The sequence below is a fragment of the Terrabacter sp. Root85 genome (genome assembly GCF_001429185.1).
Classification (GTDB): domain Bacteria; phylum Actinomycetota; class Actinomycetes; order Actinomycetales; family Dermatophilaceae; genus Terrabacter.
In genome coordinates, this window is the sequence record NZ_LMIW01000001.1 from 739,172 (window position 1) to 796,261 (window position 57,090).

50 protein-coding genes (2 of these 50 only partly in view) are annotated in these 57,090 nt (G+C 72.2%); 23 read left to right on the forward strand and 27 right to left on the reverse strand.

Translation table 11 applies throughout. The annotated features are described in order from the left end of the window. The 5 genes from ASE25_RS03525 to ASE25_RS03545 all read right to left on the reverse strand — a co-directional run. Positions 1–217 carry the 5' portion of a hypothetical protein gene (locus ASE25_RS03525; RefSeq protein WP_056772324.1) on the reverse strand. The gene continues 77 nt to the left of window position 1, outside the view, so 217 of the gene's 294 nt are visible here — the first part of the coding sequence; the start codon lies at positions 215–217; its stop codon lies beyond the left edge, outside the window. Positions 218–306: 89 nt separating this feature from the next. Beyond that, positions 307–930 (reverse strand): FMN-binding negative transcriptional regulator, encoded by a 624-nt coding sequence (locus ASE25_RS03530; RefSeq protein ID WP_056772326.1) that lies wholly within the window; start codon positions 928–930, stop codon positions 307–309. An 86-nt stretch (positions 931–1,016) separates the two neighbouring features. Continuing rightward, on the reverse strand, positions 1,017–1,289 hold the full coding sequence (locus ASE25_RS03535; protein WP_056772329.1) for a hypothetical protein: 273 nt from the start codon (positions 1,287–1,289) through the stop codon (positions 1,017–1,019). After that, positions 1,286–2,155, reverse strand: coding sequence for a DUF4097 family beta strand repeat-containing protein (locus tag ASE25_RS03540; RefSeq protein ID WP_056822761.1), 870 nt, complete (start codon positions 2,153–2,155; stop codon positions 1,286–1,288). Before ASE25_RS03540 ends, ASE25_RS03535 begins: the two co-directional genes overlap by 4 nt. A gap of 80 nt (positions 2,156–2,235) precedes the next feature. Continuing rightward, positions 2,236–2,796 (reverse strand): toxin-antitoxin system HicB family antitoxin, encoded by a 561-nt coding sequence (locus tag ASE25_RS03545; RefSeq protein WP_056772334.1) that lies wholly within the window; start codon positions 2,794–2,796, stop codon positions 2,236–2,238. Between the two features lie 106 nt (positions 2,797–2,902). Between ASE25_RS03545 and ASE25_RS03550 the strand changes: the two genes are divergently transcribed. Beyond that, complete coding sequence (locus tag ASE25_RS03550) at positions 2,903–4,219, forward strand: MBL fold metallo-hydrolase (protein WP_056822763.1); 1,317 nt, start codon at positions 2,903–2,905, stop codon at positions 4,217–4,219. A gap of 103 nt (positions 4,220–4,322) precedes the next feature. Further along, complete coding sequence (locus tag ASE25_RS03555; protein ID WP_235508522.1) at positions 4,323–5,420, forward strand: MBL fold metallo-hydrolase; 1,098 nt, start codon at positions 4,323–4,325, stop codon at positions 5,418–5,420. Between the two features lie 27 nt (positions 5,421–5,447). Here the strand turns inward: ASE25_RS03555 and ASE25_RS03560 are convergent, their stop codons facing one another. The 4 genes from ASE25_RS03560 to ASE25_RS03575 all read right to left on the reverse strand — a co-directional run bounded on the left by ASE25_RS03560 (position 5,448) and on the right by ASE25_RS03575 (position 10,718). Continuing rightward, positions 5,448–5,942 carry a GtrA family protein gene (locus ASE25_RS03560; protein WP_157623303.1) on the reverse strand — a complete coding sequence of 165 codons (495 nt, stop codon included), beginning with the start codon at positions 5,940–5,942 and terminating at the stop codon, positions 5,448–5,450. Between the two features lie 32 nt (positions 5,943–5,974). Next, positions 5,975–8,053: a glycosyltransferase family 39 protein gene (locus ASE25_RS03565; protein WP_056822771.1), complete on the reverse strand. Its 2,079-nt coding sequence runs from the start codon at positions 8,051–8,053 to the stop codon at positions 5,975–5,977. 189 nt (positions 8,054–8,242) lie between these two features. Next, complete coding sequence (locus tag ASE25_RS03570) at positions 8,243–10,003, reverse strand: cell wall metabolism sensor histidine kinase WalK (protein WP_056822775.1); 1,761 nt, start codon at positions 10,001–10,003, stop codon at positions 8,243–8,245. Then, positions 9,981–10,718, reverse strand: a complete 738-nt coding sequence (locus tag ASE25_RS03575) for a response regulator transcription factor (RefSeq protein WP_020142123.1) — start codon at positions 10,716–10,718, stop codon at positions 9,981–9,983. Before ASE25_RS03575 ends, ASE25_RS03570 begins: the two co-directional genes overlap by 23 nt. Positions 10,719–10,858: 140 nt before the next feature. Between ASE25_RS03575 and ASE25_RS03580 the strand changes: the two genes are divergently transcribed. Beyond that, a complete protein-coding gene (locus tag ASE25_RS03580) occupies positions 10,859–11,626 on the forward strand; it encodes a hypothetical protein (protein WP_056822778.1) in 768 nt (255 codons plus the stop codon). Here ASE25_RS03580 and ASE25_RS03585 read toward each other — a convergent pair whose 3' ends face one another. Beyond that, on the reverse strand, positions 11,627–14,821 hold the full coding sequence (locus ASE25_RS03585; protein WP_056822781.1) for a response regulator: 3,195 nt from the start codon (positions 14,819–14,821) through the stop codon (positions 11,627–11,629). 162 nt (positions 14,822–14,983) lie between these two features. Between ASE25_RS03585 and ASE25_RS03590 the strand changes: the two genes are divergently transcribed. The 3 genes from ASE25_RS03590 (at position 14,984) to ASE25_RS03600 (ending at position 19,341) form a co-directional block, all read left to right on the forward strand. Beyond that, on the forward strand, positions 14,984–15,733 hold the full coding sequence (locus tag ASE25_RS03590) for a VIT family protein (protein ID WP_056822784.1): 750 nt from the start codon (positions 14,984–14,986) through the stop codon (positions 15,731–15,733). A gap of 244 nt (positions 15,734–15,977) precedes the next feature. After that, positions 15,978–18,164, forward strand: a complete 2,187-nt coding sequence (locus ASE25_RS03595) for a DEAD/DEAH box helicase (protein ID WP_056822787.1) — start codon at positions 15,978–15,980, stop codon at positions 18,162–18,164. 136 nt (positions 18,165–18,300) lie between these two features. Then, positions 18,301–19,341, forward strand: a complete 1,041-nt coding sequence (locus ASE25_RS03600; protein WP_056823838.1) for a zinc-dependent alcohol dehydrogenase family protein — start codon at positions 18,301–18,303, stop codon at positions 19,339–19,341. Positions 19,342–19,354: 13 nt separating this feature from the next. On the opposite strand, the gene ASE25_RS03605 is transcribed toward ASE25_RS03600, so the two are convergent. Then, entirely contained in the window at positions 19,355–19,855 is a 501-nt protein-coding gene (locus tag ASE25_RS03605; RefSeq protein WP_200958954.1) for a GNAT family N-acetyltransferase, read from the reverse strand. A gap of 10 nt (positions 19,856–19,865) precedes the next feature. Continuing rightward, positions 19,866–21,908: an NAD(+) synthase gene (locus tag ASE25_RS03610; protein ID WP_056822790.1), complete on the reverse strand. Its 2,043-nt coding sequence runs from the start codon at positions 21,906–21,908 to the stop codon at positions 19,866–19,868. 137 nt (positions 21,909–22,045) lie between these two features. On the opposite strand from ASE25_RS03610, the gene ASE25_RS03615 reads away from it, so the two are divergent. The 3 genes from ASE25_RS03615 to ASE25_RS03625 all read left to right on the forward strand — a co-directional run bounded on the left by ASE25_RS03615 (position 22,046) and on the right by ASE25_RS03625 (position 24,742). Continuing rightward, complete coding sequence (locus ASE25_RS03615; RefSeq protein ID WP_056772360.1) at positions 22,046–22,474, forward strand: pyridoxamine 5'-phosphate oxidase family protein; 429 nt, start codon at positions 22,046–22,048, stop codon at positions 22,472–22,474. Positions 22,475–22,536: 62 nt separating this feature from the next. After that, on the forward strand, positions 22,537–23,253 hold the full coding sequence (locus tag ASE25_RS03620; protein ID WP_056822794.1) for a hypothetical protein: 717 nt from the start codon (positions 22,537–22,539) through the stop codon (positions 23,251–23,253). Between the two features lie 64 nt (positions 23,254–23,317). Next, on the forward strand, positions 23,318–24,742 hold the full coding sequence (locus tag ASE25_RS03625) for a PepSY domain-containing protein (RefSeq protein ID WP_056822798.1): 1,425 nt from the start codon (positions 23,318–23,320) through the stop codon (positions 24,740–24,742). A gap of 120 nt (positions 24,743–24,862) precedes the next feature. Here the strand turns inward: ASE25_RS03625 and ASE25_RS03630 are convergent, their stop codons facing one another. Further along, positions 24,863–26,056: a glycine C-acetyltransferase gene (locus tag ASE25_RS03630; protein ID WP_056772366.1), complete on the reverse strand. Its 1,194-nt coding sequence runs from the start codon at positions 26,054–26,056 to the stop codon at positions 24,863–24,865. A gap of 143 nt (positions 26,057–26,199) precedes the next feature. Here ASE25_RS03630 and ASE25_RS03635 point away from each other — a divergent pair, with 143 nt between their 5' ends. The 4 genes from ASE25_RS03635 (at position 26,200) to ASE25_RS03650 (ending at position 31,059) form a co-directional block, all read left to right on the forward strand. Next, positions 26,200–26,691 carry a pyridoxamine 5'-phosphate oxidase family protein gene (locus ASE25_RS03635; RefSeq protein WP_056772368.1) on the forward strand — a complete coding sequence of 164 codons (492 nt, stop codon included), beginning with the start codon at positions 26,200–26,202 and terminating at the stop codon, positions 26,689–26,691. Between the two features lie 106 nt (positions 26,692–26,797). Beyond that, entirely contained in the window at positions 26,798–27,034 is a 237-nt protein-coding gene (locus tag ASE25_RS03640) for an SCO4226 family nickel-binding protein (RefSeq protein WP_200958956.1), read from the forward strand. 128 nt (positions 27,035–27,162) lie between these two features. After that, entirely contained in the window at positions 27,163–27,990 is an 828-nt protein-coding gene (locus tag ASE25_RS03645) for a caspase family protein (RefSeq protein ID WP_056822801.1), read from the forward strand. A gap of 3 nt (positions 27,991–27,993) precedes the next feature. Then, on the forward strand, positions 27,994–31,059 hold the full coding sequence (locus ASE25_RS03650) for a CHAT domain-containing protein (protein ID WP_056822804.1): 3,066 nt from the start codon (positions 27,994–27,996) through the stop codon (positions 31,057–31,059). Here ASE25_RS03650 and ASE25_RS03655 read toward each other — a convergent pair. Next, the gene (locus ASE25_RS03655) at positions 31,049–31,618 is read right to left on the reverse strand and encodes a dihydrofolate reductase family protein (RefSeq protein WP_056822807.1); all 570 of its coding nucleotides are present in this window, start codon (positions 31,616–31,618) and stop codon (positions 31,049–31,051) included. The genes ASE25_RS03650 and ASE25_RS03655 overlap by 11 nt on opposite strands. Before the next feature lie 143 nt (positions 31,619–31,761). On the opposite strand from ASE25_RS03655, the gene ASE25_RS03660 reads away from it, so the two are divergent. Next, positions 31,762–32,142 carry a hypothetical protein gene (locus ASE25_RS03660; protein WP_056772384.1) on the forward strand — a complete coding sequence of 127 codons (381 nt, stop codon included), beginning with the start codon at positions 31,762–31,764 and terminating at the stop codon, positions 32,140–32,142. A gap of 7 nt (positions 32,143–32,149) precedes the next feature. Here the strand turns inward: ASE25_RS03660 and ASE25_RS03665 are convergent, their stop codons facing one another. From ASE25_RS03665 to tdh, 4 genes are read right to left on the reverse strand one after another with little or no spacing between them, the layout of a single operon-like run. Then, positions 32,150–33,712 carry a Na+/H+ antiporter gene (locus tag ASE25_RS03665; protein ID WP_056822810.1) on the reverse strand — a complete coding sequence of 521 codons (1,563 nt, stop codon included), beginning with the start codon at positions 33,710–33,712 and terminating at the stop codon, positions 32,150–32,152. Positions 33,713–33,721: 9 nt separating this feature from the next. Then, positions 33,722–34,099 (reverse strand): DUF2568 domain-containing protein, encoded by a 378-nt coding sequence (locus ASE25_RS03670; protein WP_056822813.1) that lies wholly within the window; start codon positions 34,097–34,099, stop codon positions 33,722–33,724. Continuing rightward, complete coding sequence (locus tag ASE25_RS03675) at positions 34,096–34,743, reverse strand: alpha/beta fold hydrolase (RefSeq protein WP_056822816.1); 648 nt, start codon at positions 34,741–34,743, stop codon at positions 34,096–34,098. Before ASE25_RS03675 ends, ASE25_RS03670 begins: the two co-directional genes overlap by 4 nt. A gap of 1 nt (position 34,744) precedes the next feature. Then, a complete protein-coding gene (gene tdh / locus ASE25_RS03680; protein ID WP_020142104.1) occupies positions 34,745–35,782 on the reverse strand; it encodes an L-threonine 3-dehydrogenase in 1,038 nt (345 codons plus the stop codon). A 32-nt stretch (positions 35,783–35,814) separates the two neighbouring features. Between tdh and ASE25_RS03685 the strand changes: the two genes are divergently transcribed. Then, entirely contained in the window at positions 35,815–36,315 is a 501-nt protein-coding gene (locus ASE25_RS03685) for a Fur family transcriptional regulator (RefSeq protein ID WP_235508524.1), read from the forward strand. A gap of 7 nt (positions 36,316–36,322) precedes the next feature. On the opposite strand, the gene ASE25_RS03690 is transcribed toward ASE25_RS03685, so the two are convergent. Genes ASE25_RS03690 through ASE25_RS03705 form a run of 4 tightly spaced genes read right to left on the reverse strand, consistent with a single transcriptional unit; the run spans position 36,323 to position 41,707 of the window. Further along, a complete protein-coding gene (locus tag ASE25_RS03690) occupies positions 36,323–38,524 on the reverse strand; it encodes an alpha-galactosidase (RefSeq protein ID WP_056822819.1) in 2,202 nt (733 codons plus the stop codon). A 1-nt stretch (position 38,525) separates the two neighbouring features. Next, positions 38,526–39,443: a carbohydrate ABC transporter permease gene (locus ASE25_RS03695; protein WP_200958958.1), complete on the reverse strand. Its 918-nt coding sequence runs from the start codon at positions 39,441–39,443 to the stop codon at positions 38,526–38,528. Between the two features lies 1 nt (position 39,444). Next, entirely contained in the window at positions 39,445–40,338 is an 894-nt protein-coding gene (locus tag ASE25_RS03700) for a carbohydrate ABC transporter permease (RefSeq protein ID WP_056775419.1), read from the reverse strand. 16 nt (positions 40,339–40,354) lie between these two features. Next, positions 40,355–41,707, reverse strand: coding sequence for an ABC transporter substrate-binding protein (locus tag ASE25_RS03705; RefSeq protein WP_056775421.1), 1,353 nt, complete (start codon positions 41,705–41,707; stop codon positions 40,355–40,357). A gap of 361 nt (positions 41,708–42,068) precedes the next feature. On the opposite strand from ASE25_RS03705, the gene ASE25_RS03710 reads away from it, so the two are divergent. Genes ASE25_RS03710 through ASE25_RS03735 form a run of 6 tightly spaced genes read left to right on the forward strand, consistent with a single transcriptional unit; the run spans position 42,069 to position 49,947 of the window. Beyond that, on the forward strand, positions 42,069–44,069 hold the full coding sequence (locus ASE25_RS03710) for a beta-galactosidase (RefSeq protein WP_056822822.1): 2,001 nt from the start codon (positions 42,069–42,071) through the stop codon (positions 44,067–44,069). A gap of 2 nt (positions 44,070–44,071) precedes the next feature. Next, positions 44,072–44,848, forward strand: coding sequence for a DeoR/GlpR family DNA-binding transcription regulator (locus ASE25_RS03715; RefSeq protein WP_082619668.1), 777 nt, complete (start codon positions 44,072–44,074; stop codon positions 44,846–44,848). After that, the gene (gene galT / locus ASE25_RS03720) at positions 44,848–45,975 is read left to right on the forward strand and encodes a galactose-1-phosphate uridylyltransferase (protein WP_056822824.1); all 1,128 of its coding nucleotides are present in this window, start codon (positions 44,848–44,850) and stop codon (positions 45,973–45,975) included. Before ASE25_RS03715 ends, galT begins: the two co-directional genes overlap by 1 nt. Continuing rightward, the gene (galK, locus tag ASE25_RS03725; RefSeq protein ID WP_056822827.1) at positions 45,972–47,156 is read left to right on the forward strand and encodes a galactokinase; all 1,185 of its coding nucleotides are present in this window, start codon (positions 45,972–45,974) and stop codon (positions 47,154–47,156) included. The genes galT and galK overlap by 4 nt, the downstream gene beginning before the upstream one ends. 26 nt (positions 47,157–47,182) lie before the next feature. Beyond that, positions 47,183–48,511: an MFS transporter gene (locus ASE25_RS03730; protein WP_056775434.1), complete on the forward strand. Its 1,329-nt coding sequence runs from the start codon at positions 47,183–47,185 to the stop codon at positions 48,509–48,511. Continuing rightward, a complete protein-coding gene (locus ASE25_RS03735) occupies positions 48,508–49,947 on the forward strand; it encodes an aminotransferase class V-fold PLP-dependent enzyme (protein WP_056822829.1) in 1,440 nt (479 codons plus the stop codon). The genes ASE25_RS03730 and ASE25_RS03735 overlap by 4 nt, the downstream gene beginning before the upstream one ends. Positions 49,948–50,018: 71 nt before the next feature. Here the strand turns inward: ASE25_RS03735 and ASE25_RS03740 are convergent, their stop codons facing one another. The 4 genes from ASE25_RS03740 to ASE25_RS03755 all read right to left on the reverse strand — a co-directional run bounded on the left by ASE25_RS03740 (position 50,019) and on the right by ASE25_RS03755 (position 55,238). Beyond that, positions 50,019–50,639, reverse strand: coding sequence for a superoxide dismutase (locus ASE25_RS03740; protein ID WP_235508525.1), 621 nt, complete (start codon positions 50,637–50,639; stop codon positions 50,019–50,021). Positions 50,640–50,792: 153 nt separating this feature from the next. After that, a complete protein-coding gene (locus tag ASE25_RS03745; RefSeq protein WP_056822832.1) occupies positions 50,793–51,263 on the reverse strand; it encodes a heme-degrading domain-containing protein in 471 nt (156 codons plus the stop codon). Next, positions 51,260–51,706, reverse strand: coding sequence for a hypothetical protein (locus tag ASE25_RS03750; protein WP_056775446.1), 447 nt, complete (start codon positions 51,704–51,706; stop codon positions 51,260–51,262). Before ASE25_RS03750 ends, ASE25_RS03745 begins: the two co-directional genes overlap by 4 nt. A 118-nt stretch (positions 51,707–51,824) precedes the next feature. Next, complete coding sequence (locus ASE25_RS03755; RefSeq protein WP_056822834.1) at positions 51,825–55,238, reverse strand: DEAD/DEAH box helicase; 3,414 nt, start codon at positions 55,236–55,238, stop codon at positions 51,825–51,827. 67 nt (positions 55,239–55,305) lie between these two features. On the opposite strand from ASE25_RS03755, the gene ASE25_RS03760 reads away from it, so the two are divergent. After that, entirely contained in the window at positions 55,306–55,788 is a 483-nt protein-coding gene (locus ASE25_RS03760; protein WP_056822837.1) for a thioesterase family protein, read from the forward strand. Next, positions 55,785–56,255: a hypothetical protein gene (locus ASE25_RS03765; RefSeq protein ID WP_056822840.1), complete on the forward strand. Its 471-nt coding sequence runs from the start codon at positions 55,785–55,787 to the stop codon at positions 56,253–56,255. The genes ASE25_RS03760 and ASE25_RS03765 overlap by 4 nt, the downstream gene beginning before the upstream one ends. Positions 56,256–56,319: 64 nt before the next feature. Here the strand turns inward: ASE25_RS03765 and ASE25_RS03770 are convergent, their stop codons facing one another. Beyond that, positions 56,320–57,090: the 3' portion of a hypothetical protein gene (locus ASE25_RS03770; RefSeq protein WP_157623304.1), read on the reverse strand. It continues 414 nt past the right edge of the window; the window shows 771 of its 1,185 coding nt (coding positions 415–1,185); its start codon lies off the right edge, out of view; its stop codon occupies positions 56,320–56,322.

Sequence of the window (57,090 nt, forward strand, 5' to 3'; positions counted from 1 at the left end):
GAGCCGCGTGGTTGCGGTGCGGGTGCGGCGTCGGCGCGGACGCCGTGCGGACGGGCGTCAGACCGCCGGAGACCCCTGCGGCGTGTGCCTCCCCGGCCCCCAGGGCCGTGGTGCCGACGAAGGCGACGGCGACGGCAGCGCCGGCTGCGCCGAGGCCGCGACGGAGCGTGGCACGGAAGGTCGAGGGAGCATTTCCGGGGCGGGGTGTCGTGTCCATGTCCCCACGTTCGCGCCGGCGCCTGTGGGGCGTCTGTGCCCAGGTGATGCGTTCGGCATGGGCTGGGCGGCCTTGTGCCGCAGCGGCGTTCAGCCCCGGAGGGTGCGTTCCATCTCGTCGGCCACCACGAGCGCGGCACCGGAGCCCTCGGCACGCATCCCCGCGATCGCTCCCTCGCGGTCGGCGTCCGACCGGTTCTGGCTCAGCTTGGCCTTGCCCTCGACCGACTCGACGACGACCTCGATGCCGACGATGGCCCGCAACCGCCCGCGGACGTACTTCGACGGGGCATCGGTGACGGACCACGGCAGCTCGCGCCCGGACTCGTGCCGCTCGGTGAGCCGGGTGACGACGTCGAGCACCCAGTCGGGGTCGTCGTGGACGGTGACGGCGCCACGCAGCTGGACCTCGGTGTAGTTCCACGTCGGCACGACGCGTCCGTGCTCGGCCTTGCTGGCGTACCACCCCGGGGAGACGTAGGCGTCGGCACCGCCCACGACGACGAGTCCCGGCGACCCCGGCGCGATGCGCGCCCAGTGCTCGTTCGCCCGGGCGAGGTGGCCGACGACGCGGTCGCCGTCGACGATGACGGGCAGCAGGGTGGAGTCCGGACGACCGTCGGGCCCGACGGTCACGAGGCGGGCGGCCGGATGGGTCGCGAGGAAGGCCGTGACGTCGGGTCCGGCCATGGCGTTCGCCGTGGGCACGTACATCCTCCGATGGTGCCACGCGCCCGGTGGGCGGAGATGCACAGAGCCCGCCGACGGGGGTCGACGGGCTCCGTGGGGAGGGATGGGCTTCAGCTGTGCCGGTGCGGGGCCCGGCGGGGTGCTGCGGTCCAGGGACGCGGGCTGCCGGCGTGCGGCGCGGGCACGACGTGCAGGTCGGCGCGCCCGGGACGCTCGGCGGAGGGGTCGAGCCGCTCGGCGAGGCTGCGCAGCAGGAGCGCGGCCCGGACGTGCCGGCGGGTGCGACCCACCTTGGGGGCGTGGTGACGGGCGGCGACGCGCTCGACGATGCGGTCGCGGGCGATCGCCTCCTGGGGCGACAGGCTCAGGGTCCCGGTGCTCATGCGAGGCTCACCTGCGCCCGCTTGACCCGGATGTCGCCGCTGCCCGAGTGCACGACGAGGCGCGCCTGGGCCTCGGAGTCCCCCGGTCCCGAGGTCTCCTCGAGGTCGATGTCGACGTCGCCGGTGACGGTGTTGAGGTCGAGGTAGGCCGCGACCCCGTGGGCGACGGCGATGGTGACGTCGCCCGTGCCGGTCCTGGCCCGGACCTCGCCGCCGTGCACACCGTCGAGGCGGACGTCGCCCGTGCCGGTCGTCAGCTCGAGGTCGCCGGTCGAGGCGCCGATGTGCAGGTCGCCCGAGCCCGTCTTGGCCTTGACCGCCGCGTCGGAACGGCGGAGGGAGATGTCGCCGCTGCCGGACGTCAGGTCGAGGCGCCCCCCGCCCGTGCCGACGGTGATGTCGCCCGAGCCGGTCTTGGCGTCGAGGTCGCCGCTCGCCGACTGGAGCGTGATGTCGCCGGAGCCGGACTTGAGCCGGGCCGAGCCGACCTCGTGGAAGGTGAGGTCACCGGCCCCGGTGGCCGCGCGGACCTCGCCGAGCAGCCCGGCCGCCGTGATGTCGCCGGCCCCCGTCTTGGCATCGACCGTGCTCGAGGCGGGCAGCTCGACCTCGACGTCGACCGAGCCCTTGGTGCCGAGCGAGAAGAAGCTGTCGCGCAGCTTCGGCGCCAGGACGGACACGTCGTTGCCGTGGGCCTCGACCGTGAACTTCTCGGCGATCTCGGCGCCGTGCTTGCCGTGCGGGTTCAGGCGGACGGTCGTCGTCGGACCGGTGCCGACGGTCAGCGTCAGGTCGCCGACGAGGAGCTCGGCCTTGAGGGTGATGGGACCCGTCGTGTCGAAGCGGGTCTCGAGGGTGGTGCCCATGGGAAATCCCCTTTGCTCTGTGGTCGTGAGGGTGGCGGTCGTGCTGTCGGTGCGCTGGCCGTGAGGCGTCTCGGTGCCGGTCATCGGACCCAGCCCTGCACGCGCTTGTTGGAGGAACGGTTGCGGCCGGGGGCGCCGGGCCCGAACTGCGGGCCGGGCGGCATCGGCGGGAAGCCGGGCATCGGCGGCACGCCGCTCCCCGTGGCGGCGCGGACCGCGTTGACGATCCACGTGTTGAGCGACTGGCCGCGGCTCGTCGCGAGCTCCTCGGCCCGGACCTTGAGGGCCTCGGGCAGTCGGAGCGTGATCCGCGACGTCTCGGCGCCCTCGTCCTCGGGTGACACCACGGTGGTGTCAGCCGTGTCGATCGCCTGGGTGTCGTCGGCGAGGGCCGACGGGCCGCCCCCGACGACGACGAAGACGGGCTCGCGGCCCTGCAGGCGGACCTCGACGGACGTGCCGTCGAGCTCGTTGGTGATCTCGGCCGCAGCGTGCGAGAGGGCGTCCATGAGAGCCAGGCGTGCTGACGAGTCGAGCGCGAAGCCGATCCGCTCGGCGGCCTGCTCGGTCTCCGGACCCATCGCCCTGGCCGCCTGGGCGAGATCCCGACGCAGTGCGTCGACGTACTCGGTGATGTCCATGTGCATCACTATGACACCACTGTGGTGTCACGTCAACACCATGATGACGCCGACGTGTCGCGGGGTACGTTCACCCCACTCCTCGCCCCTCGTTGAAAGGTGCCCGATGCGCAGCCTCGGAACCTCCGACCGCCCGTCCGTCCGCGCCGTCTCGTCCGCCATCGAGAAGGTCTCCTCGCGCACCCGGGCGCGCCAGTTCGTGCGGGTCATGAACCGGATGGGCGCGTCGCCCGCGGCGATCCTGCCGTTCGTCCAGGACTCCCCGAACTTCACGAACCGCCGCTTCGAGGGCGAGGAGCCGTCCCTGCGTCCGCGGGTCAAGGCCCAGACCAGCGCCCTGCTCGCGGCGATCCGGGTCAGCGGCCGCGGCCAGCCGGCGAGCACCGTGCCGGTCGTCACCGCGAAGCCGCCCCGCCAGCCGGGCGATCTCGCCGTCACGTGGTACGGCCACGCCACGAGCGTCCTCGAGATCGACGGTGCCCGCTTCCTCATCGACCCCGTCTTCAGCGAGCGCGTCTCGCCGATCCGGCACTCCGGGCCGAAACGGATGCACCCGGTCCCCGGGTCGATCGCCGACCTCCCGAGCATCGACGCCGTCCTCATCAGCCACGACCACTACGACCACCTCGACCAGCCGTCGATCGTCCGGCTCGAGGAGACGCACCGGCCGCACTACGTCGTGCCCCTCGGCGTCAACGCCCACCTGCTCGCCTGGGGCGTGCCCGAGTCGCGCATCACCGCGCTCGACTGGCGCGGCCAGACCGAGGTCGCCGGCATCCGGCTCACGTGCACCGAGGCGCGGCACAACTCCGGCCGCGGGCTCGTCGACAGCCAGACGCTGTGGGCGGGCTGGGCCCTGCACGGCCCGCGCCACACGGCCTACTTCGCCGGGGACTCGGGCACGTCGAAGCGCTTCGCGGCGATCGGCGCGGACCTCGGCCCGTTCGACGTCACCCTGATGCCGGTCGGGGCCTACGACTCGTTCTGGCCCGACATCCACATGGACCCGGAGCAGGCCCTCGCCGCGCACCGCGACGTCAACCGCATCGGCGACGAGGCCCACGCCCTCACCGAGGACGCCGCAGGCGTGGCCGACGACTTCATCGAGGGCGACCAGCGCATCGACACGCCGGGCGGCACCCACGAGGAGGGCGATCCCACCGAGACGACCCGCACCGTGCAGACCGCCGCACGCGAGTCGCTCCTCATCCCGATCCACTGGGCCACCTTCAACCTCTCGATGCACTGGTGGGCCGAGCCCGTACGCCGCATCCGCCGGGCCGCGGTCGAGGCGCGGGTCCCCGTCGCCTTCCCCCGCGTCGGCGAGCGCGTCGACCTCACGACCGGTGACGCCGTCAGCGTCGCGGCCGCCCACGCCGAGCCGTGGTGGGAGGACTGCGCGGCGCCCGAGGACCGCGACTGAGGGTCGGGAACTCGGGCGGCCCGCCCGACGCTGGACGAGAATGACGGCAGCCCGCACTCGCGTGGCCGCCCGAGCCGTGAGGCACGACAGGCAGGAGAAGCCCGTGCAGCTCCCGATCCTCCGACGGATGGGCGCGTCGACCGCGACCCAGCGTCAGCGCGCGAGCGCGTCGCCGAACTACCGTGAGGGCGAGTTCCGCTCCCACGAGCCCACGCACGTCGTCGCGACGTCCGAGGCCGAGGGCCCGGGCAGCATCCTGACGACGATGGTCCGCGAGTTCGGCCGCGGCCGACCGCGGGGCACCGTCCCGCTCGTGACGCCCCGGCACCCCCACGAGCCGGCCGACCTGGCGGTCACGTGGTACGGCCACGCGACGAGCGTCGTCGAGCTCGACGGGCGGCGCTTCCTGCTCGACCCCGTCTTCGGCAGGCGCGCCTCGCCGTCGGTCGTCGCAGGCCCGAAGCGCCTGCACCCGGTCCCGGGCCGCATCGCCGAGATCCCGCACCTCGACGCGGTCGTCATCAGCCACGACCACTACGACCACCTCGACGAGCCGTCGATCAGGCAGCTCGAGCGCACCCACCGCCCGCACTACGTCGTGCCGCTCGGGGTCGACGCCCACCTGCTGGCGTGGGGCGTGCCCATCGGGCGCATCACGAGCCTCGACTGGCGCGAGGAGACCGAGATCGCGGGCATCCGCATCACGTGCTCCGAGGCCCGGCACTTCTCGGGACGCGGGTTCGTGCGCAACCAGACCCTCTGGGCCGCGTGGTCGCTGCGGGGGCCGCGCCACGCCGTCTTCTTCGGGGGCGACTCGGGGCCGACCCACCGCTACGCCGACATCGGGGCCGACCTCGGGCCGTTCGACCTCACGATCATCCCGATCGGCGCCTACAGCGTGCACTGGCCCGACATCCACCTCAACCCCGCCGAGGCGATCGAGGCGCACCTCGACGTCAACAAGGGCGAGACCGGCGCGGTCCTGCTGCCCATCCACTGGGCCACCTTCAACCTCGCGACCCACTGGTGGAGCGAGCCGATCCGCTGGGCGCGACGGGCAGCCGCCGAACGTGGCGTGCGCCTGGTCGCCCCGCGCGTCGGGACGCGGATCCAGCTGAGCGACAACGACGTCGACGAGGTCGTCGCCGCGCACCAGGACCCCTGGTGGGAGTCGTGCGCCGCCCCCGAGGACCACGACTAGGAGTCCACGCGTCCCGACGGACCGCCGTCAGTGCTCGCCCGGCGGGCTCTCGAGCACACCACTGCTCGCGTATGCCGGGTCGTGGCGGTCCGTCGGGCCGGCCGGTGTGCGGAAGATCCACCGGCGCATCGCCACGAACCGCAGCGCCGTCGACAGGACGTTGGCCACGGCGACGACGAGGGTCTGGACGAGCGTCCCCGCGGAGGGGGCCACCGTGCCGAGCACGGCGAGCGCGACGGTCGTGGCGGCATACGTGATGGCGAAGATGACGAGCGCCTGGCCGTGGTGCGTCACAAGGTTGCGGCGTCCCGACACCCCGAAGGTCCAGGCCCGGTTGAGTCCGGTGTTGACGACGGTGGCGATGACGAGGGCGATGCCGTTGGCCAGCTGGGACGGGGCACCGCCCCGCACCAGGGCCGCGAAGAGGCCGAGGTGCAGGGCGGTGGAGATGACTCCCACGCCGGCGAAGCGGATGACCTGCTGCGAGAGGCGGGCTCGGGACACCGACGTGGAGTCCGACATGCTCGTCACCCTCGTCACCGTCGTCGCCGTCGTCACTGGAGGGGCTGGGTCAGGTCGTAGAACGTCGAGCCGTCGATCGTCACCGAGGTGAAGTTCGCCTGCACCCACGAGCTGATCTCCGACGAGGCGCTGCTGCCACCGTTCTGGTTGCCGAATCCCCTTCCGCCACCGGCGAAGTAGTGGATCTGGCCGTTCGCGACGTACTGCTGGAACTGCGCGAGCGTGGGGCTGGGGTCGGAGCCGTTGAAGCCGCCGATCGCCATGACGGGCAGCTGCGTGCCGAGCTGGAGACCGGCCGCCGTCTGGGATCCGACTGCTGCGGCGACCCACGTGTAGCTTCCGGCATCGGCCGAGAGGGCCGCGACGACTGCGGTGCTCGGCGTCGAGGCGTCGAGCAGACCGCCCATGCCGCCACCGGTTCCACCCGTCTGCGGACCGCCCTGCGTCGTGCCGTTGGCGCCCTGCTGGGTCGTGCCGGTCTGGCCCGGCAGCTGCGGCGGCGTGCCACCCATGCCGCCGCCACCGGGGCCGCGGCTCGACCCGGCGGGACCGGCCGTCACGATGGAGCCGCTGTGGCCCTGGGCGGTGGTCGAGACGGCATACGCCCCCGAGCCGGCCAGGCCGGCGACGAGCGCGGCGGCGAGGACGAACGGGACGGCGCGGGCGTGAATCCAGCGGGTCGCGAGGATGAGCAGGGCGGCAGCCATGCCGACCGCGAGGACCGAGATGCGCAGCCAGTCGCCGTAGGCCGTCGTCCGCGACAGGAGGATGAAGCTCCACGTCGCGGCGGCCGCGGTCGCGGCGGCGAGGGCGATGGTGCCGACCGCGCTCGAGCGGCGCTGCCAGGCCTCGACCGCACCCATGCCGACGACGGCACCGATCGCGGGGGCCAGGGCCACGGTGTAGTACTCGTGGAAGATGCCGGCCATGAAGGAGAAGACGAGCATCGTGACGACGAGCCAGCCTCCCCAGACGAGGTAGGCGGCGCGGCGCAGGTCGGTGCGCGGGCGACGGCCCCGCAGCCACAGGCCGGCCGCGAGGAGGATCAGCGCGCTCGGGATGAGCCACGAGATCTGGTCGCCGACACTCGAGGAGAACATCCGGAAGAGACCGGTCGAGCCCCACATGCCGCCACCCGCGGTCGCGCCGCCGCCGCCGACCGAGCCGATCTCGTCACCGCTGAGGCGACCGAGGCCGTTGTAGCCGAAGGTCAGCTCGAGGAACGAGTTGGTCTGGCTGCCACCGATGTAGGGACGGGCCGAGGCCGGGACGAGCTCGACGATCGCGACCCACCAGCCGGCCGAGAGCACCATCGTGCCGACGGCGAGCAGCGAGTGGACGATCCGCTTGCGCAGCGTCGTCGGGGCGGCGATGAGGTAGGCGAGCCCGAAGAAGGGCACGACGAGCAGGACCTGGAGGGTCTTGGTCAGGAAGCCGAGGCCGATGAAGACGCCGACGATCATCATCCACTTCGGCGAGGCCTGCTCGATCGCCTTGATCGTGGCCCAGGCGCCGAGCGCCATGAGGAGCGTCAGGAGCGCGTCGGGGTTGTTGAAGGTGAACATCAGGGCCGCGACGGGTGTCAGCGCGAGGACGACACCGGCGATGAGTCCGGCCGCCGCACCGAAGTGGCGCTTGACCGTCGTGTAGACGACGCCGACGGTCGCGACGCCCATGAGCGCCTGCGGCAGCAGGATCGCGAAGGAGCTGAGGCCGAGGAGCCGCACCGAGAGGGCCATCACCCAGAGGGAGGCCGGCGGCTTGTCGACGGTGATCGAGCTCGCGGCGTCGGAGCTGCCGAAGAAGAAGGCCTTCCAGCTGTCGCTGCCGGCCTGGACGGCCGCGGAGTAGAAGGAGTTCGCGTAGCCGCTCGCCGTGAGGTTCCACGTGTAGAGCACGAGCGTGACGAGCAGGAGGCCGAGGAGCGCGGGGCGCGCCCACGACGGGTCGGCGTCGGCTCCGCGCCACAGACGCTGGAGTCGGCCGGGACGACCCGCACGGCTGGCGGGATGCGTGGTCTGGGGGCGGGCGTCCGCCGGCCCGACGGGCGCCGGCGCGGTGCTGCCCGCTGTGCCGGTCGCGCCCGTGGTGGTGAGGGTCATCGTGTCCATGGCTCAACGTTCGGGCGGGCGGCTGTGCCGTTCCTATGACCCGACTTTGGTGCCGGCATGAGGTCCGGGTCGCACTCCGGGCTCACGCCGGAAGCGCGCCATGGCGCACGTCCGGCGGCGTCGAGGTCGGGATGACGGCGGGAAGTGCGCCACGGCGCTGGTCGGCCGGGAGGGTCCCCCGGGGCGCGGTCACGGGGCGGCGGGGAGGAGCAGGCTGAAGGTCGTGTCGCCGGGGCGGCTGTCGAGCTCGACGTGACCGCCGTGCGCCTTGCTGACGGCGGCCACGATCGAGAGACCCAGACCGGTGCTGCCACCGGCTCGCACGCGCGCGTCATCCCCACGGGCGAAGCGCTCGAACACGTTGGGCTGCAAGGCATCCGGCACACCCGGGCCGTCGTCGTGGACGGCGACCCGCACCCACTCACCCTCGGGGCGCACCGACGTCGTGACGCGGGTGCCGTCCGGGGTGTGCGTACGCGCGTTGGCGAGCAGGTTGGCCACGACCTGGTGCAGGCGGGCACCGTCACCCGTCACCTCGACGGGCTCGGGCGGCAGGTCGAGGTCCCAGCGGTGGCCCGGCGATGCTGCGTGCGCGTCGCTCACGGCGTTGATGACGAGCATCGACATGTCGACCGTGGTCTCCTCGAGGGGGCGGCCGGCGTCGAGGCGCGCGAGCAGGAGCAGGTCCTCGACGAGCGAGCTCATCCGGTCGGCCTCCGACTCGATGCGGCCCATCGCGTGGGTCACCGTCGGCGGGACGGGGTCGGGCTCGCGGCGCGACAGCTCGGCGTAGCCCTTGATCGAGGCCAGCGGCGTGCGCAGCTCGTGCGAGGCGTCGGCGACGAACTGCCGCACCCGCTGCTCGCTCTGGTGGCGCGCGTTGAGCGCCTCGTCGACGTGGTCGAGCATCTCGTTGAAGGCGGCGCCCACCTGGCCCACCTCGGTTCGGGTGTCGGTGTCGGCGGGGTCGACCCGCTCGGCGAGCGCGACCTGGCCGGAGTCGAGCGGGGTCTGCGAGACCTTCGTCGCCGTCGCGGCGAGCCGACGGAGCGGCTCGAGGTTGCGTCGCACCAGCCACGTCCCGATCAGGGCCACGAGGATGAGGCCCGCCGCGACCGTGCTGATCGCGAGGACCACCATCTGCTGGACGGTGCGCTGCTGCTGCGCCATCGGTAGTCCGACCACGAGGACACCCGGCGACGCATCAGGTGACGTTGGAAGGCTCCCCCTCGGCCGGAGAGTCTGGTAGGTCGCGATGACGCGGTACGTCCCGAGGTTTCCACCGAGGTCGATGTCCGTGGCGTTGGGACCGAGTCCCGCCCCGGCAAGGACCTGCAGCTGGGCCGCGGTGAGGTTGGTCGGCTGCTTGTCCAGGGACGTCGCCTTCCCGATGTCCGTCGGGAACAGACCCGTCGGTTTCGTGGGGAGGAAGGCGTTGAGCCCTTCGTCGCCCGGCCCCCCGAAGCGCCGCTCATCGTCCCCGCTCACGCTGAAGTCAGGGAGGGGCCCCCCGCTCAGGATGCGCGAGAACGACTCGTGGAGCTGGTCGTCGACCTGTCCGGTCAGCTGGCGGTCGAGGGCGACGACGGTGAAGGCTCCGGTCGCGAGACTGAGGACGGTGAAGAGTGCGAGCATCGAGGCGACGAGCTTGGCGCGCAGCGTCCAGGCCGACCACGGCCGCGCCTGGCCACGCGCGTCAGCGAGCCGCCGGCCCAGCGGCACCCGGGCGTCGGCGTCGCCGTCCACGCCGTCCACGCCGTCCACGCCGTCCTCGGGACGCGGCGTGGCCGCGGAGGGTGCCGAGACGGCATACGTCATCGGGTCGTCGGTCTCGTCACGGAAGCCGACGCCCTCGGGGAAGATGTCGGGCGCGCCCGCACCGTCGTCGTCGGGCAGGTCCGCGCGGTCCGGCAGCTCGGTGCCCGCCTCAGGCGGCCGGCTTGAGGACATACCCGGCTCCTCGCATGGTGTGGATCATCGGCTCGCGACCCGCGTCGATCTTCTTGCGCAGGTAGGAGATGTAGAGCTCGACGACGTTGGCCTGGCCGCCGAAGTCGTAGTTCCACACGCGGTCGAGGATCTGTGCCTTCGAGAGGACCCGCTTGGGGTTGCGCATGAGGTAGCGCAGCAGCTCGAACTCCGTTGCGGTCAGGTGGATCTCCTCGCTGCCGCGCATCACCTCGTGGCTGTCCTCGTCGAGGGTGAGGTCACCGACGACGAGCACCGAGTCGGACGCCGACACGGCGATGGTCGTGCGGCGCATGAGGGCACGGACGCGTGCGACGACCTCCTCGAGCGAGAACGGCTTCGTGACGTAGTCGTCCCCGCCGGCGGTGAGGCCCGAGACGCGGTCCTCGACGGCGTCCTTGGCGGTGAGGAAGAGGACGGGCACGTTGCTGTTGTCGGCACGCATGCGTCGCAGCACCTCGAGGCCGTCGAAGTCGGGGAGCATCATGTCGAGCACGACGGCGTCGGGGTCGAACTCGCGGGCCGCGCGCACGGCCTCCATGCCGGTGCCGGCGGCGCGCACCTCCCAGCCCTCGTAGCGCAGGGCCATGCCGAGCAGCTCGGTGAGGTTGGCCTCGTCGTCGACGACGAGCACCCGCACCGGGGATCCGTCGAGTCGCTGGAGTCGGGCCGCTGCAGGCTTGGTCTTCTCGCTCATGTCATCCAGTGAAACCCCTGGGCCTGTGCCGTGACCAGTACCTTCCTGTGCGAATCCTGTGGAGTGACTGTCCCGAAGTCCCAGCGGCTCGATGGCTGCGCCACAGCACCCGCACAGGCAGCCGCCCGACCGTTGGCCCCATGAGCAACGAGTCCACGCCACAGGTCCCGGCGTCGCAGCCGACGCCCGCGCTGCCGCAGTTCGACCCGAACGCGCCGGCCGCCCACCACACCGACGACACCCAGCAGCTCCCGTCGGCGACGACGACCGAGATGCCGGTGACCCCGCCGGCCACGCCGTACGCGTATGCCGTGTCGCCGGGGGCCGCGACCCCCCTCGCCGGTCCCGACGTGCCGCTCTCACCCACCGGCCTGCCCGTCCGCGAGAGGGCGGTCCGCGAGAAGGCGGTCCGCGAGAACCCGGCCGGCGTCGCGGGGACCGGTGACGGTCCTCGCTGGAACGCGAAGAAGACCGCGGTGACCGCCGGGCTCGCGCTCGTGCTGACGTCTGCGGGCGCCATCGGTGCCGCAGCCGCCATGCCGGCCGGGTCGACGGGCGGGGACACGGGCTTCCGCGGCCCGGGCGGCGGCCGCGGCTTCCAGTTCCCCGGGGGCCAGCAGGGCCTGCAAGGCCTACAGGGTCAACAGGGTCAGCAGGGCCTGACGAACCAGAACCCCAACCAGCAGGGCACGACCCCGCAGCAGCTGCCCAACCTGCAGAACGGCGTGCCGGGCGGCGGACTGAGCGGCATCGACCCGAACCAGCTGGGCCAGCTCGACCCGCAGGACCTGCTCCAGCAGCTCGGTCAGGGCATCGACCCGTTCTCCGGCCAGGACCCCGGCCAGGACCCGAGCCAGGACCCGGGCCAGGACGACTCGAGCTCGTCGGGAAGCACCACGACGACCTGATCAGCCACGCAGCGCTGCCGCGTACTCCTCGAGCGCCCTCGCCGCCCGGTCGACCTCGTCCTCGACCCGGGCGACGAGGGCTTCGTCGGCCAGGCGTCCCGCGGCCCCGAGGTCCTCGACCTGGTGGCACAGGTCGGCGAGGGCCGAGGCCCCGAGGTTGGAGGCGGTCCCCTTGAGCCCGTGCGCGATCCGGCCCTGCATCTGGGCGTCGCCCTCGGCGCGCGCGTCGACGAGGTCGGACAACCGCTGACGCGCACCCGAACCGAAGCGGTCGATGAAGCGCAGCAGCATCGAGGGGTCTCCGGGGTCGAGGTCGCGCAGCTCGTCGAGGCGGCTCAGGTCGAGCACCTCGGCGCCGGCCGCCGGCGCAGCAGCCGCCCCGGAACGCGGGCGCGGCGCGGGTCCCGAGCCGGTCCAGCGCTGCAGGGTCGAGGCGAGCAGCGCGACGTCGATGGGCTTGGTCAGGAAGTCGTCCATGCCCGCCTGCAGGCACCGCTCCCGCTCGCCGGCGATGGCCGAGGCGGTCATCGCGATGACCGGGAGGCGATGACCCGGCTCCTCCTGGGCCCGGATCGCCCGGGTCGCCTCGTAGCCGTCCATCTGGGGCATCTGGCAGTCCATGAGCACCGCGACGACGTCGTCACCCCGGGCGGCATGGGCCGCGACCCCCTCGACACCGTTGCCGGCGAGCACGACGGCGTAGCCCAGGCTCTCGAGGACACCCTGCGCCACCAGCTGGTTGACCTCGTTGTCCTCGACGACGAGGACCGTGCCGAGGTGCCCGTCGGGACCCGGCGGCGCGACGACGGACCTGGCCGTCGGGGGCTCGGGCACGAGGTGGCGACCGGCGACGTCGGCCATGGCGTCGAAGAGCGAGGACGGCATGACGGGCGCCGTCAGCGTCGCGTCGACGCCGGCCTCCTTGAGCGTCGCCACGTCAGGAGGCGGGACGTGCGCGCACACGAGCACGACGCGTACGCCCGCGAAGCGTTCGTCGGAACGGATCATCCGCGCGACCTGCAGGCCGCCTGCGCCCGAGCCGGGGTCGTCGAGCACGACGACGTCGAGCGGGGTGCCACCGCGGTCGGCCCGGTCGAGCTGGACGAGACCGTCGACGCCGGAGCCGGCCGACGTCACCGACATCGACCACGCGGAGAGCTGCTCCTCGACGCGGACGCGGTGCGGCACGTTGGAGCCGACGACGAGCGCCCGGAGCCCCGACACGGCCGCGGCCTGCGACTCGGAGCGGCCGAGGCTGCGAGCCGAGGCAGGCTCGAACGCCGCGGTGAACCAGAAGGTGCTGCCCTCCCCCGGCTCGCTCTCGACGCCGATCTCACCGCCGAACGCCGTGACGATCTGCCGGCTGATGGCCAGGCCGAGCCCGGTGCCGCCGTACTCGCGGGTCGTCGACGAGTCGCCCTGGGAGAAGGACTCGAAGAGCCGGGACCGCACCTCGGGTGCGATGCCCGCCCCGGTGTCGGTGACCTCGACCCGCAGCACGGGTCCGGTGTCGGTCACGTGGTCGAGCGTGAGGTGGATGACGACGCTTCCCGAGTCGGTGAACTTCACGGCGTTGGTCGTGAGGTTGGCGACGACCTGCCCGAAGCGCACCGGGTCGCCCGAGACCATGAACGGCACATCCGGACCGTGGGTCACAGAGAGGTCGAGCGACTTGGCCCGGGCCCGCTCGGCGAGCAGCGCGACGCCGCGTTCGAGCACCGCGGCCGGGTCGAAGTCGACCGACTCGAGCTCGAGCCGGCCGGCCTCGATCTTGGACAGGTCGAGGATGTCGTTGACGAGCTCGAGCAGCACGTGGCCCGCCTGGTCGATGCCGTCGGAGAGCCGTCGCTGGTGCGGGGTCAGCTCCGTGCGTCCGAGCAGCTCGCTCAGGCCGATGACGCCGTTGAGCGGGGTGCGGATCTCGTGGCTCATCGTCGCGAGGAACTCCGACTTGGCCCGGGAGGCCTCCATGGCGGCGTCGCGGGCCGCGGCGAGGTGCTCGGCGGTCCACTCGCGGTCGGCGACCCGGGCGAAGAGCGCGGTGATCTGCGTGATCGTCACGGCGTCGGACTCGACCGGCGGCGCCGCGCTGCGCATGTCGAGCACGACGACGCCCGCCACCCGGCCCTCGTGGACGATCGGCACGGCGACGATCGTCGAGCCCTCCGGCGACGGTTCGGCCACGACGGCGCGGCTCTGGGCGGCACGGGCGGCGAAGTCCAGGCCGACCTCGACCGGCAGCCGGCTCGACTCGGTGCCCTCAGGGGCCCGGACCGGCTCGCCGAGGGCTCCCTCGGCGTCGACGACGGTTGCGAGCACGGGGCGCCACGTCGTGTGGCGGGCAACCTCGACGAGCACGGCGGGCAGTGCCTCGTCCAGCGTCGCGGCCTCGTTGGCGGCGGTCGCCATCGCCGTGACGAGGCCGAGTGCCTGCTCGGCGTCCTTCTTCTCCGTGATGTCCTGGGTCGTGCCGCCCATCCGGATCGCACGACCCTCGGGATCGCGCGTGACGAGCCCTCGACCGCGGATCCAGGCGATGTCACCGGACGTGCGGACCACGCGGGCGTCGAACTCGAACGAGTCCGTGGCGACGAGCGCCGCGCCGACGACCTCGGACACGTGGGCCCGGTCGTCGGCGTGGATGCGGGCGAGGAAGCCCTCGTAGGTGGGGGTGAGGTCGGTGCGGTCCAGCCCGTAGATGCGGTAGAGCTCGTCGGACCACGACACGCGGTCGGCCGTGACGTCCCACTCCCAGCTGCCGATCTTGGCGATCGACTGCGCCTCGGCGAGCTGGTCGAGCAGCTTGCGCTGCGCGCTGTGCTCGCTGACCCGGTGCATCCAGCCCCGCCGCGCGCCCGAGTCGTCGACGAGCGGCGTGTGCGACACGAGCGCCCAGAAGCGGTTGCCGTGGGCGTCGAGGAGGCTGCACTCGATGTTGTCGCCGGGTTCGCCCCGGGCCGCGAGCTCCCCGAGGTGGTGGCGGAACTGCTCCTTGCCGATGTCGTCGACGGCGTCGAAGACCGAGAAACCGACCATGTCGTCGGGGTCACGACCGAGCAGCTCGGCCATCCGGGCGTTCGCGAAGAGGGTGCGCCCCTCCCCGTCGAAGACCCACAACCCGTCGGGCGAGGCGGCGACCATCCAGCGGAAGAGGTCGTCCCCCGCCGACTCGCGACCGCCCGCAATGCCCGACATGTCCCGATCCTCGCGCATGTGGGGCCGCGGCGCCCGGATGGCGCGCTCTTTTCGGCACGGGAGGCCGGGCGAGGCGCAGGTGAGCCTCGCCTTCGGTGACAGCGTCCCCGGCGGGTGCCACGATCGACGGGCACCGCCCCACCGTCGATCGGAGCACCACCCATGTCCGACGTGCGAGCGTCCGACGAGCCCACGCCCCTCGACAACGGCCACGACCCGGAAGAGCCGCACGACGCCAACGTCGGCGCGCGCCTCAACTGGCTCCGGGCCGGCGTCCTCGGCGCCAACGACGGCATCGTGTCGACCGCCGGCGTCGTCGTCGGCGTCGCGGGTGCGACCGCCGACAAGGCCGCGATCATCCTCGCGGGCATCGCCGCCCTGTCCGCGGGTGCCATGTCGATGGCTGCCGGCGAGTACGTCTCGGTCAGCACCCAGCGTGACTCGGAGCGGGCGCTCCTGACGCTCGAGCGCAAGGAGCTGCACGAGGACCCGGAGGGCGAGCTCGAGGAGCTGACCCAGCTCTACGAGGCCAAGGGGATGCGACGCGAGCTGGCCGCCGAGGTCGCGCGCGAGCTCACGGCCCACGACGCGCTGACCGCGCATGCCGAGGCCGAGCTCGGCATCGACCCGACCGACCTGACCAACCCGTGGCACGCCGCCGGCGCCTCGATGCTCGCCTTCGTCGTCGGCGCGATCCTGCCGATGCTCACCATCACCTTCAGCCCGGCCTCGATCCGGATCCACGTCACCGTCGTCAGTGTCGCCGCGGCCCTCGCCCTCACCGGCGCGGTCAGCGCCCGCCTCGGACGCAGCCCGGCCACCCGGGCGGTCCTGCGCAACGTCGCCGGCGGCCTGCTCGCCATGGGCGTGACGTATGCCATCGGCGCGGTCGTCGGGGTCAACATCGGCTGAGCGCGCGGCCACTTCACGGCCTGCACGCGGCATACGACCCGATCAGCGCCCAGCGGGCTGTAGAGTCGAGGTGTCCCAAGCGCCCGTCCGTGGCGCAACCGCCGGTCCGGCGCTCGGGGCACAGGGCGCGCGATGCGCGTCCACCGGGACTCGAGCCGAGTCCGCCGCCGACACCGACCCAGTCAGGCACGGTGTCGTCCGGGGGCCCAGCCCGCTCGACGTCCTCCGCGTCATCAGGAGGAACATGGCAACGCGCGTCCGCCGCCGACCGACCGACGGCCAGGGCCCCAAGCAGGGGCAGAACGGCCAGAACCAGGGTCAGCGGAAGGCCACCCAGCGCAAGGACGACCCTGCGCCGCTCATCCCCGTGCTCGCACGGCGGGTCCGCGAGGTCGAGTCCCGCGTCTCGAGCAAGGGCAAGGCCAGCCCGACGAACCGGACCAAGTTCCTCGTCGTGGCCACACTCATGCGGTCCGAGCGCGCCCGGGTCCGCGAGGACGCGTCGATCCCGTCGGCCACGCGAGCCGACCTGCTCAAGCGCCTCGACGGCATCGCGACGATCCTCGCGCAGATCGCGGCCCGTGACACGAGCCTGCTCACGCTGCTCGACGCGAACGCCAAGCCCGGCCCCGCGGCCCAGCAGATGCGGCGCGACTGGCTCCTCGAGTCGGGCGCCGAGCTCGCCGAGGAGGACCTCGTCATCCAGGCGCCCGAGCCCCCGCGGCCGGTCGTCCCGCCGCAGATCGCGGCCCGCCAGGTGATGCCGCAGTCGGTGCCGTCGCGGGCGCTCGCCAACCCGTTCCTGACGCCCGACGTCGGTCGCGCCCAGAGCGACTACCTTCCCAACCGGCTCGCCGGGTGGGACCTGCTCAGCCCGCTGTACCGCGCCTTCGAGCAGGGCGCCGGCGGAGAGGCAGCGTCGATGGACCTGCCGCCGACGCCGCAGATCGACCGCTTCTCCCCACCCGGGTCGCAGCTCATGGTTCACCAGTCCCGCTTCCTCCAGAGCGTCCAGGAGGGCCACCGCACCTTCCTGCTCGCCGACGAGCCCGGTCTCGGCAAGACGGCCCAGTCGGTCATGGCCGCCTCGATCGCCGGCGCCTACCCGATGCTCGCCGTCGTGCCGAACGTCGTGAAGATCAACTGGGCCCGTGAGGTCGAGCGGTGGACGCCGCAGCGCCGGGTCACCGTCATCCACGGCGACGGCAACGACGTCGACGCCTTCGCCGACGTCTTCGTCGTCAACTACGAGATCCTCGACCGGCACTTCGGGTGGCTCTCGAGCTTCGGCTTCCGCTCGATGGTCGTCGACGAGGCCCACTTCATCAAGAACCTCCAGTCGCAGCGCTCCCAGCAGGTCCTGGCGCTCGGCGACCGGCTGCGGTCGACGACGCCCGGCGGCGACCCGCTCCTCATGGCCCTCACCGGCACTCCGCTCATCAACGACGTCAAGGACTTCGACGCGATCTGGCGCTTCCTGGGCTGGATCAAGGACGGCAAGCCGACCGCCGAGATCACGCGGCGCCTCGACGACACCGGGCACACGCCCGCCGACCGCGCCTTCTACCCGGAGGCCCGTCGCGCGGTCATCGACATGGGCATCGTGCGCCGCCGCAAGGTCGACGTCGCCAAGGACCTGCCCGACAAGCGCATCGCCGACATCACCGTCGAGCTCGACGACGACCTCGGTCGGTCCATCCGCGAGGCCGAGCGCGCCCTGGGTCGCCGTCTGGCCCAGCGCTACCAGTCCCTCCTGGCTGCCGGCGACGGTCGCGAGGAGGACGGCGAGCCCGACACCGCCCTCATGCGTCGGGTCGCCGCCGCGGAGCTGCGTGCCGCGTCGGCCGAGAAGGGCACCGACAACGTCTTCTCGCTCGTGCGCCGCATCGGCCAGGCCAAGTCGACGCTCGCCGCCGACTACGCCGTGCAGCTGTCGCACTCGGTGGGCAAGGTCGTCTTCTTCGCCAAGCACATCGACGTCATGGACGCCGCCGAGCGCGTCCTCGCCTCGGCCGGCCTGCACACCGTGTCGGTGCGCGGCGAGCAGACCTCGAAGCAGCGCCAGGAGGCGATCGACGCCTTCCAGAAGGACCCCGAGGTCGCCGTCGCGGTCTGCTCACTCACCGCCGCCGGCGTCGGGCTCAACCTGCACGCCGCCTCCAACGTCGTGCTCGCCGAGCTGTCGTGGACCGCGGCCGAGCAGCAGCAGGCGATCGACCGGGTGCACCGCATCGGCCAGGACGAGCCCGTGACGGCCTGGCGCATCCTCGCCTCCGGCACCATCGACTCGAAGATCGCCGAGCTCATCGATGCCAAGCAGGGGCTCGCCGCGCGCGCCCTCGACGGCAGCGACGAGGACATCACGTCGGGCGACACGCTCCAGCTCGACGCCCTCGTCGAGCTGCTGCGCCAGGCCCTCGTCGAGCCCTGACGCCCAGCTGACTCGGGACCCTGGTCCCGTCCCAGCAGCCCCGGGGCGGGACGTATGGCCCTACCTCCTCACCGGTCCCCGCGATGGACTGGACCCGCGCCGCTGACCTGCGGCCCGAGGAGGAGACATGAGCACCATGCACGCGATCGTCTACCACGGCCCCGGCCGGAAGACCTGGGACGAGGTCCCGAAGCCGACGGTCCAGGCCGACACCGACGCCGTCGTCCGGGTCGACAGCGTGACCATCTGCGGCACCGACCTGCACATCCTCAAGGGTGACGTCGCGGCCGTCACCGAGGGTCGGATCCTCGGCCACGAGGCGGTCGGCACCGTCGAGGAGGTCGGCCCGGGTGTCAAGAACGTCAAGCCCGGCGACCGCGTGCTCGTCTCCTGCATCACCGCCTGCGGCGCGTGCCGCTACTGCCGTGAGAGCAGCTACGGCCAGTGCATCGGCGGCGGGGGCTGGATCCTCGGCCACACGATCGACGGCACACAGGCGGAGTACGTCCGCGTCCCCTTCGCGGACACGTCGACGCATGCCGTCCCCGAAGGAGTGACTGACGAGGAAGTACTCATGCTCGCCGACATCGGGCCCACGGGCTACGAGGTCGGTGTGCTGAACGGCCGGGTCCGTCCCGGTGACGTCGTAGCGGTGGTGGGCGCCGGCCCGGTCGGGCTCTCCGCCATCATGGGTGCCAAGCTCTTCAGTCCGGCGCACGTCGTGGCCATCGACCTGGCCGATGCCCGACTCGAGGCGGCCAAGCAGTTCGGGGCCGACATCACGGTGAACCCCTCCCGCGAGGACGCCGTCGCGATCGTCCGGGACCTGACGCAGGGTCTCGGCGCCGACGTGGCCATCGAGGCGGTGGGGGTGGCATCGACGTTCGAGCAGTGCGCGGCTCTGGTGCGCCCCGGTGGCACCGTCGCCAACGTGGGCGTGCACGGCGGCCCGGCCACCCTGCACCTGGAGGACCTCTGGATCAAGAACGTCACCATCACGACGGGTCTCGTCGACACCTACTCGACGCCGACCCTGCTCCGGCTCCTGGCCACCCACCACATCGACCTGGCGCAGTTCGTGACGCACCGCTTCCCGATGGCCGACTTCCTCGACGCCTACGACACGTTCGCCCGCGCGGCGGACACCGGAGCCCTCAAGGTGGTGCTGACGCGCTGAGGGGCACGCGACGTCAGAGGTCGACGTGCATGATCCGCAGGCCCACGCGCTCCCCGGTCGGGAGCTCGTGGGCCCGCGGCACGGTGCCGACGACCGTGAAGCCGAGGCTCTCGTAGAGCCGCACCGCGCCGGTGTTGGTGGCGACGACGGCGTTGAACTGCATGGCGGCATAACCGGACTCGCGGGCCCAGTCGAGGGAGTCGACGACGAGCGCGCGCCCGGCGCCGAGACCTCGGGCCTCGGCCGACACCATGTAGCTCGCCGTCGCGACGTGCGACCCGGGGCCGGGACGGTTGCGCCCCATCTTCGCCGTGCCGAGGACGCGGTCGCCGTCGACCGCGACGGTGACACGTCCCCCGGGACCGTTCTCGAGCCAGATGCCGCGCGCCTCCGTCTCGGTGAGGTCGGTCGGGAAGGGGAAGGTGTCGCCCGCGCGGACGACCTGCTCGATGACGGGCCACACGAGCGGCCAGTCGGCCTCGTCGAAATCCCGGACAGTGATGGTGGAAGCCACTCGAATCGCCTTACTTCTCAGGAACATTCGCGTCCAGTTCACTCAGCCACGCCACCGACGTCGCGTCGGACGGCATACGCCAGTCACCCCGCGGCGACAGCGAGCCTCCCGCCACGACCTTGGGCCCGTTGGGCAACGCGGAGCGCTTGAACTGGTTGGCGAAGTAGCGCTTGACGAAGACCTCGAGCCAGTGCCGGATCGTCGCGAGGTCGTATGCCGTCCGGTCGGCCTCGGGGTAGCCCGCGGGCCACTCCCCCGCCTCGCTGTCCCGCCACGCGTTCCACGCGAGGTAGGCGATCTTGGACGGGCGGTAGCCGCGGCGCAGCACGTGGAAGAGCGTGAAGTCCTGCAGGGCGTAGGGCCCGATCATCGCCTCCGTGCTCTGCGGCTTCTCGCCCTCCTTGGCCGGCACGAGCTCGGGCGTGATCTCGGTGTCGAGGATCGAGGTCAGCGTGCCGGCGACCTCCTCGTCGAACTGGCTCGACGACACGACCCAGCGGATGAGGTGCTGCATCAGGGTCTTGGGCACGCCGGTGTTGACGCCGTAGTGGCTCATCTGGTCGCCGACGCCGTAGGTGCACCAGCCGAGGGCGAGCTCGGACAGGTCGCCGGTGCCGAGGACGATGCCGCCGCGCTGGTTGGCGATGCGGAAGAGGTAGTCGGTGCGCAGGCCGGCCTGGACGTTCTCGAAGGTGACGTCGTAGAGCTCCTCGCCCCGGCCGAACGGGTGGCCCATCGCCTCGAGCATCTGGGTCGCCGCCGGTCGGATGTCGAGCTCCTCCCACGTGACCTCGAGCGACTCCATGAGCGCGATGGCGTTGCTCTTCGTGTGGTCGCTCGTCGCGAAGCCGGGCATCGTGAAGGCGAGGATGTCGCTGCGGGGCCGGTCGAGCCGGTCCATGGCCTTGGCCGCGACGATGAGCGCGTGGGTGGAGTCGAGGCCGCCGCTGACGCCGATGACGACCTTGGGCTGGCCGATGGCGCGCAGGCGCTGCTCGAGACCGGAGACCTGGATGTTGTACGCCTCGTAGCAGTCGAGCGCGAGGCGGTCCTCGTCGTCGGGCACGAAGGGGAAGCGGTCGACCTTGCGGAGCAGGCCGAGGTCGCCGGCCGGCGGGTCGAGCTCGAGCTCGACGGTGCGGAAGCCGTCGGTGCGCGCGGCGTGGGTGCGGCGGTTGTCGTCGAAGGTGCCCTGCCGCTGGCGTTCCTGGCGCAGCAGGTCGAGGTCGATGTCGGCGACGGAGGCGCGGGCACCCTCGGGGAAGCGCTCGCTCTCGGCGAGGAGGGCGCCGTTCTCGTAGACCATCGTCATACCGTCCCACGACAGGTCGGTCGAGCTCTCGCCCTCGCCGGCCGCGGCGTAGAGGTAGGCGGCGAGGCAGCGGCCCGACGCGCTGCGGGCGAGCAGGTGACGGTCCTCGGCGCGCGAGACGGTGATCGGCGAGCCGGAGAGGTTGGTGAGGATCGTCGCGCCGGCGAGCGCCGCCTCGTGGCTCGGCGGGACGGGGACCCACATGTCCTCGCAGACCTCGACGTGCAGGACGAAGCCCGGCACGTCGGTGGCCCGGAAGAGCAGGTCGGGGCCGAACGGCACCCGGTCGCCCGCGACGTCGATCGTCTGGCCGCGCTGGTCGTCGCCGGGCGCGAAGTGCCGCCGCTCGTAGAACTCGCGGTAGTTCGGCAGGTAGGACTTCGGCGCGACACCGAGGATGCGACCGCCGTGGATGACGACGCCGCAGTTGTAGACGCGCGAGCCCTTCTCCAGCGGCGCGCCGACGATGACGACGGGGCGGAGGTCAGCGGTGGCCTCGGCGATGCGGGCCAGGGCGTCGTCGACGGCGTCGAGGAGCGGGTCCTGCAGGAGCAGGTCGTCGATGGCGTAGCCCGACAGGCACAGCTCCGGGAAGAGCACGAGGCCGACACCCTCGTCGTCGAGCTCGCGCAGCTGCGTGATGACGGCGTCGGCGTTGCGCTCGGGGTCGACCGCCACGATCGGCAGGGTGCACGCGGCAACGCGGGCGAAGCCCTGGGCCCAGGAGCTGTAGAAGTCCATGGGCACAGTCAATCGCACGCCGTGCGGGCAGTGCGTGTGACGCGGGACTCGCCGCGAGCGCGGGCGTGTCCGGGACCATCTTTACTACCATCAGTAGTAGTCGGACACTCGCCCGACGAGCAACCGAGGAGGTCACCATGTCGGACCAGAACCCGGTCCACGTCCTTCACCCGGAGGAGTCCTGGGGCTTCCTCCGCGCCCACGAGTTCGGTCGCCTGGCCTTCCACCTCGTCGGTGAGGTGCACCTGACGCCGATCAACTACGCCCTCGACGGCGAGCGCATCGTCTTCATGACGGCCGAGGGCAGCAAGCTCTTCGGCGTGACGGCCAACCCCGACGTCGCCTTCGAGGTCGACGAGATCGTCGGTGAGCGCGCCACGAGCGTCATCTGCCGGGGCCGGGCGCGCACCCTGGAGGGACAGGCCGCCTACGTCGTCGAGCGCCTCCCCGTGCGGCCGTGGGTCGACACCCCGAAGTCCGTCGTCGTCGCAATCGAGGTCGACGAGATCTCCGGACGCCGCTTCGACCTCACGAGGCCGTGGCTGCGGGACCTGCCCACGGGCTGACCGCCTGACCGCCTGACCGCCTGACCGCTGGGCAGGCACGCGCCCTCGTCTACCCTTGGCGCGTGCCCACGTCCGCCCGGAGCCCGCGCGCGCAGGCCCTGCGCGCGCTCGTGCTGGCGCTCGTCGCCTCCGGCGGAGCCACGGCCGCGCACGCGGTCGGTGGCGGCCACCTCGTCTCGGGCGTCGGCGTCCTCGTGGCGACGGCCCTCCTGACCGGCGCCACCCTGCCGTTCGTGCGCTTCGGCCTGACGGCCGTCCGGTCCGCGGTCCTGCTCGCCGCCCTCCAGGTGGCTGCGCACGTCGTGCACGGCCTCGCGGCGATGGCCGTGGGCTCCCCCGTCCACGGGACCGGCGGCGGCCCCTCCCACGCGGCACACGGCATACGCCCCCTCGGTCGCATCGACACGGGCAGCGGCACGGTCGCCGGCGCGGCTGACCCGGATGGCGTGGTCGCGACGAGCGCGCTCACCGACCTGCTCCCGACCCCGACGATGCTGCTCGCGCACGTCGCGGCCGCGGTCACGATCGGCGTCCTGCTGACCCGCAGCGAGGAGTCGTGGCGGGTCGCCTGCGCACTCGTGGCCACGGTCGGCGTCGCGCTGACCCGTGCCGTGCTGTCACTCGCCCACGGCGCCGGTGCCCTGATCCACGCTGTCGCGGCCCGGTGCGCGGGACTCCGCGACCCGCGACCTCGGCCGTCGGACGTGCGAGTCCCGGCCGACGTGTGGCGCGCCCGCACCCCGGTGCGTCGCGGCCCGCCCGCCTTCCTCCTCACCTGACACCACCTCGCAGCGCCGGCCACCGCCCGGCCGCTGCCCCCTACCGTCATGCCCGAGGAGCACCATGTCCGTCATCGATCCCGCATGTCCGAAACCCCTCGCCCGCAAGGGTGCCCGCCCGACCACCGGCCTGTTCCGCGCCTTCTGGCGGTGGCACTTCTACGCCTCCGTCGTCGTCGTCCCGGTCCTGCTCGTCCTCGCCGTCACCGGCCTCGTCTACCTCTTCCGTTTCCAGATCGAGCCGCTCGTCCACCCGGACCTCATGCGCGTCGACCACGCGGAGGGTCAGCTGACGCAGCCGTGGCAGACCCAGCTCGAGGCGGTCCAGGAGGCGTCTCCGGGGGCCACCGTCGTCTCGTTCACGGAGCCGACCGGCGCCGATGCCAGCGCCCGCTTCACCGTCGAGGCGGCCGAGGGCCTGACCCGCGACGTCTTCGTCGACCCCTACACGGTGCGGGTGCTCGGCTCGCTCGACCCGGACTCGACGATCAGCGGCACCGCCGTGCGCCTGCACGCCGACCTCATGGCCGGCCGGATCGGCGACACCGTCATCGAGCTCGGCGCGTGCTGGGCGATCGTCATGGCCGTCACCGGCTACTACCTCTTCGTCCGCGGTCGGCGGGCGCGGCGTCGGCAGCGTGAGGTCGATGCACCCGGCGCCCGCCTGCGGACGACCCACGCCCGCACCGGAGCGTTCGTCGGCGCCGGGCTGCTGCTCCTCGTCGTCTCGAGCCTGCCGTGGACCGGCATCTGGGGCGAGCAGGTGCAGAAGCTGGCCACCGACCGCGGCACGTCGATGTGGGCCGAGGACCCGGGCGCCCTGTCCAACCCGACCTCGACCTTGGACGAGTCGCTACCGCACAGTCACCACGCCGTCCCATGGGCACAGGGCAAGAGCCTTGTGCCGCAGTCGGATCCGGTCTCGGCCGGAGACGAGGTCAGCGTCGCGAACCTCGACACCGCAGTGGAGGTGGGTGACCGTTCGGGGCTGGCGCACCCGGTGACGGTCGCGCTGCCGTCGGACGACCGCGGCGTCTACTCGGTCATCGGCTACGCCTTCGACGACCCCGGGGCCGAGCGGACCGTGCACGTCGACCGCTTCGGCGGCCAGGTCGTGAGCACGTACGGCTACGACGACTACCCGGCTCTCGCGAAGGTCGTCAGCCAGGGCATCGCCGTCCACGAGGGGCGCCGCTTCGGCACGCTGAACTTCTGGCTCACCGCGCTCTTCTGCGTGGCCGTCGTCGTGTCGTGCGTGACCGGGCCGGTCATGTGGTGGCGCCGCCGTCCGCGCGGCTCGGGCGCCGTCGGCGCACCCCGAGGGCGTATGCCGCTCGCCTCCTCGCCGCTGCTCGCCGTGCTCGTCGTGGGGCTGGCGGTCCTGCTGCCGGTCTTCGGGGCGTCACTCGTCGTCGTGCTGCTGCTCGACCGCGTCGTCATCCGGCGAGTGCCGCGCCTGCGCCAGGCGTTCAACACCGCCGACCGGTAGCGGTCACGACAGGTGCGCGCTCACCCCAGAGGTGCCCGGTCCCCGCAGGAGTGCGCGGTGCAGCGCGCACTCCTCGCGGGAACCCGCACCTCTGGCACGGGCGCGCACCCGCTCGAGCGCTCAGCCGACGGCGTCGCGGGCCGCGACGAAGGCGTCCACGCACGCGCGCACGTCGGCCTCCGAGTGCGCGGCCGAGAGCTGCACGCGGATGCGGGCCTTGCCCCGCGGGACGACCGGGAAGCTGAAGGCGATGACGTAGACGCCGTTGCCGAGCATGTGGTCGGCGATCTGCGCGGCCTGACGGGCGCCGTCCTCGCCGGGGAACATGACGGGACGGATCGGGTGCGTGCCCGGGAGCAGCTCGAAGCCGGCCTCGGTCATGAGCGTGTGGAAGAGCGCCGTGTTGGCCTTGAGCGTCTCGCGCTTCTCGGCCGAGCTCTCGACGAGCTCGAGGGCGGCCATGGAGCCGGCGACGACGGACGGCGCGACGGAGTTGCTGAAGAGGTAGGGACGCGAGCGCTGGCGGAGCAGGTCGACGATCTCCTGTCGCGAGCTCACGTAGCCGCCGGACGCACCGCCGAGCGCCTTGCCGAGCGTGCCCGTGATGATGTCGACGCGGTCCATCACACCGAAGAGCTCGGGCGTGCCCCGACCGCCGTCACCGACGAAGCCCACGGCGTGGGAGTCGTCGACGAAGACGAGCGCGCCGAACTCGTCGGCCAGGTCGCAGATCTCGTCGAGCGGGGCATACGACCCGTCCATCGAGAAGACACCGTCCGTGACGACGACGGTCCGCCTCGCGTCGGCCTCCCGGGCCGCCTCGAGCTGGGCCCGCAGGTCGGTCATGTCGGCGTTCTTGTAGCGGTAGCGCATCGCCTTGGACAGTCGCACGCCGTCGATGATCGAGGCGTGGTTGAGCTCGTCGCTGATGATCGCGTCCTCGGCGCCGAAGAGCACCTCGAAGACGCCGCCGTTCGCGTCGAAGCACGACGAGTAGAGGATCGTCGCCTCCGTGCCGAGGAACTCGCTGATCTTGTGCTCGAGGGAGGTGTGCAGCGTCTGGGTGCCGCAGATGAAGCGCACCGAGGCCATGCCGAAGCCCCACTCGTCGAGCGCCTTCTTCGACGCCTCGACGACGCCCGGGTCGTTCGCGAGACCGAGGTAGTTGTTGGCGCAGAAGTTGAGCGCCTCCGCCTTGAGGGTCGTCACGTGCGCCGACTGCGGCGACGTCAGCTCCCTCTCGTTCTTGTAGAGGCCGGCGTCCTTGATCTCCTGCAGCGTCGCGGCGATCTCGTCCTTGACTGAGCCGTACATCGGTGTCCTTCGCGGGTCGGTGGGGCGTGTGGCGCCACCCAGCGTATGCCCGGCCGTGTTCGCGGAACCGCTGACGTCCTGGGCGGCAGCGGAGGACGCTGGAAGGACGCCCGCGTCCGCGGGCCGGAGGAAGGAGTGAGGTCATGACGACACGACAGGGAAGCCTCGCACTGCTCGAGGACGAGGTGGCGCAGCGGCTGTTGCGGTCTCCGCTGCCCGCGCGGCTGGCGTACTCGTGGACCGACGGGTCACCACGGGTGGTGCCGATCGGTTTCCACTGGAACGGGAAGGAGCTCGTGTTCGGGACGCCGCCCGATGCGCCCAAGATGAGGGCTCTCAAGGACGGTGACCGCGCGGCCGTGTCCATCGACACGGACGAGATGCCCTACAAGGTGCTGCAGATCCGCGGGCGGGTGCGCACCGACACGGTCGAGGGGATCGCCCCCGAGTACGAGGAGACGACGGTCCGCATGCTCGGCGAGGAGCAGGGGCGCGCGTGGCTCACGAACCTCCGGGCCATCACCACCCACATGAGCCGCGTCTTCGTCACGCCCGAGTGGGTCGCGATCCTCGACTTCGAGACCCGTTTCCCGAGTGCGATCGAGCGGGCCATGGAGGAGGCGGCGAGCGCCTGAAGGACTCACGCCGAAGTCCCTACCGGCGCACGCGACGCGGCGTAGCGTGGAGCCACCGTTCATCGGGGGATCGACGACCTAGCGAGGCGATCACATGCCAGAGTTCATGGACGTTCACACCAACATGCCGGGTGTGACATCGGAAGCACTGATGGAGGCCCACCAGGCCGACCTCGACATCCAGGACGACGAGGGCGTCGTGTTCAAGCACGCCTGGGCCGACCCCACGAGCGGCCATGTGTTCTGCCTGTCCGAGGGACCGAGCGCCGACGCCGTGAGGCGCATCCACGAGCGCACCGGTCACCCGGCGGACGAGATCCACGAGATCACGGTCACGGCCTGAGCCTGCAGACCCCGTCGACCGGCCCCAACCGTTCCTCCTGAACCGGCTGTATCAGCAGCCCCTCAGGAGAACACTGGATCGCAGGGGCCGTCGCGCCCACTGCGCGGCCCGGGTCGAAGGAGTCCACCATGTCCAAGCGCGCGCTGCTCATCGGGGTCAACGAGTACGCGATCCCGGGGGCGAACCTCCGGGGCTGCGTCAACGACGTCCATGCCGTCGCCGGCGCGCTGACGGACCTCTACGGCTTCGCCGCGTCCGACATCACGATGCTCCTCGACGGCGCCGCGACCAAGGCCGCGATGACGCGGGGCATCGCCGACCTCGTCGACACGGCCCGGCCCGGTGACGTCCTCTACCTCCACTACTCGGGCCACGGCTCGAACGTCCCCGACACCAGCGGGGACGAGACGACCGACCACCGCGACGAGATCCTCTGCCCGCACGACCTCGACTGGAACGACCCGCTCACCGACGACTGGCTCCGCACGACGTTCGACCGGCTCGACCCGGGCGCGTCGCTCACCGTCGTCATGGACTGCTGCCACTCCGGCAGCAACACCCGCGAGCCGGTGCTCCTCGGCGGCCCAGCGCCGGAGGTCGTGTCGCGCTTCCTGCCCAACCCCGACGACGAGGCCCTCGGCGGCGGCTTCACGGGGACGCCACGACGCGTCCGCCGCCGTCGCCGCGCCGAGGACGTGCACGTCGTCGACATCGCCGAGACCCTCGTCAGCGGGTGCCGCGACGACCAGACCTCCGCCGATGCGCACATCGACGGCGACTACAACGGCGCCCTGACCTACTACCTCGTCCGGGCCATGCGCGAGGACCCGCAGTCGACCTACCGGGCCCTCCACGCCCGCACGCTCGCCGGTCTGCGCGGCAACTACGACCAGGTGCCGCAGCTCGAGGGGCGCGCCCCGCGCCTCGACCAGACCTTCCTGTCGGGGGTGGGCTGAGCCGTGTCGACCCTCGTGGGCGCCACGCCCCCCGCAGACCACGAGCCGTATGCCGTCCCGACCGGCGCGCATGCGCCTGTCCTTCCCGAGCAGCCGCTGCCCGACCCGCCGAGCGCCGAGGCCACGGAGCCGGCACCCCAGCACGTGGTCACCCCGCCACCCGAGCCGAAGCCGGCCGCCGATGCCGTCCCCACCCCGGCCCCCGACGCCGACCCCGACGCCGACCCGTCGCGGCCGCTGACCCGGGTCCGCATCTCGCACGGCGACCTGCGCTTCGCCCGCCACCACGTCCTCGTCGGGCACTACCCGGGCAGCACCCTGGTCGGCGGCGAGGGCGCCCTCGACGAGCTGCTCGACGGCCGGCTCTCGCGGGCCGCCCTGCTCGGCATCTACCCCGGGCCGATCGAGACGTGCCAGGTGTTCACCGACCCCGACGAGTGGACCCGCCCGCCGGGGGCGGTCGTGGCCGGGCTCGGCCCCATCGGCGGCCTGAGCGCCGCGTCGCTGGCGCGGGCGACCGCCCACGCGGTGCTGACGTCGGCCCTCGGCCACCTCACGGCCGGGGCGTCGGCGACGAGCACCGAGGTGCGACAGCTGAGGCTCTCCAGCCTGCTCATCGGCACCGGTCAGGGCGGACTCCCGGTCCGCGACAGCGTGCAGGCCCTGCTGACCGGGGTGCAGCGAGCCAACGACCGGCTCGCCGACACCGACCTCGGGGTGCACATCGCCGAGCTCGAGATCATCGAGCTGTGGCAGGACCGCGCGCTCCAGGCGGTCGAGGCCCTCGGGTCGTCGCTGACGAGCGGCGAGCTCGCCGACTCCTTCACGGCCGACCTGCGCCTCGAGGAGCGCCCGGGCCGCCAGCGTCGGCTGCTCTTCCAGGAGCCGACCGGCTGGTGGCAGCAGGTGCGGGTGCGCAGCGAGCCCGACGGGGGTCTGTCGTTCGAGGCGTCGATGCGACGGGCGGGCACGCCGACGCGCACCGTCCCGACGCAGCGGGCCCTCGTCGACCGGCTCGTCGAGTCGCTCGTCGACTCCCCGTCACCCGACCCGTCGGCGGCCCGGACGCTCTTCGAGCTGCTCTTCCCCAACGACCTCAAGGCGCAGGCGCCCGACACCGACAACCTCGTGCTGCTCGTCGACCGGGGCTCGGCGCACTACCCGTGGGAGCTGCTCGACGACCACGGCACCGAGGAGGACCGCGAGCCGCTCGGCGTCCGGCGCGGGCTCGTCCGCCAGCTCGAGGGCTCCTCGATGCGAAGCCACGTGCTCTCGGCCACGAGCAGCCGAGCCCTGGTCGTCGGCGACACCGCGAGCGGTCTGAGCGCCCTCCCCGCCGCCCAGAGAGAGGCCCGCGGGGTCGCAGATGCCTTGCGACAGAGCGGTTTCGAGGCCGAGCCGCTCATCGCCGAGAGCGGCACCAAGGTCATCCAGGCCCTCTTCGCGACGTCCTACCGCGTCGTCCACCTCGCCGGTCACGGTGTCTTCGAGTGGCCGCTCGGCGACGGGACGGACGCCACGGTCACCGGCATGGTGCTCGGCAACGGGATGTACCTCACGGCAGGTGAGGTCGGCCAGATGCGGCAGGTGCCCGAGCTCGTCGTCGTCAACTGCTGCCACCTCGGGTCGATGGGGCCGAGCACTCCCGTCGGCCCGGCAGTCCCGGGTGCTCCGGGCATGCCGACCGAGCGCGCCGGCAACTACCACCGGCTCGCCGCGAGCTTCGCGACCGAGCTCATCGACATCGGCGTGCGGGCCGTCGTCGCGTGCGGCTGGGCCGTCGACGACGCCGCGGCCTCGACCTTCGCGGCGACGCTCTACGACCGGCTGCTCTCCGGGCTGACGTTCGGCGAGGCGATCGCCGCGGCCCGCTGGCAGACGTGGAACGACCACCCGGCCGTCAACACGTGGGGCGCCTACCAGTGCTACGGCGACCCCGACTACCGCCTGGCACCGGACGCGGTCGTGCATCGCGCGACGACGGTGCGGCGGGCACCCGCGAGCGCCGAGCAGGCCAGGGTCGAGATCGAGAACCTCGGGCAGTCGGTCGACGTCAGCCGCAACACCCGCTTCGGGCTCGACCGGCTGAGCGAGCTCTACGAGGCCCTCTCGCCCGAGGACCGCGAGGACGACGCGCTCCAGGTGCTCATCGCCCGGACGTACAACAAGTTCGGCGACTTCGGGCACGCGACGCAGTACTTCGAGCAGACCCTCGAGCGGGGCGGGACGGCCCTGACGGTGCGCGACTTCGAGGTCTGGATCGACCAGGTCGTCCGGGCGGCGGCGACGAGCGACGACCCCGTCGACGACGCGGTCGCGACGATCGAGTCGGCCATCGACCGGCTGCGCACGCTCCTCGACAACCCCGCGTCCCTCGTGCTCGGGTCGCACGCACCCGAACGGGTCGCCTTCCTCCCGGGCGACGCCCCCGGGGCGTCGGGCGGCGTCGGCATCGATCGGCTGTGGCGGGTCGCGAGCGCCTACAAGCGGCTCGCCCTCGTCGCGTGTCCCGAGCGCCCCGGCTCGACCCGCAGCGGCGACTGGACGCGCACGCACGACGCGCTGACGAAGATGTCCGACTGGTACGCCGCGGCCCGGACCGCCTCGGGAGCGACCGACCGACGTCGCCACGGCGCGCTCGCCAACTGGCTCGCCGCCGAGCTGGCCCTGCGCTGGCGACCGGTCGAGGGACGCACCGGCCTCGACCGCTCCGAGGCGCGCCGGCTCATCGACGAGTCGATCGGTGCCGCCCGCGAGGAGGCCTACCTCGCGCCGACCTTCTGGACGGTCGCGGTCTACGGCGACCTGCTCGTCCTCGACGCGCTGTGGAGCCCCCGCGCCACCGACGCGGAGGCCCAGCAGGCCCTCGACCTCTACCGCCGGGCGAGCGATCTCGGCAGCGAGGAGCAGCTGCGCCAGGTGCGCGACCAGGTGGACTTCCTCATCGTCATGGCCGGCACGGAGGCGCAGCGCCGCGCCGAGTTCCTCCAGACCCTGCGCGACGGTCTCGTGGCCCTCGACGCTCCTCCGCCCGGCACGGACGACACGGACGGCACGGTCACCGCGTGACGGCATACCTCGCGTAGGTCGTGCCGCCGGCGAAGCGGCGGTGCTCGAGCAGCTCGAGGTCGAGGCGTATGCCGTCCGGCAGGGTCCGCGTGCCGCCACCGACGACGACGGGCACCGTCAGCAGGCGCAGCTCGTCGACGATGCCGGCGCGCAGGGCCTCGGCCGCGAGGGCGGGGCCGCCGATGCTGACGTCGCGGTCGGCCGAGGCCACGAGCGTGGCGACGGCGGCGGGGTCGAAGTCGCGCTCGAGCCGCGTCCGCGGGCCCGACACGGCCTCGAGGGTGCGCGAGTAGACGACCTTCTCGGCCGCCTGCCAGATGCGGGCGTAGTCGTGCTCGACGGCGTCGTCCGGATCGTCGGAGTCCTCGGTGGGCACCGTCTGCCAGTAGACCATCACGTCGTGGAGGCGGCGTCCGGTGAGATAGGTGCCGACGTCGCGCTCGAGGTCGTTGACGAAGGTGTGCACCTCCCGGTCGGGGGCGGCCCACTGGAAGCCGCCGGCGGCGTCGTTCACGTAGCCGTCGAGCGAGGCGATGGTCGTGTAGATGAGGCGGGCCATGTGTTGACTCTGTCACTCACGCACGCTCAGGGCACCTCGTTCGAGTGGGTCCTGTGCCGGCCCGAGGTCTAGCATTACCGGGGTTTGCGCCCGGCCACCCCGGGCCGATCCCCCTCCATCCCCCACCCTCAGGGAACGCTCTCGTGCTCCGACGCCTCACCCTCGCCTGCGCCACGGCCGCCCTCGCCCTCCCCCTCGCGGCCTGCGGTGGCAGCTCGCCCGCCTCGTCCCCCGAGGCCGCCGCGCACCCCGACTGGGCCGTCGTCGCCGAGCTCGTCTGCCCGTCGAGCGGCGACACCCAGGGGTCGCTGGCCGAGCACAAGATCACGTGCACGGGAGCGCAGGGCAAGCCGGTCGAGGCGGCCTTCTACGACCAAGCCGTCGAGCTCGACCGGCGGGTCAGCACGTTCGAGTGCACGAACGGCGTGAAGTCCGTGGCCGGCAAGAACTGGATGGTGCCCGCCGTCACGGACGAGAAGGTCGTGGCCAAGCTGCTCGACGCCGGCGGCATCAACCTCTGCTGAGCGCCGGTCAGTCGAAGTCCCGCAACGCCCGGTTCTCGATGTCGCGCAGGACCTCGTCGGCACTCGCCGCGCTCACGTCGCCACGTCGGCGCGCGTCGAGCACGAGTCGGCGTTCGGCGTCGCTGGCACGTCGGAGCACGGACTCGAGCGCCCTTCCCCGTCGGGCGTCCTCGTCGTCGCGCGCTCGGGCGTGGGCCATCGTCTCCTGCGCCGAGAGGTAGCCCTCGTACTGCGCGATCGCGGCACGACGGACGTCCTCGTCGAGGGAGGCCTCCTCGTGCCTGATCTGCGCCAGGCCCGCGGTCGTGGCGCGGATCCGCAGCCGCGAGACCTCGGCCGTCTCGTCGACATCGCTGCCGACGTGGAGGTACTTCGTCAGAGGGGTGAGCGTCAGGCCCTGCACGACGAGGGTGACCAGCACGGAGACGAGGGCAACGGTGACCACCTCGTCGCGGGCCGGAAGGGGCTCACCCGTCGCGACGACGGTCGGTAGCGCCACGGCCGAGGCCACGGTGACGACACCGCGCATGCCCGCCCACGCCACCACCGTCGACTCCCGCCAGCCGGTGGGCAGCGGGGAGTCGCGACGGCGGGCCCGAAGGCGGGCCAGCCAGGCGGCCGGGTAGATCCAGGCTGCTCTGAAGACGATGATCGTGCCGACCACGAGGGCGGCCAGACCCATGGTTCCCGCGCTCGTCTCGGTGGAGCGGATCACCGCGACGAGCTCGAAGCCCAGCAGCGCGAAGACGAGGCTGGTGATGAGGAAGTCGGAGAAGGACCAGACGGCACGTCCGAGGAGCCAGCCCGCCGAGGTGGTGGCGTCGTGACCGAAGGTGCGCAGGTAGAGACCGAGCACGAGGACGGCCAGCACGCCTGACCCGTTGAGGTGTTCCGCACCCACGTAGGCGACGAAGGGCACGAGCACGGTCACCGTCGTCTCGGCGTAGCCGTCGTGGATACGGCCCAGTACGACCTTCGAGACGTAGCCGACGACGAGTCCGACGAGCACACCGAGGACCACCGCTTCCCCGAGCTCGAGGGCGACGTCCGCTCCCGTGATGTCTCCCGTGACGGCAGCCACGATGGCGACCTTGTAGGCGACGAGTGCTGTCGCGTCGTTGAACATCCCCTCGCCCTCGAGGATGGTGACCAGCCGGTGCGGCAGGCGAAGCCGACGAGCCACGGCCGTCGCTGCGACCGGGTCGGGTGGGGAGACGATGGCACCCAGCACCCAGGCCACTGCCCAGGGCAGCCCCGCCGCGTGGGCCACGACGGCCACGACGGTCACCGTGGCCAGCGTCAGGCCGACCGCGAGCACGAAGACGGCACCCGCATGCTCCCTGAACTCGTTGACCGTCGTGCGCTGGGTCGCGGCGAAGAGCAGCGGTGGCAGCACCACGGGAAGGATGAGGGCAGGGTCGAGGGACAGCGGGTTGGCCGGGGTCACCAGGGCAATCACCAGCCCGAAGATCGTCAGCAGCACCGGCTGCGGGACCCGGATCCGGTCGGCGACCGGAGTCAGCACGATGATGCCCACCACCACCACGAGGGCCAGCACGGGTCCGTCCACGGTCGAACCCTAGGACAGCGAGGGCCCCGGCGTCCGGCGTGCGAAGGGACCGAACCACGTCAACACCGTGTTGACGACGACCACCACGGCGACGACGACGGCCCACGCGCGCGGCAGGACCGCGAAGGCTGCGACCGCAGCGCCTCCGAGCACGACCACCTTCGTCAGGACGCCGAGCTCGGGCACCTGCACGACCGCCCTGGGCGCCGCGAAGAGTCCCCAGAGGGTGACGGCGGCCGCGGGGATGAGGACGCCGCCGAGCATGTGGGCGGCGGTGGTGGTCCCGAGACCGGCTCCCCAGACCGCGAGCAGGACGACGGCCAGCACCTCGACGCCGAAGGCGATGACGTCATTGGCGTTGACGCCGGCGACGGAGCGCGCGGTCACGGGTCCGGCTCGTCGAGGAAGGCGTGCGTGAGGTCCGCGAGCTCGCGCGCCGACTCGGTGTTGACGAGCGCCCCGGCACCGTCCACGACCTGCAGACGGGCGGTCGGCAGGTGCTGCGAGAGCTCCTGCGCCGCGACGATCCCGGCCTTGTCCCTCGACCCGGCGACGAGGAGCACCGGCGCCGCGACGGCACGCAGCGACTCCGTGCCGTCGAAGCCCTTGAGCGCGTCCAGGACCGCGAGCATCCGCGGGCGCGAGACCCCCGCGTCGACGAGCCTGCTCTCCGGCACGAGACGCATCGCGAGGCGCTGCATCCGCAGGGCCCCCCGGCCCGGGCGCACGAGCGCACCGCCGAGGACGAGACGCCCGACGAGCTCGGGCCGCTCGACGGCGAGGCGCAGCGCGACGCTCGCACCCACCGAGACCCCGACGAAGTCGGCCTGCTTGACGCCATGGAGCTCGAGCTCGTCCGCGACGCCCGACGCCGCGTCTCCGAGGTCGAAGCCGACGGGGTCCTTGGGCTTGAGCCCCTTCATCCAGGGGGCCGTCATCGGGCGGCGGGCGCCGTAGGCCGACACGAAGTCCTGCCACGCGATCGGCGACTGGCCGAGACCGTGCAGCAGGACGAGCGGGCGAGGGGCCACGTCAGCTCCAGTCGAGGACGACCTTGCCGCACTGGCCGGACCGGGCGGTCTCGAAGGCCTCCTCCCACTGCTCGGCCGGGAAGCGGTGGGTGATGACCTGGGCGACCGCGGACCGGAAGCGCTCGGACGTCGCGATCATCTGCGACATGGCGTACCACGTGTCGTACATCTCGCGGCCGTAGATGCCCTTGAGCGTGATCATGTGGGTGATGACCTTGCCCCAGTCGAGCTCGTAGGACTGGTGCGGCAGGCCGAGGAGCGCGATGCGCCCGCCGTGGTTCATGTTGGCGATCATGTCGGTGACGGCCGGCGCAGCACCGGACATCTCGAGCCCGATGTCGAAGCCCTCCTTCATGCCGAGGTGGGCCTGAGCGTCGGCGAGGCTCTCGCGCGTCACGTTGATCGTCAGGTCGGCACCGGCGTGCTCGGCGAGCGCGAGGCGGTAGTCGCTCGCATCGGTGACGACGACGTAGCGGGCACCCGCGTGCCGTGCGATCGCGGCGGCCATGACGCCGATCGGGCCGGCGCCGGTGATGACGACGTCCTCGCCGACCATCGGCCACTGCAGGGCCGTGTGGGTCGCGTTGCCGAGCGGGTCGAAGACGGCGCCGAGGTCGGGGTCGAGGTCTGCGGGCTGGATCCACGCGTTGCTCGCCGGGATGACGACGTAGTCGGCGAAGGCGCCGTCGCGGTTGACGCCGATGCCCTCGGTGCGGATGCAGAGATGGCGGCGGCCGGCGCGGCAGTTGCGGCAGCGGCCGCACACGATGTGCCCCTCGCCGGAGGCACGGTCACCGACGGAGATCCCCGTGACGTCCTCGCCGATCTCGACGACCTCGCCGTAGAACTCGTGGCCGATGACGAGCGGCGGCGTGACGGTCGACGCCGCCCAGTCGTCCCAGCCGGCGAGGTGCAGGTCGGTGCCGCAGAGGCCCGCCCGCAGGACGCGGATCTTGACGTCGGCGGGCCCGCACTCGGGCTCGGGACGGTCGACGAGCGAGAGGCCGGGGCCTGCGGTCAGCTTGGTGAGTGCGCGCACGGGGAGAGTCTGCCACTGCCGATAATGGGAGCGTGCCCCCCTCTGCCGAGAGCCCCGCCCCGAGCCCCCGGGTGGCCGCCGCCGTCGCGCGGCTGCGGTCTGCCGGTGAGCGCGTCACCCCGGCGAGGTATGCCGTCCTGCACGTCGTCGACGCCGCCGACCTCGCCGACGAGCACCTCACCGCCGAGCAGATCGGCACCCGCGTGGCCGACGTCGAGCCGAGCGTGCACCGGGCCACCGTCTACCGCACGCTGACCTCGCTCGTCGAGACCGGCGTCCTCTCGCACGTGCACCTCGGCGGGACGGCGACGGTCTACCACCTCACCGAGCCGTCGCCCACCGAGCAGCACGAGCACGCCGCCCACGACCACGGACACGCCCATGTCCAGTGCCACGTCTGCGGGCGTGTGCTCGACGTGGCACCGGACGTGTTCGACGAGGTGGCCGCGCGGCTGCGAGCCGACCTCGACTTCACCCTCGACACCGGTCACGCGGCCCTGCTCGGCACCTGCGGCGACTGCGCGACGCCCTGACCGCGGGTCAGAGGGCGCGGAGGTCGAGGAGGTAGCCCTGGGCCGGGCCCATGATCGGGACCGGCAGGCCGACGGTCGTCAGGACCGACCCCGGGACGACGACGCCGTCCTCGCCGAGGGCCGGCTCCCACCAGCCCGGCGGGGTGTTCTGCACGACGGCGGGCAGGCCGGCCTCGGGACGCACCCGGACGGCATACGACCTGCTCGGGTCGAGGCCCGGCAGCGCCAGCGCACCGGTCGCGGCGTCGCGGCCGGTCACGAGACGGGCCACGGTGTAGGCCGCCCGGCTGCGGTCGCCGTCGACGGTGCCCGTGACGATGACCGTGCCGTCGGGGCTCTCGGAGCGCACGAGGTCGCCGGTGTGGAGCAACGGCCGCAGCTCGCGCGCGAGCGCGGTCCACCCCGTCAGCGCCTCGAGCTCCTCGTCGGAGCACTCCGTGATGTCCCACTCGAGACCGGCGTGACCCTGGAGCGCCATGAGCGTGCGGAAGCCGAGGTCGACCGTGCGGTGCGTCGTGTGGGCCGTGGCCGGGCCGACGTGCGTGCCCATGAGCTCGGCCGGCACGAGCAGGCTCGTCCAGCGCTGGATGTTGGCCCGCTCGAGCGCGTCGTTGCAGTCGCTCGTCCAGATGCGGTCGGTGCGGTCGAGCACGGCCAGGTCGACGCGCGCCCCACCACTGCTGCAGGACTCGATCTCGAGCTGCGGGTGACGCGCCCGGAGGTCGTCGAGCAGCCGGTAGAAGGCCAGCGTGTGCGCGTGGACGGCCGGGGTGTCGACGAGGCGCCCGGACGGGCCGTCGACGGTGTGCACCGCCTCGAGCAGGTCGCGGTTGTGGTCCCACTTGATGTAGTCGATGCCGATGTCGGTGACGAGCCCGCTGATCCGCTCGAGCAGCTGCTCGCGCGCGGCGTCGTGCGTCAGGTCGAGCAGCTGCTGCCAACGCCACTCGCGCGGTGAGCCGGCGGCCGGGCGCAGCACCCACTCGGGGTGCTCCCGCACGAGGTCGCTGTCCTCGTTGACCATCTCGGGCTCGAACCACAGCCCGAACTCGAGGCCGAGGCCCTTGACGTGGTCGACGAGCGCGCCCATCCCCTCGGGCCACACGTCGCTGGAGACGACCCAGTCGCCGAGACCGGCGCGGTCGTGGCGACGCCCGCCGAACCAGCCGTCGTCGAGGACGAAGCGCTCGACGCCGATCCGGGAGGCCGTGTCGGCCAGGGCTCTGAGGTGCTCGAGGTCGGTCTCGAAGTAGACGGCCTCCCACGTGTTGAGCACGACGGGACGCGGCCGCGACGGGTGGCCGGCGCGGGCACGAAGGCTGCGGTGGAGGCGGCGCGAGAGGCCGTCGAGCCCCTCGGTCGAGTGCACGAAGACGACCGTCGGGGCGGCATACGACTCCCCGGGTGCGAGGCGCACCTCGCCGGGAGCGAGCAGCTCGGCCCCGCCGATGACGGCGTGGTGGCGGCCGGCACCCTCGGGCAGCGCCTCGACGAGGTGCTCGTGGTTGCCGCTCCACGCGGTGTGCACGGCCCAGACCTCGCCCGAACGCCAGTCGAACCCGGCCGTGCCGGCCATCATGAGCAGCGTCGCGTCGTGGCCGGTGCGGCCGCGGCGGCTGGCGCGCAGGTGGGTGCCGTGGTCGAGGCGGCTGCGCTGCGGCGAGCGCTCGCGACACCAGCGGCCGGTGAGGTCGAGCACCTCGTCGGCGCGCAGCGGCAGCGGCAGGATCGCGCGCAGCGCCGAGACGTCGAGCGGAGCGGTGTCCTCGCCCGTGTTGGTCACCGACGCGTCGACGCGGAGCACGCCGTGCTCGTCGAGCGCGTGCCGCAGCTCGAGGCGTATGCCGTCCGGCGAGCTCGCGCGGGTCACGAGAGTCGTGCCGTCGGGCTCGCAGGTCACGTCGTGCCAGCGCACGGCACCCGCGGAGCCGGCGCGGTGGCCGGCCCAGCCGGGCGTGCCCGACCAGCCGTCGGCCTCGCCGGGCAGCACGGTGAGGGGCCACGGCACGTCGAGCGCGCTGTGGCCGACAGGAGCGAGCGTCAGCGCGGGAAGGGCGGCATACGTGCTCGCCCCGCCCTCGAGCGCGGGCCCCCAGTGGATGACCTCGGGCAACCCGGAGCCGCCGGGGCGCGGCTCGAGCACGAGCGCGGTCCCGGCGGACTCCAGGTGGACGGTGGACTGGGTGGACTGGTCGGTCAGGTCGGTCACGTCATCCCTTGGTCGCGCCGAGCGTCAGGCCGGCCACGAAGTGTCGTTGGAGCACGAAGAAGATCACGAGGGTCGGGATCGCGACGATCATCGACCCGGCGGCCACGAGGTTGTTGTCCGTGAAGAACTGGCCCCGCAGGTTGTTGAGCGAGCTCGTCACCGGGAACTTGTCGCCCTGCTGGAGCAGCACGGTGGCCCAGAAGAACTCGTTGTAGATCCACGTCGTCTGGAGCACCGCGAGCGCGGCGAGGGCCGGCCGGCACAGCGGCAGCGTGATCTGGAAGAACTGCCGCGTCACGCTCGCACCGTCGATGACGGCGGACTCGTAGAGCTCCTTCGGCAGCGCCTTCATGTAGTTGCTGAGCACGAAGGCGCAGAAGCCGATCTGGAAGGCCATGTTGACGAGGATCAGGCCGACGAAGCTGTTGAGCAGGGTGCCCGAGTCGCTGATCCACAGGGGCACCTCGATGGCGCGGAACATCCGGTAGACCGGGATGAGCAGCGCCTGGGGCGGCAGCAGGTTCGCTGCGAGGAAGAAGCCGAGCAGCGCGAGGTTGAACTTGAACGAGAAGCGCGCGACGACGAAGGCCACGCAGCACGACAGGAAGAGCGTGAGGATGACGGCGGGGATCGTGATGATCGCCGAGTTCGCGAAGTGCAGCCCGAAGTCGGCCTGCTGCCACGCGTTCGTGTAGTTGTCGAACGTGAACCCGCCCCACGAGACGTAGCCGTTCTTCGCCGTGAAGGCGTAGTCGCGGAACGAGTTGACGAGCGCGAGGAGCAGCGGGAAGAGCCAGATCAGCGAGATCAGGGTGAGCATGACCGGCAGCAGCCAGCGGCGGCCGGACTGCGGGCCCCCCTCGTGCGGCTTGAGGAGCGCCTGGCTGCGCTCCTCCACCGGGTCGGCGGCGAGGGACATGTCAGTCCTCCTTCATGGCGATGCGCAGGTAGATGAAGACGAGCACGCTCGAGATGAGCAGCATGATCGTCGCGAGCGCTGACCCGAAGCCGATGCGGCTCGCCTCGCCGACGACGTTCTGGGTCACGAGCGTCGAGATCAGCTCGAGGCCGTTGCGGCCCTTGTTGATGACCCACACGAGGTCGAAGGCGCGCAGCGACTCGATGAAGGTGACGACGAGGACGATGATGTTGATCGGCCGCATCACCGGGAAGACGACCTTGAAGAACGTCTGCGACTCGCTCGCACCGTCGATCTTGGCCGCTTCGCGCAGCGACGGGTCGACGCCCTTGAGACCGGCCAGGTAGAGCAGCATGATGTAGCCCGCGTGGCGCCAGCTCGCGGCCACGAGCGCGGCCCACAGGTTGACGTTCGGGTCGCCGTACCAGTCGGTCGTGCCACCCGTGATCGCGTTGATCAGTCCCTGGTCGCGCGAGTAGATGAGCTGCCAGATGAAGCCGATGAGGGCCAGCGACAGCACGACCGGCAGGTAGATGCTCGTCTGGTAGAACCGCGTGCCCGCCACGCCACGGTCGACGAGCACGGCGAAGAGCATGCCGAGCGGCGTCGCGACGAGGAACATCACGGCGAGCCAGATCAGGTTGTGCTGGATGGCCGGCCAGAACGGCGGGTAGATCGTCGCGATGTCCCGGTAGTTCTGCAGCCCCACCGACTTGATGCCGGAGAGCGGCCCGATCCCGTCCCAGTTGGTGAAGGAGAGCAGGACCGAGCCGATCGCCGGCAGCCAGACGAGCCACAGGACGATGAGGGTCGGCACGATGACCATCAGCGACACGACGACCTTGTCGCGTGTCGACAGCTGGTCGATACCTCTGTACTTGCGCTTGCTCGCCATGGCGGCTCGCCTCCCGTCAGGAACCGAAGATGCTCTTCTTCTGGGCCTCGATGCTCGTGAGGAGACCGTCGATGTCCTTGGGGTTCTTGATGAAGCTCTGGATCGCCGGGATCATCACCGTCGAGGCGAAGTCGGGGCGCGTGTCGCGGTCCATGAACTGCGCGATCGACTTGGCTGACTTGACGTACTCCAGCGACTTCTTCTGCAGGGCCGTGTAGCCGCTCGTGTCAGCCGTCTGGTTGGTGGCGATGACGCTCGGGTCGGCCTTGAGCGCGAGCAGCTGCGCCTCGGGCTGGGAGATGTACTGGAGCAGCTTCTTGGCGCCGCCCTCGTTCTTCGGCTTGGCGCTCATCATGTAGCCGTCGATGGGTGCCTCGATGGCGTCGGTGCCGATCGTCGAGTCGATCTCCGGGAAGGTGAAGAAGTCGAGGTCGTCCTGCTCGGCACCCTTGGTGAACTGCTGGGCGAGGAACGAGCCGAGGACGTACATGCCGGACTTCTTCTGCTGCAGCGACTGTGCCGCCTCCTGCCACGTGCGACCGAGCGAGTCGGCCTGGTGCAGGGGGAGGATGCCGGCCCAGGTGTCGAAGACCTTCTTGACCTTGGGGTCGGTCCAGGCCTCCTTGCCGGCCATCAGGCTGACGTGGAAGTCGTAGCCGTTGACGCGCAGGTTGATCTGGTCGAACGTGCCCATCGCGGGCCAGCCGTCCTTGTCGCCGAAGGCGATCGGCGAAAGGCCGTCCTTCTTCATCTGGGCGCCGAGGGCGTTGAGGTCGTCAAGGGTCTTGGGGACCTCGTAGCCCTTCTCCTGGAAGACGCTCTTGCGGTAGAAGACCGCCCACGGGTAGTTCGTGATCGGCACGAAGTACTGCTTGCCGTCGGCGGCGGTCGAGGCCTTCTTGAGGGCGTCGGACATGCCGGTGATGTTCTTCCACACGTCGGAGACGTCGCCGACGAGGCCCTTCTCAGCGAAGAACTGCATGCGGTAGCCGGCGAACCACGTGAAGACGTCGTCGGGCGAGCCCTGCAGGTAGTTGTTGATGTTCTCCTGGAAGGAGTTGTGGTCGACGGTGTTGATCTTGACCGTCGTGCCGGGGTTGGCCTTGGCGAACGCGTCCATGTAGGACTGGACGGCGGCCTTCGGCACGGCGTCCGACTGGTTGGAGCCGACGGTGACGGTGCCGGTGACGGCCCCCGTCGGGACGCCGGTGCTGCCCGTGCTGCCGGAGCTGCACGCGGCGAGGCCGCCCGCTCCGAGCAGGGTGCCGACGCCGAGGGCGCCGCGCAGCAGGGTCCGACGGTCGACGCCGCGGACGGAGGGGGGAACCATGCGGGCCAGGTACTCGGCCTCGCTCGAGGGGCGGGTCATTGCGGTCTCCTTTGACGCTGTGCCGGGTTCGTTGTCGATAGGAAGCGACAGAGTCGAACATCTGCCACCAGAAACCTTCAACAACAAACAGAGGATGTCGGCGCCCGGTGGCGCTGTCAAGGGATTCGTCGAGACCCACAGCCGTCTGCGACCGAACCGAGACCTTCACAGGGCGCTGACCTCCGGCTTTACACCGTTGTAACGCGATTCGCGCCGCATGGGGAGCCGGTCCAGCGACCCGTCCTGACAGCGCCGGCGGCGTCCCACGGGCCGAGACCGTTGACGAACATCCGCACTTCGCCACGTCCGATGTGTTTGAAAATGTTGACATCGCGGCGAGCAAAGCGACACCCTGTGTCCCATGCGCTCATGGCCGACGAAGACCCTGGCACTCGGTGGCGACTACAACCCCGAGCAGTGGCCCCGCCCCGTCTGGGACGAGGACATCGAGCTGATGCGGCGCGCCAACGTGTCGTTCGTCAGCCTCGGCATCTTCTCGTGGAGCTGGCTCGAGCCGGCCAAGGGCGAGTACGAGTTCGAGTGGCTCGACACGATCCTCGACAAACTCCACGCCGGCGGCATCGCCGTCGACCTCGCCACGGCCACCGCCACCCCGCCCCCGTGGCTCTCGGCCGCCCACCCCGAGATCCTCCCCGTCGACGTCGACGGCCACACGCTCTGGCCCGGCAGCCGGCAGACGTGGTGCCCGACGTCGCCCGTCTTCCGCGAGTACGCCGTCGCGCTCACCCGGCAGCTGGCGACGCGCTACCACGAGCACCCGGCCGTCGCGATGTGGCACGTCTCCAACGAGTACGCGTGCCACAACCTGCCCTGCTACTGCGACGAGTGCGCGCGGCACTTCCGCACCTGGCTCCAGCGCCGCTACACCGCCCTCGAGACGCTCAACGACGCGTGGGGCACCGCCTTCTGGAGCCAGCGCTACACGGACTGGGACCAGATCCTGCCGCCGCGCCGGTCGACGACGTTCAACAACCCGACCCACGTGCTCGACTACAAGCGGTTCAGCTCCGACGCGCTCCTCGACCACATGCGCGCCGAGCGGGCCGTCCTCGACGAGCTCTCCCCCGGCGTCCCCGTGACGACGAACTTCATGACGCTCGACCACTTCCGCCACCTCGACTACTCGCAGTGGACGCCCACCGTCGACGTCGTCAGCACCGACCACTACATCGTCGACACGCTCGCGCACCCGCGCGCCGAGCTCGCCTACAGCGGCGACCTGACCCGCGGCCTCGCGGGCGGCGCGCCGTGGATGCTCATGGAGCACTCGACGAGTGCGGTCAACTGGCAGCCGACCAACCACGCCAAGGACTTCGGCCAGACGATCCGCGACGCCGTGGCCCACGTGGCCCGCGGCGCCGACACGATCGGGTGGTTCCAGTGGCGCCAGTCCCGCGCCGGCTCGGAGAAGTTCCACAGCGCCCTCGTGCCGCACGCCGGTGCGGACAGCGCGCGCTTCCGCGAGGTCGAGGAGCTCGGCCGGATCGCCGGCCGCCTCGGCGAGCTCGTCGGCAGCCGCGTCGAGTCCCGGGTCGCGATCCTCCATGACTACTCGGCGATCTGGGCCGCCGAGGGTCCGTGCATGCCGAGCTCCGAGCTCGACGCCCTGACCGCGGCGCAGGCGATCCACCGTGCCCTCCACGACCGCGGGGTCACGGCGGACGTCGTGCACCCCTCGGCAGACCTCACGGCATACGCCCTCGTCGTCGTGCCGCAGCTCTACCTCGTCACCGACGAGCACGCGGCCGCCGTCGCCGCGGCCGCCGAGGCGGGCGCCGAGGTGCTCGTCACGTACTTCTCCGGCATCAGCGACGAGAACGACCACGTGCGCCTCGGCGGCTACCCTGGTGCGTTCCGCGACCTGCTCGGCGTCCGCGTCGAGGAGTTCTTCCCGCTCGGCCCCGACGACACGGTCGCGCTCGCCGATGGCACCGGGACGTGGTGGAGCGAGGACGTGACCGCCCTGCCCGGCACCGAGGTGCTGTCGACGTATGCCGCCGGGCCGCTCACCGGGCGCCCCGCGGTCACGCGTCGGGCGGGCACCGACAGCGCCGGATCCGCTTGGTACGTCAGCACGCTCCCCGACGACACCACCCTCGGGGCGCTCCTCGACGACGTCCTCTCCGCCGCCGGCGTCGAGCCGACCGTCGCGGGCCTGCCCCGCGGCGTGGAGACGACGCGTCGGCGCAGCGACGGCGACGGCTCGTGGCTATTCCTGCTCAACCACACCGATGCCGAGCAGACCATCGCCGCAACTGGGTACGACCTCGTCGCGGACGCCCCTGTCGACGGCAGCGTCCGCCTCGCCCCCGGTGGCGTGGCCGTGCTCAGGGAGGACTGACGATGCTCGCCAGCCAGCGGCGCTCCGTCATCCTCGAGCTCGTCGAGGAGTCCGGGGCCGTCAAGGTCTCGGACCTCGTCGAGCGGCTCGGCGTCTCCGACATGACGATCCGCCGCGACATCGAGCGCCTCTCGACCGACGGGCTGCTCGAGCGCGTGCACGGCGGCGCCCTGGCCCTCGGCGGCACCCGGAGCAGCGAGGAGCCCGGCTTCTCCGCCAAGTCGCTGCTCCAGCTCGCCCAGAAGCAGGCCATCGCCCGGGCCGCCGCACAGCGGGTCGAGGCGGGCAGCGCCATCGGCATCTCCGCGGGGACGACGACCTACGAGCTGGCCCGCGCCGTCAAGGACATCCCGCAGCTGACCGTCGTCACCAACTCGGTCCCGGTGGCCCAGCTGCTCCACGAGTCCGGGGCGCCCGGCCAGACGGTCGTGCTGACCGGCGGCGTCCGCACCCCGTCCGACGCCCTCGTCGGCCCGGTCGCCGTGTCGGCCCTGCGCTCGCTGCACGTCGACCTGCTCTTCCTCGGCGCGCACGGCGTCGACGGTCGCACGGGCCTCACGACGCCCAACCTCGTCGAGTCCGAGACGAACCGCGCGCTCGTCGCCTCGGCGCGCCACGTCTGCCTCCTCGCCGACTCGTCCAAGTGGGGCACCGTGGGCCTCAGCACCTTCGCCGACCTCGCCGACGTCGACCTGTTCGTCACCGACGCCGCCTTCCCCGAGCGGGCCCGCGAGGCCGCCCGCGAGAGCGTCGGCTCCCTCGAGATCGTGGAGGCCTGATGCCCACCGACAGCCGGACGGCAGCCCGTTTCACGACGAGGCACCTCGCCGACGGGCGCGAGATCATCTACGTCGACGAGCCGGGCACGGCCGAGCGCACGGCCGAGGACCCGCGGCCCGTCGAGCCGCGCGTGCAGTCGGGCGAGCTGCGCCATGACGCGCTCGTCGACGACTGGGTCGCCGTCGCCGCGCACCGCCAGCACCGCACGTTCATGCCGCCCAAGGACGAGTGCCCGCTCTGCCCCGCCGGCCACGGGTCGGTGCCGTCGGAGATCCCCGAGCGCGACTACCAGGTCGTCGTCTTCGAGAACCGCTTCCCGTCGTATGCCGTCACCTCCGTCGGCGCCGACGTCCCCGACCCGAGGGGGATCTTCGGCACCCGCCCGGCCGTCGGGCGCTGCGAGGTCGTGTGCTTCACGAGCAACCACGAGTCGTCGTTCACGGACCTCCCCGTCGAGCGGGTGCGCACCGTCATCGACACGTGGGCCCAGCGCACCGAGGCCCTCGGCGCCCTGCCCGAGGTCGAGCACGTCTTCGCCTTCGAGAACCGCGGCCGCGAGATCGGCGTGACGCTCCCGCACCCGCACGGCCAGATCTACGCCTACCCGTACCTGCCCGACCGCACCAAGGCCCTGCTCGAGGCCGCGCGACGCCACCACGAGCGCACCGGTCGGCTCCTCGGCGCCGACATCCTCGCCGCCGAGCGGGCCGACGGCTCGCGGGTCGTCGTGTCGGGGACGCACTGGACGGCATACGTCCCCTTCGCGGCACGTTGGCCGGTCGAGGTGCACCTCGCCCCGCACCGCGACGTGCCCGACCTCGCCGCCCTCGACGACGACGAGCGCGACGAGCTGGCCGTCGTCTACCGCGACCTGCTCGGGCGCCTCGACCGCTACTACGTCGACGCGGACGGGTCACCCGTCAAGCTGCCCTACATCGCGGCGTGGCAGCAGGCCCCGGCGAAGACCGGGCGTGACGTCTCGCGGCTGCACCTGCAGGTCATGTCGGTCCTGCGCGGCCCGGGGCGCCTGAAGTACCTCGCCGGATCCGAGTCCGGGGTCGGCGGCTGGGTCAACGACGTCGCCCCCGAGAAGGCGGCTGCCCGTCTGCGCGAGGTCGCCCGGTGAGCGACCGCACCCCCGACGAGGTCGTCGAGTCGGTCTCGGACGCCTTCGCGCGCACGTTCGGCAGCGCCCCGGCGGGCGTGTGGTCGGCGCCGGGCCGGGTCAACCTCATCGGCGAGCACACCGACTACAACGGTGGCCTGTGCCTGCCGATCGCGCTGCCGCAGCGGACGTATGCCGCCGCGTCCCGTCGCGACGACGGTGTCCTCCGGATGGCGTCCGTCCAGCAGGACGGCGTCGTCGAGGTGGCCCTCGACGACATCTCGCCGGAGCGGCCGGGCGGCTGGGCCTCCTACGTCGCGGGAGTCCTCTGGGCCCTGCGCCGTGACGGCCTGGCCGTCGACGGCCTGGACGTGCTCGTCGACTCCACCGTGCCGCTCGGCGCCGGACTGTCGAGCTCGGCCGCCCTCGAGTGCGCCGTCGCCGCGGCCGCGAGCGACCTCTTCGACCTCGACCTGCTCGCCTCGCCCGAGGGGCGGGCCCGGCTGGCCGCGCGCTGCGTCGAGGCCGAGAACGTCATCTCCGGGGCCCCGACGGGCGGCATGGACCAGTCGGCCTCGCTGCTCTGCGACGACGCCGCAGCCCTGCTGCTCGACTGCCGGTCCGGCGAGACGCGGCAGGTGCCCTTCGACCTCGACGCCGCCGGCTACGTCCTGCTCGTCACCGACACGAGAGCCGAGCACGCCCTCGTGGACGGCCAGTACGCCGCCCGACGTGACGCGTGCGAGGCGGCCGCCCGCGACCTCGGCGTCGAGACGCTCCGCGAGATCGATCCCGCCGGGCTCGACGCCGCGCTCGGTCAGCTCGGCTCCGACGAGGTGCGGCGCCGGGTGCGCCACGTCGTCACCGAGATCGAGCGCGTGACGCTCGCGGTGACGGCGCTCGAGGCGGGTGACCTCGACGAGGTCGGCCGGCTCTTCGACGCCTCGCACGCCTCGCTGCGCGACGACTACGAGGTCTCCTGCGAGGAGCTCGACGTCGCGACGGCGACGGCTCGCTCGCACGGCGCCCTGGGCGCGCGGATGACCGGAGGTGGCTTCGGCGGCTCGTGCATCGCGATCGTCCGGGCCGTCGACGCCGAGGCGGTGGCCGACGCCATCGCGGCCACCTTCGAGGCGGAGGGCTTCACGGCCCCGGTGTCGTTCACGGTGACCGCGTCCGGTCCGGCCGACCGCGACCGCTGACCCCCCGCGCTCACTAGGGTGCGTCCATGACCTCGGCGACGCCGCCCGCCCCCGGCACGACCCTTCCCGCTGCCGTGCGCCGGGGCTACGGCCTCGGGTCGGTCGCCACGGGGTCGTTCGGCACGGTGCCCGGCCTGCTCCTGCTGCCCTACCTCACCGACCGGCTCGGCGTGCCGGCCGCGGCTGCCGGCGTCATCGTCTTCGCGCCCAAGGCGTGGGACGTCGTGCTCAACCCGATCGCGGGCCGCATCAGCGACCGGTCGACGCACCCGGACGGGAGGAGGCGACCCTTCCTCATCCGCGCCGGACTGCTTCTCGCGGCAGCCTTCGCGCTCCTCTTCCTCGGGCCGACCGCGCCGCAGTGGCTCGCCGCCGGCTGGGTGGCCGTCGCGTACCTCGCCTGCGCGACGGCCTACAGCTTCTTCCAGGTGCCCTACGTCGCGATGCCGGCCGAGATCACCGACGACTACGACGAGCGCACCCGGCTCATGACGTGGCGGGTCGCGATCCTCGCCCTCGCGATCCTCGTCAGCGGCGGCGCGTCACCGGCCATCCGTGACGCGTTCGGGCCCGTCTGGGGCTACCGCGTCGTCGGGTTCTTCGTCGCCGCCCTCATCGCCCTCGGGGCCTACGGTGCGTGGCGGGGCACCCGGTCGGCGCCGGTCCGGACCGGCGTCGCGACGAGCGCCACCTTCGGTGACCAGCTGCGGATCATCCGCTCCGACCGGCCGTTCCGGCTGCTGCTGACCACCTTCGTGCTCCAGGCTCTCGCGACCGGCGCGATGCTCGCGGGGGTCGACTACGTGTCCCGCTGGGTCATCGGGACCCCGCTGTCGGCGACGTTGCTCTTCGTCTGCTTCGTCGCCCCGGCCCTCGTCGTCACGCCGCTGTGGCAGCGCTTCGGCACGGCTCGCGACAAGAAGGTCGGCTATCTCGTCGCGTCCCTCCTCCTCGGAGGTGGCGCGCTCGCCCTGGTGCTCGTGCGTTCGCTGCCCGACGGTGTCGTCTACGCCTGCGTCGCCGTCGTCGGCGTCGGCTACGCGGGGGCGCAGATGTTCCCGCTCGCGATGCTCGCCGACGTCGCGAGCCGCACGGACGAGGCGCGCACCCGTGTCGGGCTCTACACCGGCGTGTGGACCGCGGGAGAGACGCTGGGCCTCTCGCTCGGGCCGGCCACGTATGCCGCCGTGCTGGCTCTCGGCGGCTACGTCTCCTCGACGGGATCGACCGTGCCACAGTCGGACTCGGCCCTGACAGCGATCGCGCTCGGCTTCTCGCTCGTGCCCGCCGCCCTCGTCGCGCTCTCGTTCTTCTCTCTGCGCGCCTTCCCGTCGACCCGAAAGGACGCACCATGACGATGGACCACGACGAGATCCGTGAGGCGCTGACGGCGATGCGCGCCCGGGACCTGCCGACCCATGGCGGGCGCACCCTCGCCTACGTCTACGACTCCGGCCTGGCCTCGGCCGACGCCATCGGTCGGGAGGCCCTCGCGGCATTCGCGTCCACGAACGGGCTCGACCCCACGGCCTTCCCGTCCCTGCTCCAGATGGAGAACGACCTCGTCGGCATCGCGGGTCGGCTCGTCGATGCCCCAGCGGGATTCGCGGGTGCCGTCACGTCGGGCGGCACCGAGTCGATCCTGCTCGCCGTCCTGGCCGCCCGTGACGCGCGGCCCGAGATCGTGGCTCCCAGGATGATCCTCCCGACGACGGCACACGCGGCCTTCCACAAGGCCGCGCACTGGCTGCGGGTCGAGCCGGTCCTCGTCGACGTCGATCCCGTGACGAAGCGCGCCGGCCCCGAGGCCATGGCCGCCGCCATCGACGACCGGACCGTCCTCGTCGTCGCCTCGGCCCCGTCCTACGCGCACGGCGTCATCGACCCCGTCGCGCCGATCGCCGCAGCCGCCGCGGCCGCCGGGGTGCGCTGCCACGTCGACGCGTGCATCGGCGGCTGGGTGCTGCCCCACCTGCGCGACTCCGAGCCCGGGCAGCCTCCGTGGACGTTCGCCGCCCCGGGCGTGACGAGCCTGTCGCTCGACCTGCACAAGTACGCCTACACCCCCAAGGGCGTGTCGGTGCTGCTCCACGCCTCGGCCGACCTGCGCCGGACGCACCTCTTCGCGTCGGCCCGCTGGCCGGGCTACACGATGCTCAACACGACGGCGCAGTCGACGAAGTCCGGCGGTCCGGTGGCCGCCGCGTGGGCCGTCGTGCACCACATCGGCGCCGAGCGCTACACGTCGCTCGCCCGGGACGCGCGCACGGCCGCTCTCGACCTGGCGGCCGCGGTGGACGGCATACCCGGTCTGTCGGTGGCGGCTCCCCCGGACTCGACGCTGCTCTCCCTCGTCGCCGACGGCTCGTGCGACGTCTTCACGATCAGCGACGAGATGCTGGACCGCGGGTGGTTCGTCCAGCCGCAGATGCGCTTCCGCGACCTCCCGGCCACCCTGCACCTCACGTTCAGCGCGGCGACGGCTGCGTCGTCCGACCTCATCGCCACCGACCTCGCCGACGCGACGGCGGCGGCCCGCGTCTCCGGGCGGGCCACGGCCCCGGCCGAGCTCGTCGCGATGGCCTCGGCCCTCGACCCGACCACCCTCGACGAGGCGACGTTCACCGGACTGCTCGCCGCGGCCGGGCTGGCCGGGGGCGACGGGGGGCTCGTGCTGCCCGAGCGGATGGCCCCGGTCAACGCCCTGCTCGACGAGCTGCCGCCGGCCGTGCGCGAGGTGCTGCTCCTCGGTGTCGTCGACCGACTCGCCCGCCCGACCCCACCGGCCTGACCGACGGCGGCGACCGGGTACGCGAAAGGGCGGGCACCTCGCGGTGCCCGCCCTCGTCGTGTCGATGTCGCTCAGCCGGGGATGATGAGTCCCTTGGTGGCCTTGGCGCGCTCGAGGCGTGCGGCGACGTCCTCCCAGTTCACGAGGTTCCACCAGGCCTTGACGTAGTCGGCCTTGACGTTCTCGTACTGCAGGTAGAAGGCGTGCTCCCACATGTCGAGCTGGAGCAGCGGGATCTGGCCCACAGGGATGTTGCCCTGCTGGTCGAACAGCTGCATGATGTGCGGCCGCTCGGCGATGGTGTCCCACGCGAGGATCGACCAGCCGGAGCCCTGGATCGCGTTGGCGTTGGCGTTGAAGTGCGCCTGGAACTTCTCGAAGCCGCCGAAGTACTCGGTGATCGCCGCGGCGACCTCACCCTCGGGCTGGCCACCGCCGTCGGGGCTCATGTTCTTCCAGAACACGGAATGGTTGGTGTGACCACCGAGGTGGAAGGCGAGGTTCTTCTCCACACCGTTGACGGAGGCGTAGTCACCCGACTCGCGCAGCTCCTCCAGCTTGGCGACGGCAGCGTTGGCGCCGTCGACGTAGGCCTTGTGGTGCTTGCTGTGGTGCAGCTCCATGATGCGAGCGCTGATGTGGGGCTCGAGGGCGGCGTAGTCGTAGTCGAGCTCGGGAAGCGTGTAAGCCACTTGTCGTTCCTTTCTGGAGACCATCCGGCTCCGACCACTCTATGCCGCACCGGATCGGCGTCGACAGGGTGTCCGTGAGCACGGGCTGTGGGTCACGTACCCACTTGACCCACCCTCCGACGTCAACCCCACTTGAGGTCAAACCGTTACGGCTCAGGGATGGTCGAGGAAGGCCTCGAGGGTCTCGACGACGAGCCGGTGGTCCTCCCGCTGAGGCAGGCCCGAGACGGCGATGGTGCCGACGCAGCCGACCCCACGGACGATGACGGGGAAGGCGCCACCGTGGGCGGCATACGATCCCGGGTCGAGGCGTGAGCTGTCCTCGAACGTCTTGCCGGCGGAACGGAGCTCCTCGCCGACGTAGAGGGACGAATGACCGTAGCGGTCGACGACGGCGCTCTTGCGCTCGAGCCAGCCGTCGTTGTCGGCCGTCGCCCCGGGCAGCGCGGCGTGGAAGAGGCGCTGCCCGTTGCGACGGATCGAGATCGCGACCGGGGCGCGCGCGGCCCGCGCGGCGTCACGCAGCGCGACGCCCAGCGCCCAGGCCGTGTCGTCGTCGAAGCGGTCGAAGACGAGCCGCGCCTCCTGGTCCGCCAGCTGCTCCAGCGTCGGCTGGTCGGTCACGCGCGCGCCACCCGCCGGAACGCGATGCCGACGAGGACGAGGACGATGCCGACGCCGAACGCCATGAACGCGACGCCGAAGGCCAGGACCGACGTGAAGAGCGAGGCGCGCAGGAACGAGCCGGTCATGACGACCTGACGGTTCGGGTCGTCCTTGGGCAGCTCGGCGTACGTCTTGCCGCCGCTCGCCGCGAGGGCGTGCTTCTCGATGGTCTCGGCCTCCGAGTACGCGGTCCACGGCGAGTTCACGGGCTGCCCGGCGAACCTCGCCGCGTCCTCCGAGACGGTGATCTTCTCGCTGGCGAGCTGGGACTGCACCTGGTACCAGGTGAATCCGCCGGCCAGGACCATGATGACGCCGATGACGATGACGATCGTCCCGATGACGGCGACGGAGCCGAGTCGATTGGACGTGGTGCTGGTGGTGGGGGTGACGGTGCTCATGTGAGTCCTCCGAGGGGTGAGTTGTCAGAGCCGTGCACGCGCCGCCATCCGAAGCGGCTCACCTCCACGCTAGGGCTTCATCCCCGGACGTGGGGCCGGATGCGAATCACGCTTCGAGTCAGGCGAGTCCGAGCAGGTCGCGCACGTCGTCGGCCGTGATGGCGCCCGAGAGCGAGCCGCCTTCGTCGACGACGCGCTGGAAGAGGTCACGCTTGCGCTCCTGGAGGGCGACGACCTTCTCCTCGATGGTGCCGGCCGACACGAGCCGGTAGACGGTGACGGGACGGCTCTGCCCGATGCGGTGGGCGCGGTCGATCGCCTGCGCCTCGGCGGCCGGGTTCCACCACGGGTCGAGGACGTAGACGTAGTCGGCCTCGGTCAGCGTGAGCCCGAAACCGCCGGCCTTGAGGCTGATGAGGAACGCGACGGCATCGCCCTCGCGGAAGCCCCGGACGACCGCCTGCCGGTCGGTCGTCGACCCGTCGAGGTATGCCGTCGCGAGCCCCGCGCGCGTCAGCGCGGCCTCGACGCGGCGCAGGAAGCCGGTGAACTGGCTGAAGACGAGGGCGCGGTGGCCCTCGGCGGCGAGCTCGCGCAGCTGGTCGACGAGGAACTCGATCTTGGCGGCCGTCGCCTTGCCGGCGTGGACCTCGTCGACGAGGACCGGGTCGAGCGCGAGCTGGCGCAGCCGGGTCAGCGCGGCGAGGATCGCGACACGGTTGGACTCGGGGTCGCCGAGCAGGCCCAGGACGCGCTGGCGTTCGCGTTGGAGGTGCTGGTCGTAGATGTGCCGGTGGACCGGGTGCGGATCGAGCGCCATGACCTGGATCTGCTTGGGCGGCAGGTCGATCGCGACCTGCTCCTTGGTGCGACGCAGCATCAGGGGCCGGATCCGGCGGCGGAGCAGGTCGAGCAGCTCCGGGCGCTCGCCGGACTCGATGGGCTTGCGATAGCTCTTCGTGAAGACGTCGGGTCGCGGGTAGAGCCCGGGGGCCGTCAGGGAGAGCAGCGACCAGAGGTCCATGAGGGAGTTCTCGAGCGGCGTGCCCGTGACGGCGACGGTGAAGGGCGCCCCGAGCCGGCGGACCGCGACGTGGGTCTTGGCCTGGCGGTTCTTGACGAACTGGGCCTCGTCGAGCACGACCCCACCCCACCGCACGCCGTGGAAGGCGGCGTCGTCGAGGCGCAGGACGGCATACGACGTGATGACGACCTCGGCGCCCACGACGGTCTCGGCGAGGGTGACCCCGCGCTTGCGCTCGGTGGCCGTGACGGCGACCGCCGCAAGGTGCGGCGCGAAGGTCTCGAGCTCGCCCATCCACGTGCCGACGACGCTCGTCGGCGCGACGACGAGCACCGGCCCACGCCCCTCCGGACCGGCGTCGCCGAGCTCGCCGCGGTCGTGCGCGCGCACGAGGGCCGCGATGACCTGGAGCGTCTTGCCGAGTCCCATGTCGTCGGCGAGGATGCCGCCGATGCGGGCGTCCCAGAGACGCGCGAGCCAGCGGTAGCCGTCGAGCTGGTAGGGACGCAGGGTCGCCCGGAGGTCGGGTGGCACCTCGGCGAGCGGGCCGGACTCGAGGGAGCCGAGCGCCTCGACGTTGGCCGCCCAGCGCGCGCTCTGCTCGTCGACGACGCCGAGGGCGACGAGCTCGTCCCAGAGGTCGGCGTGGTGGGCGCTGAGGCGCAGTCCGCCGGTCTCGGGGTCGGCGATGTCGCGGGCCTCCTCGATGAGGTCGCGCAGCCGGTGCAGCTCGGGCCGGTCGAGCCGGAAGAACGCGCCGGACTCGAGGAGCATGATCTCGTCGCCACGCGCGAGCGCACCGAAGAGCGGCTCGAAGGGCACGTCCTCACCGTCGACCTCGACGGAGACCCGCAGGTCGAACCAGTCGCCGGGCTCCGCCTGCTCGCGCCGCTCGCCGGTGCCCAGCCGGACGACGGGGGCCGACGTGACCTCCTCGTAGGCCGGGACGTCGCCGTCGACCTCGACAGTGACGTGCTCGTCGGCCTCGAGCAGGGGCAGCGTGTCGACGGCGAACCGCGCGGCCGCCAGGCCGGTGAGGACGACGCGCGGCACGAGGTAGGCGTGACCGCCGAGGTCGGCACGCAGTGCGCCGGGGACCGAGCGGAGCGACGTCGCGGCCTGCACCGCGGCGGCCTCGGCGTCCCGGTCGCGGCCACCGACGGTGCCGAAGCGCGCCGTCGTGAAGGGCCGCGGCGTGCCGTCGTAGGCGTGGCTCAGGTCGAGGCGCAGCTCGCCGGGGACGTCGCTGACGACGCGGACGTGCACGGTGACGACCTCCGGCTGGACGTCCTCGGGCAGCTCGGGCGCCGGCAGGGGCACCTCGGAGCGGACCCGCAGCCGCTGGCGCAGGCCCGGGACGACGGAGCGCAGGAAGCGGCCCCGCTCGTCGGCCGGCACCCGCAGGCCGGCGAGCGCCGAGGCGAGGGCGTCGGGACCGAGGTCGAGGTCCTGGTCGAGGGGCACGAAGGTCAGCGAGTCGTCGTCACCCTCGACGGCGACGGCGTGCACCGGGTCACCGAGGTAGAGCCGCTCGCCGGTGGCGCCGGCCGGCATCCCCTCGATGTCGACGTCGAGGTCGAGGTCACCGCTGCCGTCGGGGGCCCGTTTGACGAGGAGCACGAGCGTGGCCGCGTCGTCGGCGACGTGGACCGGACCGGTGACGCCCTCGCCGGGCAGCACCTCGATGCCGGCCGCGCGGGCCTCGCGCAGCAGCGGCCAGACCTCGGGGCTCGCGTCGAGCGAGAGCGGCGGTGTCGCGGAGAAGTACGTCGTGCCGCCCGAGCCGTGCCGGGCGACGTCGTGCAGGCGCCCCATGATGCGCTCGTGCTCGGGCAGGAAGCGGATGCCGGCGCGCCACTGGGGCAGCGCGTCGTGCCACGAGAGGGTGCGGTGCCACGTGCCGGCGCGGGTCCAGCGGGTCGGTCGGAGGCCGTAGCTGAGCTCGGGCACCCCTCTCCGCCCCCGCTGGTCGCGGTAGACGGTGTCGACGAAGAGGCCGGCCGGCATGAGGTCGCCCCGGGGCTCGGGCCGCTCGGCGACCGGGGACGGCTCGACGGCGCGCGGCCGGACGTGACCGAAGACGTCGGACCAGTGCGGCGGCACGACGAGCGGCACCGGCTCGGCTGCGGCCGGCTCGACGACGCCCTCGCCCTCGGCCAGTGGCCGCGGCTCGACGACCTTGCCCTGAGCGACGTCGCGCGCCGTGAGCATGAGCGCCACGACGTGCTTGCAGTCGCTGCGGACCGGGCAGCTGCACGTGCCGCTCCAGAGGTGCGAGCGCCCCTTCGGGTGCGGCCGGGCCTCGATGAAGGTCTGGTAGGTCTCGTGGCCGCTGCCCTCGATCGTGCCGAGCAGCATGAGCCCGTCGGGGCGCGTGGCGAGCGAGCGCACCCGGCGCTCGGCGGCATACGCCTGCCCGCGCTCGAAGGTACGCGTGCCGACCTGCTGGGCGATGTCGGGGTCGGTGACATCACCCACCCACGTCGCCCGCCCCACGCTCCACACCACCCGAGCACTGTACGTTCGCCCGCCGACACCGCCGGGCATCGTCCACAGGGTCGGGCAGGATGGGCGCATGCCCAGCACGCCCGACCCCCGCGAGCTGACGCTCGCCGACTTCCCGGTCCACCGTCCCGTCACGACCCGGTGGAGCGACAACGACATGTACGGCCACCTCAACAACGCCGTCTACTACGAGCTGTTCGACTCGGCGATCAACGGGTGGCAGGCCGAACACGTGACGGTCGACCCGATGACCGACGCGACCCAGGGCGTCGTGGCCGAGTCGTCGTGCGCCTTCTACGCCGAGGTGGCGTTCCCGGCGCCGCTCGTCGTGGGCGTCCGCGTCGTCCGGCTGGGGCGCAGCAGCGTCACCTACGAGCTCGGCCTCTTCGTCGACCCGGAGCGCAGCGCCGTCGCCGACCCCTCGATCAAGGCCCTGGGAGGCTGGGTGCACGTCGAGATCGACGCCGCGACCCGCCGCCCGACCCCCATCCCCGACCACCTCCGCGCCCTGATGGAGACGGCGGTGGTGTCGCACGAGGGCAGCCCCGCATGAGCGACGGCCCCCTCGATGAGACGTGGGAGTCGTGGACCTCCCGCGTCGCCGCCGACCTCGCCGCGCTCACCGACGACGACTGGCTGACCTTCACCGTCCACGTGGCGTCACGGGCGTCGAGCACGTATGCCGCCGAGCGGGCTCCCCGATCGTGGCGCCGCGGCGGCGCGAGGCCGGCTCCTCGGGCGCGGGTGCCTGACGTCTTCGTCCAGGCGCGGCGGCTCGAGGGCGTGCTCGCGCTCGAGTGCATCGGCGACACGGAGTTCGAGGGCCTGACCGACCTGACGCGCGAGGCGCAGGAGGCACTGGTGGGGCTCGGATGGACGCGCGACGGCGACGAGCCGGAGTTCAGCCGGGCGTTCGACCGCGCAGCCGAGGCGGCGGAGCTGCTCCGCGCGAGCCTCGCGCAGGTGCTGGGTGCCGTCACGCCCGCCGACGTCGACATCCGGCGAGCGCCGCGTCCGTGACCCCGGAGCCGGCGCCTGCGCAGCCGAACCAGCGCAAGCACGTGGTTCGGCTGCGGCCCAGAGATCACCTCGCGGCGAGCTGGCCCTGGCCGGAGGACAGTTCGGTCGGAGCCGTCCCGACGACGGCTCGGTCCAGGGAAGGGATGCCGAACGCCATGACGATGTAGAGGCCGGTGGCGACGAGGGGCACGGGGCTCGGCTCGAAGCCGTGCGCGCCCACGGCCACGCCGTTGACGACGAGGAGGACGCCTCCCAGCGTTCCGGTGACACCGGCCAGTCGGACACGACTGCCGAGGTGCCCGAGGCGCAACATCGCTGCAGCGGACATCAGCAGAGTGACCCCGAGCAGGATGGTGAAGAACGAGTTCACACCCCACTCCACCCAGCGGACTGCCTCCGCGGCGGCGAACCGGGACGCCCGGTCCTCCGGTGGAGCGGCGGCCCAGGAGTCGACAGCGTGCTTGAGGGCGACGCCGTCCACAGCCATGTTGATCGCGATGAGGGCCACGGTGGCGGCGGCGGCCGCATCGCCGAGCCGAACGAGCGCCGGGGACGCCCCCACCCGCTTCAGGGTGCGACCCAGGATGACGAACCCTGCGACCACCAGGCCTGCCGACAGGAACTGCAGGTCGTGGACCCATACCCAGTCGGTGCTGTGGGCGTACTCGGCGAACACGGCCGCATGGGAGTTCGGAGGCTGGTCGTGCGGGTGAAGGATGCCTCCGGCGACTGCCAGACCTGCGCCGCCGACGAGCAGTGCGGAGGAGAGGAGGGCAGGACGCGACATGGGCGAGTGAGCTCTCGGATTCAGAGCTGGAGTGACGGTGGAGGTGTG

Excerpts from the sequence above, each read along its gene's own strand:
- ASE25_RS03530 (WP_056772326.1), bottom strand. The coding sequence starts at position 930 with ATGTACGTGCCCACGGCGAACGCCATGGCCGGACCCGACGTCACGGCC.
- ASE25_RS03535 (WP_056772329.1), bottom strand. The coding sequence starts at position 1,289 with ATGAGCACCGGGACCCTGAGCCTGTCGCCCCAGGAGGCGATCGCCCGC.
- ASE25_RS03540 (WP_056822761.1), bottom strand. The coding sequence starts at position 2,155 with ATGGGCACCACCCTCGAGACCCGCTTCGACACGACGGGTCCCATCACC.
- ASE25_RS03545 (WP_056772334.1), bottom strand. The coding sequence starts at position 2,796 with ATGGACATCACCGAGTACGTCGACGCACTGCGTCGGGATCTCGCCCAG.
- ASE25_RS03550 (WP_056822763.1), top strand. The coding sequence starts at position 2,903 with ATGCGCAGCCTCGGAACCTCCGACCGCCCGTCCGTCCGCGCCGTCTCG.
- ASE25_RS03560 (WP_157623303.1), bottom strand. The coding sequence starts at position 5,942 with ATGTCGGACTCCACGTCGGTGTCCCGAGCCCGCCTCTCGCAGCAGGTC.
- ASE25_RS03565 (WP_056822771.1), bottom strand. The coding sequence starts at position 8,053 with ATGGACACGATGACCCTCACCACCACGGGCGCGACCGGCACAGCGGGC.
- ASE25_RS03570 (WP_056822775.1), bottom strand. The coding sequence starts at position 10,003 with ATGTCCTCAAGCCGGCCGCCTGAGGCGGGCACCGAGCTGCCGGACCGC.
- ASE25_RS03575 (WP_020142123.1), bottom strand. The coding sequence starts at position 10,718 with ATGAGCGAGAAGACCAAGCCTGCAGCGGCCCGACTCCAGCGACTCGAC.
- ASE25_RS03580 (WP_056822778.1), top strand. The coding sequence starts at position 10,859 with ATGAGCAACGAGTCCACGCCACAGGTCCCGGCGTCGCAGCCGACGCCC.
- ASE25_RS03585 (WP_056822781.1), bottom strand. The coding sequence starts at position 14,821 with ATGTCGGGCATTGCGGGCGGTCGCGAGTCGGCGGGGGACGACCTCTTC.
- ASE25_RS03590 (WP_056822784.1), top strand. The coding sequence starts at position 14,984 with ATGTCCGACGTGCGAGCGTCCGACGAGCCCACGCCCCTCGACAACGGC.
- ASE25_RS03595 (WP_056822787.1), top strand. The coding sequence starts at position 15,978 with ATGGCAACGCGCGTCCGCCGCCGACCGACCGACGGCCAGGGCCCCAAG.
- ASE25_RS03600 (WP_056823838.1), top strand. The coding sequence starts at position 18,301 with ATGCACGCGATCGTCTACCACGGCCCCGGCCGGAAGACCTGGGACGAG.
- ASE25_RS03610 (WP_056822790.1), bottom strand. The coding sequence starts at position 21,908 with ATGGACTTCTACAGCTCCTGGGCCCAGGGCTTCGCCCGCGTTGCCGCG.
- ASE25_RS03615 (WP_056772360.1), top strand. The coding sequence starts at position 22,046 with ATGTCGGACCAGAACCCGGTCCACGTCCTTCACCCGGAGGAGTCCTGG.
- ASE25_RS03625 (WP_056822798.1), top strand. The coding sequence starts at position 23,318 with ATGTCCGTCATCGATCCCGCATGTCCGAAACCCCTCGCCCGCAAGGGT.
- ASE25_RS03630 (WP_056772366.1), bottom strand. The coding sequence starts at position 26,056 with ATGTACGGCTCAGTCAAGGACGAGATCGCCGCGACGCTGCAGGAGATC.
- ASE25_RS03635 (WP_056772368.1), top strand. The coding sequence starts at position 26,200 with ATGACGACACGACAGGGAAGCCTCGCACTGCTCGAGGACGAGGTGGCG.
- ASE25_RS03640 (WP_200958956.1), top strand. The coding sequence starts at position 26,798 with ATGGACGTTCACACCAACATGCCGGGTGTGACATCGGAAGCACTGATG.
- ASE25_RS03645 (WP_056822801.1), top strand. The coding sequence starts at position 27,163 with ATGTCCAAGCGCGCGCTGCTCATCGGGGTCAACGAGTACGCGATCCCG.
- ASE25_RS03655 (WP_056822807.1), bottom strand. The coding sequence starts at position 31,618 with ATGGCCCGCCTCATCTACACGACCATCGCCTCGCTCGACGGCTACGTG.
- ASE25_RS03695 (WP_200958958.1), bottom strand. The coding sequence starts at position 39,443 with ATGTCCCTCGCCGCCGACCCGGTGGAGGAGCGCAGCCAGGCGCTCCTC.
- ASE25_RS03700 (WP_056775419.1), bottom strand. The coding sequence starts at position 40,338 with ATGGCGAGCAAGCGCAAGTACAGAGGTATCGACCAGCTGTCGACACGC.
- ASE25_RS03705 (WP_056775421.1), bottom strand. The coding sequence starts at position 41,707 with ATGACCCGCCCCTCGAGCGAGGCCGAGTACCTGGCCCGCATGGTTCCC.
- ASE25_RS03710 (WP_056822822.1), top strand. The coding sequence starts at position 42,069 with ATGCGCTCATGGCCGACGAAGACCCTGGCACTCGGTGGCGACTACAAC.
- ASE25_RS03715 (WP_082619668.1), top strand. The coding sequence starts at position 44,072 with ATGCTCGCCAGCCAGCGGCGCTCCGTCATCCTCGAGCTCGTCGAGGAG.
- galT (WP_056822824.1), top strand. The coding sequence starts at position 44,848 with ATGCCCACCGACAGCCGGACGGCAGCCCGTTTCACGACGAGGCACCTC.
- ASE25_RS03730 (WP_056775434.1), top strand. The coding sequence starts at position 47,183 with ATGACCTCGGCGACGCCGCCCGCCCCCGGCACGACCCTTCCCGCTGCC.
- ASE25_RS03735 (WP_056822829.1), top strand. The coding sequence starts at position 48,508 with ATGACGATGGACCACGACGAGATCCGTGAGGCGCTGACGGCGATGCGC.
- ASE25_RS03750 (WP_056775446.1), bottom strand. The coding sequence starts at position 51,706 with ATGAGCACCGTCACCCCCACCACCAGCACCACGTCCAATCGACTCGGC.
- ASE25_RS03760 (WP_056822837.1), top strand. The coding sequence starts at position 55,306 with ATGCCCAGCACGCCCGACCCCCGCGAGCTGACGCTCGCCGACTTCCCG.
- ASE25_RS03765 (WP_056822840.1), top strand. The coding sequence starts at position 55,785 with ATGAGCGACGGCCCCCTCGATGAGACGTGGGAGTCGTGGACCTCCCGC.